Source organism: Humibacillus sp. DSM 29435 (assembly GCF_001758225.1).
Classification (GTDB): domain Bacteria; phylum Actinomycetota; class Actinomycetes; order Actinomycetales; family Dermatophilaceae; genus DSM-29435.
This window is the reverse complement of record NZ_MAST01000008.1, coordinates 56,437-113,338: the sequence shown is the minus strand read 5'-3', so window position 1 is coordinate 113,338 and position 56,902 is coordinate 56,437. Positions and strand designations below refer to the sequence as shown.

Below are 56,902 nucleotides of genomic sequence, written 5' to 3'. Positions count from 1 at the left end.
ACATCGTGTTCATGAGCAGCGACGCCTTACCAGACCCTCGATCATTGATGCTCGAGATGCGCGCTGAGGGCAAGCAGCTCGTGGTGTGCACGCGGGCTTCCGAGGGTGCCATCGCCTTAGACGCCGCGGGGTGGCATCAAGTCGACGCGCTACCCGCGACGGTGGTTGATACCAACGGGGCGGGCGACGCGTTTCTGGCTGGCTTCTTGTCCGCTACCAGAGGTGGCGAAGGGGTCGGGTCTGCGCTGCGGTCAGCAGCAGCCCAGGCTGTCCGAGCCCTCGGTTCGCGTCACCTCAGTCCGCTCCTCGACGAACGTTAAGACCACCATTTCGCAGATGGGCGGCATCGGCCAATGGCTACGCCCGGCCATTGCGTGCTGGGTCTTAACGCCTTGACCATTTGGGGTCGGCTTTTGTGCGTCACCCCGCCAGCGACAGGGCGTCGTCTCGGCCCTTCCCGAGAATCGACGCGCCATCGCCCTCCTGTGTTCCTGGTGCGCTCTTCGAATTGGGGAGGTACTTGAGCTTCGCCGAAAGGACATCGACCTCACCAGGGGTACGGTGCAGATCGAGCGCTCGGTAGCGAGAGTCAGGGGTGCGCCCATTGTCGGCACCCCGAAGTCAGCTGCCGGCCGTCGGTCGGTGACCGTGCCACCGCATGTCATCCCCGCCCTGACCGAGCACCTCGCCCGACATGTGGGTCGAGAGAAAGAGGCGCTTCTTTTACCAGCTCGAGACGGTCTTAGCCACCTGCAACCAACCGTGTTTCAGGACGCCTTCCACAAGGCCCGGGTCTTAGCGGGGAGGGAAGACCTCAGAGTCCACGACCTTCGACACACTGGGGCGACGTGGGCGGCGATGACTGGAGCGACACTTGCGGAATTGCAACAGCGACTGGGCCATTCGTCGGTGGCGGCCGCCCTCCGCTACCAGCACGCCGCGGCAGGCCGCGATGTCGAGATCGCAGCGGCCCTATCGGTTCTGGCCTCCGGAGTGCAGCATCCAAGCGGGCTTCGAATTGATCGTGACGAATGAGCACACCAACCAGGCTCCGGGTAACCTGGCCCTCGGTGAACAACCACCCAGACGATCAGGTCAGTCAGCGGGTTGGGAGTCGAACCATCATGTTGTCAACATCGTTCGGGTCGACTCGAAGAATGCGGGGTCCGCTGCGCCCGCCTGACCCTCCACGCCGAAACCGCCGCAGCATCCTGCCCGAGCCTGACCGGCAAGACCATCACCCCCCACGTCCTGAGACATGTCTGCGCCGCAAGGGTTGATCGATCCGCCGACTCAGAACTCGTGCTGTCGACTCTGCACCGCCTGATGCATGACAAGGACGATCAGGTTCGGAAACAGGTGGGCACCCTGGCCGGTCACCTGCGTGGAGACGACCTGCGCCCTTACGCCGAGTTCCTGGCTGAATTGATCGCGTCACCAAGCTACGTGCACGCGACCCCGCAACTGCTCATCACGCTGCAGGAAGCGCCGGACAAGGTAGACGACCTCGTGGACCTCGCCGCACACCGCTTTCTCAACGTTTATGGCAGCGACGTCGCAGACATTCGGACCGGTGCCGCAGATGACCACTATATCTCCGAACTCGTTTTCCGGGGACTCGCACAGACTCGGGGCCGGGAGCGCGTCGCTGCGCTTCTCGACATCTTTGACCGCCTGCTCGAACTCGGTGTCTATGGCGTCGATCGAGCGATTGATGGTGCCGTGCGAGGCTAGCCGGGCACACGCGGGCAGGTCCCTCGTCGCACCACCGTGCGTGTTGCCCGCTGTTATCGAAACGGTAGGTCTCCGTGAAGTCGTTCTTCGACGTGGGCAGACGACTCGAGGACCGGAATCCAGGTGCCACCAAGCTGCGACGTGTCCAGACGCGGATTCGAACCGCTGCCGAGGCTGTGTTCCGGCCGGCATGGTTTTGTGTGCCTCGATCGCGATCCCCCGAAGAACCGTTTCGAGGACACCCGTCAGGGGGGATCCGTCGCTCCCCGGTGATTGACCTGACCGAGCTGTCCCAGACTGTGTCTATTCGCCGCGTGCGGGGCTACTCGTCGGGCTCGCTCAGAGATGACTCGTAGTCCTGCCCGCCGTAGAAGACACCCAAGATCGTGACCTGCTTGATGGCCTCATCGACGCTGAAGGCAATCACGACACGCTTGCGGTACGACACGGTCCGCAGTCCGGGTCGCAGATCTTCGCGCGACTGGCCTCGGTGCGGAAAGACTGCCAGCCCTTCGCAATGCTCCACGATCGCGTCGACGTACCCTGCCGAGATGGCCGGGGTCGCTGACCGGCTGATGTACCCGTAGAGGTCCTCGAGTTGGTCGGCGGCCTCGCGGGCGAACCGGACGCGATAGGTCACTGTTCGCGCACGGCGCCCAGGCGAGCACGGACCGCGTCAACGGTGAGGACGCTGTCCGGGTCGGCGTGCAGCCGGTCGTAGGCCGGCACCACCTGATCGCGCAGCCACGACTCGACGGCACGGTCGCGGGCAGCCAGGGCGCGCAGGCCGTCACGGATGACCTCGCTCTCGGAGGCGTACTCCCCGGAAGTGACCTTGGCACGCACCATGTTGGCCATCTCGTGAGGCAGGGTCACGCTCATCTGCCGCGTTGTCCTCATCGCACACCTCCATCTAGTAGGACTCCATCCTATCGAACTCGAGCGTGACATCCCAACGATGAGCGAAAACCAGACGTAGACCCTTCGCCGCGAGTCGCTCAGCGCCCGCCAGCCGTTGACTGGTGCACGCGACCCACTCCGGTCCTACGCTGAGTACATGCTCGACCTGGACGCCATCGACGTTGAGGAGATCGCCACCGCGCTGGCAGATCAGACCGACTACGAGCATCGGTGGTTGATCGACCCGAGAACCGGCGAGGTTGCTTTCTGGACCAGCGACACGGGCATCGACGGTGAGAACCCGGTCGAGCTCGACGAGCTGGACCTGATCCCGATCGACCCCCTCCCGACCCACGTCTGGTACCAGGACATGGTCGACTTCGCCGAAGGCATCAGCAAGCGCGGCGCCGGCGAGCGCCTCAGCCGCTCGCTGGAGGGAAAGGGTGCGTTTCGGCGCTTCAAGAAAGCAACGGCGACCAGCGCCTTCTTGCCCTTGGCCCGGCCGCCGGCCAGGCATGCCTCCTCGCCACCGATGTAGGTCTCATCGACCTCCACCTGCCCGGACAGCAGTTCTCGGCCGGGACGGATCAGCACCGAACGCAGTCGGTGCAGCATCGCCCACGCGGTCTGGTATGAGCCGATCTGCAAGGTCCGCTTCACTGCCAACGCCGAGACACCATCCTTAGCCGTGGCGAACTCCCAGCAGACCTGAAACCACACCGTCAACGGCGTGCGACGTCGGTCGAACAGCGTGCCCGCCGTCACCGCCGTCTGGGCCTTGCATCTGGCGCACTTGAAGCTGCCGTCCGAGACCCGCCAACCCCCGACGTTTTCACATCGTGGGCAGAGGAACCCGTCCGGCCAGCGCAGCCACTCCAGATAGTCCAAGCAGTCCGCGTCCGTGGCAAACCATAACTGGAACTCGCCCAACGAACGCGGGTACAGGGCGCCACCCTGCGAGCCGCGGTACTGCATCACACCAGAATAGTCGGCTCAGATGGATAGCCCTATGCGTCCTTTGCCTTCGAGAGACTCGAGACAGGACGCGTCGTACGCCGCGAGATCGGAGGGTTGCCCTGGTGCTGCTCCGGCTTCACGAACCGCAGTATCAGCCCAACCTGTTCCAGCTCAACACGGGCTGTGCTCGCGGACCTTCCACGTCCAGGGCGAAGGAGGCTGTAGGCGAGCGGCGCTTCGATGCGAAGTGAAAGTCTCGATGCTGGCCTTGACGGTGGGCCGACCCCCTGATGGTCGCCACACCGGCTGCGGTTCACACGTCTAAACCAGCCCGTCAACCGCCGACCCAGCGAGATGATGGCGACGTGGCGCCGAGCCCGAACAGCAGTGTCCGAAGGGGGCCAGTCTCGGGCTTTGCGAAGGCTTGCGACTTGGAGAGGCTGGAAACGGAGGCGGCCATGAGGATCACGCCCGCCATTACGCCGCGCCAGGCCGCGCCTCTGGTCCGACGTTTCTTCATTGTGGGGCCGGTAGCCGGCGCGCAGTCCGGCGCGGGGGACTGCCGCGGTATCGGGGCTGCCTTGGGCGGCGCAGAGCGAGGCGCAGGGGTGTGCGGGGCCTGCCGCTGGTCCCAGAGAGTGTCGACCGTCGGCCGGGTCGAGGGTGGCAGCTTCACGAAGCGAAGCGAGTCTCCGGGAGTCTGCTGCTGCGGACTGTCGCATTGGAGTGCAGGTTCGCCTCGGACAGTCCTGGTTCGCGGCAGTTCAGCTCGTGATGTCCTTGCCCGCCAACCGCGCCCACGCGAGGAGCCAAAAGACCACGGCGTACCCAGCATCTACCGAGAGCCCGCGCAGGATGTTGTCCCAGAACGGCGGGTCGCGTAGCAGGTCCGCGAAGGCGAGCCACTGGTCGACGATCAGCCATGGGTGCAGCCAGTCCAGTTGCGGGACGCCATCGAGGATCCAGGAAAGAATGGTGAAGATCGTCAGGGCGATGGTCGCGGCGATCGGCTGCTCCGTGAGCGTGGAGATGAACAGCCCCACCGCCCCGAGTGCCGCGATGCCGGCGCTGCAGTAAAGAACAACGAGCACGAGGCGTCCGGAGGCAGCGCCGAACGGGAGCTGCGAACCGGAAAGGGTCGTGAGCGGTCCGGTGCCAAACAGGGCGATCCCGATGGCCGCGCCGACCACCGCCACGACCGTTACCCCCCAGAGGGCTCCGAAGCACAGCGACGCGTACTTGACCACCAGCAGCCTGGTCCTTCTCACCGGAACGGTGAGAAGGTAGCGCAGCGTCCCAAGGTTCGCCTCACCCGCGACCGCGTCTCCGGCGAGCATGGCGATGGCGAGCGGGAGAAACAGCCCCATCTCAACGGTCAGTGCGGCCAGCGACACGAAGAGCCCGTTGGAGGTTACCGAGTCGAGGAAGTCCGGGCCGCCGCCAGCCGTGCGGTTAGAGACCTTGACAGCGATCGCCAGGACGATGGGCAGCGCCGCGAGGACCAGTAGTCCCATCTGATTGCGTCGTCGACCCGCGATGAGGCCGATCTCACTGCGCAGCAACCGGGTCGAGACGACACGTCCGCGCTTTCGGGTTGGTCGGGAGAGCCGTTCAGCCACTGACATCGAAGCCCTCCCCGGTCAGGTCGACGAACAGGTCCTCGAGGCTCGGCGTCATCACGGCGAACCCCCGCACGCGCACGTCGGCGTGCACGAGCGCGGCGACGATCACCTCGGGTTCGGTGGCGCCCGGAGTCCCGTGGACCTCGCCGGCACCAACCTCGACACCACTGACACCCAGCCCGCGCAGAACCTCGGCGGCCTCGGTGGGCTGCGGCGTCGTCACGCGTACGGTCCTCTCCCCCCGGCTGCGCAGCTCCTGCGTCGGCCCCTGGGCGACGAGCCGTCCGTCGCTCATCACTCCCAGATGGGTGCAGATCTGTTCGACCTCGGAGAGCAGGTGGCTCGAGATGAACACCGTTGCTCCGTCGTGCGCGAGCGACTCCACGAGGTGGCGCACCTCACGCGTTCCTTGGGGGTCGAGCCCGTTGGTGGGCTCGTCAAGGACCAGCAGGTCCCGGTGGGCGAGGACCGTGCCCGCGATCGCGAGACGCTGGCGCATGCCCAGCGAGTACGCCCGGTAGTGCTTGGTGGCCGCCGCCAGAAGCCCGACCCGGTCGAGGGCCGCGTCGATCCGGCGGCTCGCGGTCCGTGGGTCGCTCCAGAGGTCGGCAGCGTCGAGCCGGGCCAGGTTGCGCCGGCCGGAGAGGTAGGGGTGGAAGGCCGGACCTTCAACAAGGGCGCCCACGCGGGGAAGGACCGTGGCTGACTCGGAGGGGACCCGGCAGCCGAGTAACGAACGAGTGCCTGAGGTCGGCTCAACCAGGCCGAGCAGCATGCGGATCGTTGTCGTCTTGCCGGAGCCGTTGGGTCCGAGGAACCCGTAGACCGACCCGCGCGGCACCTCGAGCTGGAGCCCGTCGACGGCAGCCCGCCCCCCGAAACGCTTGGTCAGGCCTACCGTCTCGATGGCGAGGTCGACGGCTGAGGGTGGGCGGTCCTCCGTCGAGATCTCCGGAGCACGGGTGGCGGGCAGGGTCACGGGGCCGACAGGGCTGCGTAGAGGGCGTTCGGCGAGACCGCACCGACGGCCACTCGCCCGTCGTCAGTCAGCACTGCCGAAAACAGGGTGCCGTCGATGACGCGCCCACGACCCCACGAGCCGGATACCGAGGGTAGCGAAGTCAGGAGCTGCTTAAGTTGCCCCAGCCGCGTCGCCAGGTCGGCGGGAAGAGTGGCGACCAGCACCGAGTCCCAGCCGGTGCCGACGAGCCTGTGGGTGAGCGTGGCCGGCTTGGCGCCGCCCCCGACGGACTGGGGCGTGATGGCGGAGTTGGTGACCTTGGTCCCCGAGGGAGGAGTGAACTGGAACTGGCGAGCATCCGGAGTCGAGAAGTCCACGGACGTGAAGCCAACTTCGAAAGCGGGGTTGGCGGCCTTGGTGGAGTAGACCTGCACACGCAAGGGGATGTGGGTCTCACTGTCGATGGCGATGCGGACCTGCGCGACGCGTGTCGTCTGGGATTTGGGTTGGAGGACCAGTTCGTACGCCTGGCGACCGGCGACCGAGGCGGCACCGTCGGTGGTCACGCTCGTGCTCGGGTCGATGGCCGCGAGCGCCTCCGAAGCGCCGTCGGCAGGTGTTTTCGGCAGGTCGGTTGGCGAGACCGGCGGGGTGGGACTGGCTGCGGCGCTCGCCGGGAGGGTGTAGTGAGTCGCGGACTTGTCCCGGCTCGACCAGACCCACAGGTCAGACTCATTGCGGATGATGTCCGACTCGTTCGCTCCGCTGAGGAGGGCGAGCCGAGACTGCTGCTCTCCGGCCAGCCAGACCCGCCAGGTGTGAGTGCCCGCGATGATCGAGGTCAGTGACGAGACGCCGGTGCCGGTCGCCACGGCACCAGTCCCGTTCCCTGACAGGCTCGGGATCTGCGGGATGCCGAGATTTGCGGTCTGGACGACGGTCCCGGAGAGGCCGCTTCTGCTCGCCTGCTGCACGTCGGCGAGCAGTTGGGCTGCGCTGCGGGGTGGAAGCCCGGTGTCGGCGCTGGCGATACGCGATACGAAGACACCTCCCGCAGCGATCACAGCGACAGCGGCGGCGGGCGCGACCCAACGCAGGCGGGGGTGGTCAACCAGCAAGCTCATGGCTCAATGATCCGTCAGACCACCTGAAGGCATCCTGAAGTCCTCGACCCCGGGTCTCATCGACCTCGCCGTGCCCGTTGCTCGTGGCAGAGTTGGTCACTGTGAGACTGCTCCTCGTTGAGGACGAGCCCGGGATGGCCAGGGCCCTGGTGCGCGGTTTGGGCGCGGAAGGGTACGTCGTTGACCACGTCGTAGACGGCCCTGCCGGGCTGGAAGCGGCGAGGTTCGGCACCTATGACGTGGTCGTCCTCGACGTCATGCTCCCCGGTGCGTCCGGGTACACCGTCGTCCGGACCCTTCGCGAGGAGCAGAACTGGGTGCCCGTACTGCTGCTCTCGGCCAAGGACGGCGAGTACGACGTGGCGGACGGGCTCGACTACGGAGCGGACGACTACCTGACCAAGCCGTTCTCGTTCGTCGTGCTGCTGGCTCGGCTGCGGTCGCTGGTACGCCGCAAACCCGGGCCCCGGCCTGCAGTGCTCGAGGCCGGCGGGTTGCGACTGGACCCGGCCACCCACCGGGTCCACAGCGATGGAGTCGAGGTCGACCTGGCTCCGCGGGAGTTCCTGGTCCTCGAGCACCTGCTGCGGTCGGCGCCTGCGGTCGTCGCCAAGAACACGCTTCTCGACGCGGTCTGGGACGACGCAGAAGACCCCAACATCGTCGAGGTCTACGTAGGAACCCTGCGCCGCAAGCTCGGCCGGGAGCGCATCCAGACCGTGCGTGGGGTCGGCTATCGGATCGCACCATGAGGTCGTTCGCCAGCAGGATCGAGCGGATCGGGCTACGCGGCCGGCTGATGACCGTCGGCGTCCTCGGCGTCGCGGGTGCCCTCCTCATCGGCGGGGGAATCCTCTACCTGGTGCTGACCACCTCTCTGATGGGCTCCGTCCAGGCCGAGGCTCGCTCGAGCGCGCTCCAGCTCGCTCTGCTCCTGGACTCTGGCCAGGTCCCCGACCCGTTGCCGACCTCGGGCGCCCAGGTCATGCAGGTGATCGACAACCGAGACCGCGTCGTCACTGCCTCGCTCGCCGGCGACCGGCTGACCCCGCTGCTGACTCCCGAGGAGCTGCGGGAGGCGCTCAACGGCGAGACGGTGCTGGTCCCGGGCAACCGGTCCGGGATCGCCGGGAACCTCCAGGTCGCTGCCGTCGCAGCCGGACCGTCAAACGCTCGTGTGGCCGTGGTGGCCGCTCTACCGACCGCAGACCTCGACTCGGCCAGCGCCCGGCTGCGGAATCTTCTCCTGGTGATCTTCCCGTTGCTGCTGCTCGTGCTTGCCCTGATCGCTTGGCGGGTCATCGCCGCCGCGCTACGACCGGTCGAACAGATGCGTCGGCGCGCGGCCCGCATCGACGGATCTTCCGACCACGACGAACGCCTGCCCGTCCCGCCCACCCGTGACGAGGTGGCGGCTCTGGCGATGACGCTCAACGAGATGCTGGCCCGGGTCGCGGCGGCCCGGCGCATGCAGCGCTCGTTCGTCGCCGACGCCGCGCACGAGCTGAGGAGTCCGCTGGCGAGCATCCGTACCCAGCTCGAGGTGGCCCAGCGTCTCGGTGAGGGCGGCCAGCTTCCTGCCGAGCTGACCGGCGACGTGACCCGCCTCACCGCTCTTGTAGAAGACCTCCTGCTGTTGGCCCGCACCGACGCACCCTCCCGAAGGGTTTCCGTGACCTCGGTGGACATCGGTGCACTCGTTGACGAGGTAGTCGGGAAGTACACCGGGGCACGGGTTCCAGTCCGTCGCGGCGGCAACACCGAGGCGGTCATCGACGCGTCGCGAGATGACCTGTTCAGGGCGATGACCAACCTGGTGGACAACGCGGTACGTCACGCTGCAAGCCAGGTGATCGTTGCCATAGGTGCCAGCCGGACCGGCGGTTCGACCGATGTCACCGTCACCGTCACCGACGACGGCCACGGCATCCCAGCGCCCGACCGGCAGCGGGTCTTCGACCGGTTCACCCGGCTGGACGACGCCCGCGACCGAGACCGCGGCGGCAGCGGGCTCGGCCTAGCGATCACCCGAGAGCTCTTGGCGCGCAACGGCTGCAGCATCACGCTCGAAGACGCCGACCCCGGTGTCCGTGCCCTCATCGCCTTGCCGATCTCACCAGCTCGGAAAGGACTCGGCCCCAGTACGACCAGACCTGACGGGTGGGCGCCACGGCACTGTTGACGTCGGCACCCCAACCGGCGAGGTGACCGCTGCCGGGCAGGTGTCACGACCCCCTGCCAGAAGCCAATCGCCCTTAACATGTCGTGAACGCGCTGGCTGCAGATCCAGCGGTGCTGCAACGTTGCTGTCATCAGCCCAATCGGCCCGGGCGGGCCATCGCTGGCGAGTCGCCAGAGCAACTTGCTCGGGGCCTGGGCCGGTGGGTCCAAAACCAGGTCGGCGACCGCGGTCGGAAACACCGGCTCCTGAGCAGCACCTTCAACTCGGCCCTCCAGGTTGCCTCGTCGTGAACCCAATGGGCCAAGATGCTTCCCAACGACCTTGGTTTGGCCGTCGCACGCAAACCATTGTTTTGGACTACACCGACAGCACCACTGGCCCTCCGTGATGCATTGTCGAGGTAAGCGAGCCTGGCCGGGGCCGTGGAACAAGCGACAACACGCGCGAGACCCCTGCGTCGCCTGAGACTCACGAATGCGCTGCGTCTTTCCAGCCGCGTTAGGGCATTGAGAACACTGCGCTGGTCGTGTCCGTCGGCGATCTACAATTCCCGTGTGCGGCGTCCTCGATCATGCCGGAGCGAGGATGTTGGACAACGTCCCGATGTTTACGGGGTGGGGTGCCGTCGGGGGTCGGGGAAGCCGAGGCTGGTGTAACCGGGTGCGCGTTTACTCAGTGACGATGCCAGAACAGTGGTGTGGATGTCGTGGTAGTCGTGGACCTCGGCGGTGTTTTTACCTGGGTAGGGCCTCATCACGCGTCCGACGTACTGAACGAGCCTGCCCTTGAATGCGATCGGCGCAGTGAGGAACAGGGTGTCCAGCGCTGGGCAGTCGAAGCCCTCGCCAATGTAGGCGCCGGTCGCAACGACCAGCAGCGGCGGCCCGCCCGCGGTCGGTTCGAGTCGGGCGTGAGCGGCGGCTCTGGCTTTGGTTCCCATACCGCCGCGAAGGATGACGGGGTCGTGTCCGCGACCGGTCAGGATTTCGGCGATTTGCTGCAGTTGGTCGGTGCGTTGAGTCAGGATCAGGCAGTGTCGCCCACGGGTCAGTGCGGCGGTGACGTCGTCAACGATCTGGTTGGTTCGATCCGGGTCGGTGGCGAGGTCGCGGTGCACGGCTGCGATTCCGCCTGGCGCGGAGGGGTCGAGGTCACCGACATAGCGGAAGTCTGTCGCATGGAGGTTCAGCACTGGGTGGGGCGTCATGAGGTTGGGCGAGCCGGTAGGTAGCGTCCCCGCAGCTGCGAGGGCGATGGTGTGCCGGACCGGTCCGATCTGCAAGGCGATGAGGTCATCGAGCTGGTCGCGCCGGTAGGGGGTTGCGGTGAGGCCGAGCCAGCGGCGGGCCGGGATTTGTCGGACGGCGCGCTCGAACGCCGCCGCCGGGACGTGATGGCATTCATCGACCACGACCAGACCGTACCCGGTGGTCAGCTCGGCCAGGTCGTCGCGTCGGGAGAGGGTCTGCAGTGTGGCGATGTCCAGGATCCCGGTAGTTTTCGTCCGGCCGCCGCCGCGTTGCCCGGCTTTGACCCCGAGTAGGTCATGCACGCGTTCACGCCACTGGTCTGCCAGCGCCTTGCGATCCACCAGGACGAGCGTGGACACCCCATGGTGGGCGATGACCGAGCAAGCGATGACGGTCTTGCCGGCGCCGGGCGGAGCGACCAGCACGGCCAGGTCATGACGCAGCAGGCCCTCGCGCGCGGCCTGTTGCGGTGGCTCCAAAAGCCCGCTGAACGCGAACGCGTGGCTCTGCCCATGGCTGCGTTCGTCGTTGAGCTGGAGGTGGCTTCCGGCCTGCTCGACGAGTGTGCCAAGTCGCTCGAGCAGTCCCCGAGGCAGGATGAGATCACCCTCGAGGGTCTCGTCGTAGCTGCGCAGGAACCTGGGGACATCCCAGGTCGAGGCCCGGCGGCGCTGCCGTTCGTAGAACAGCGGGTTGGGCATCGACGCGGCGTGTTTGAGCGTGGCCAGCAGCGGGGGCGGCAGGTCAGCGCCCGTCACGGTGATCCTCGCCCCGAGTTGAGCGTGGACTACTGGCGGTGGGGAAGCGGAGATCTTGCTGGCCGTGGCCACCCGGAGCCGGTCGACGTCGACGCCGACCGTGACAGCCCGGGCCCCGCCCAGCTGCTGAGCAAGGCGGGTTACGTTGCGGGGGGTGAGCCGGTCGAGGCTGGACAGGTAGGTCCACTGGTCCTCGTGGGGTTCCATCGTGGCAAGTTCGAGGAAGACGGTGGTGCCGCGGCGGCGGGCCTGACCCGCAAGTGGGGCCGCGATCAGGTTGCCGAGCCCTCCGGTCTGGAGCACGTCCTGGGAAGGGAACAGCCGGTCGTAACTGCTCAGATCCATCCGGCCTCGCTGGGCGATGGCCTCACGCAAAAGGCCGGCGCCGACCTGTCGAGCCGTCACGGCCGGGACCGCAGAGGTGAAGAACAACCAAGCGTGCGCCCCCACCCCCGAGCGGGACACCTCCAGGGCGGCCGATGCGCCCACTGCGCGGGCAGCTTTGAGGTAGGCCAACGCGTCGAGCATCGCAGCAGGTCCGTCGAAGTCCGCCGCCAACCACTGACACCGGTCGCCGTCCAGCATCGGGTAAAGCCCGATCTCCATCTCGCCGGACAGGTGCGCGGTGAGCACCTCTGCGGTCAGCGGCAGGTACTGCCGCTGGGCCGGGGGGATTCCTTTACGCCACCCGCCTCGAACGGCCGGCATCCAGCCAGAACGGCCGGTGCGCGCGTTGTCCCACCGCACCGCATACACGTCGGTACGGGCGCCGAACAGCGCCGCGTAGAACGCCACTTTGGCTGGCGGTGGCGAGCCAAGATGCACAGCACCGGGCGCGGCCTCAAAGATGGCCGTCTGCGTCGGCCCAGGTGGGCGAGCTTGCGCCGGCGTCAAGTCCAGGAGGCGAAGGAGCCGGGCGTTCTCATTCCGCAACCGGGTCATTTCACGATGCAGGCCAGTCAACTCCTGGTCCGGGTTCGTTGACGAGATGGCCGTGCTCTCGTCTTCGCGCCCGGACTCTGTCGACACACCTCCATTCTGGCTGCACGGGCCCGATGCCCGGCATCGGGACTGTCCGCTCACTGTGTTTTTGGCCCAACACGCCGACAATGGTCGGCGAGGAAGGCTGGTCACCGATGACCAAGACCCTGAACGGCATGAGCTCGATGCCGAAGGCAGCGAAGAAGGGCGCCAAGCCAGGTGGTGCTGAGCGGGCCGCGGTGGGGGAGCTGGTCAAGGCGGCCGGTGCCCGCGGGGATTGCCTGACGGGCCCGGAGGGGCTGCTGAAGACGATCACGGCCACGGCGGCGCAGGCGGGCGTTGGAGGAGGAGATGGCCGAGCACCTGGGGCACGAGAAGCACCACATGCCCAAGGGTGGTCCGGGCGGTGACGTGCGCAACGGGATCCGGACCATGACGGTGTTGACCGACGCCGGCCCTCGAGAGGCGAGGTCATGGCGGTGGGGTCGGCCGTGTCGGCGGCGAGGTGCGGGTGGTGTCCTTCCGTATAGCGGATGTTGTGCTCGTATTTATGAAAGAGCCGTCTCCGGTCTTGTTGCCGTTGCTGCGCTCCCGGGCGCAGGTGGACATGATCGCGTGGATAATGCTGCATCCGGACCAGGAGTCCTCGCTGGTGGAGATCGGCCGGGCGGTGGGGGTGCCGGGGCCGACGGTGACTCGGGAGGTGAACCGGCTGGCCGAGGCGGGGTTGGTCCGCCAGGTGCGGCGGGGGAATCAGCGTCTGGTTCGGGCGGAGACGGAGAACGTGGTGTTCGGGCCGCTAGCGGCGTTGATGGCTGTGACGTTCGGGCCGGTGTCGGTGCTGCGGGGGCTGATGGCCGACGTGGCAGGGGTACGGGAGGCGTGGATCTACGGGTCGTGGGCGGCCAGGTATGCCCAGCAGCCGGACCCGGTGCCTGGTGACATCGACGTGCTGGTGGTCGGGACGGCGGACCCGGACGTCCTCGATGAGGTGGCCGCGGCCGCGGGGAAGCGGCTGGGCCGTGAGGTGAACGTCCGCCGGGTCCGACCAGCCGCGTGGCACAAGGCTGAGGCTGACCCATTCAAGTCGACGGTGACGTCCCGGCCGATGGTCCCCCTGGCCGGAGGTGACCTGGCATGACGCGGTGGGAGACCGGCCGGGCCGAGATCGAGGCCATGCTCGCCGCCGGCGACCTCGAGCGAGTGGCACCCGCTGGCGAGAACGCGACCCGCTTGCTCGCCGATGCCGACCGGCACCTGCGCTCGGCCGAGCTCGTCGCGGACGCTGATCCGGCCGGCGGGTACGACCTGCTGTATGCCGCGGCCCGCAAGGCGATGGCCGCCGCCCTCGCGGTCCAGGGGCTGCGGGCCACCAGCGCCGGCTGGCATCTCGCGGTCCAAGAGGCCGTCGCCGCTGCGCTCGGCCGCAGCGGAACCGTGGTCCGCCCGTTCGGTCGGCCACGGCGGACCCGCAACGACGCCGACTACCCCCGCCTGGACACCCCGAGCTGACGGTCGAGGACACCACTGAGGACCTTCCCAAGGCCCACGACATCGTCACCGCGATGCACCAACTGATCCCCCACCTCCAACCCTGGTGAATTTAGGCGCCTTCGCCATGGCCGTGACAGGTGTGGACCCCGGTGCGCTTTCGTATCGCACGCTGATGGCACGAGGGCCTTGGCGGACCCCCAGGGCGACAGCATCGGTGCAGGTAAGACCGCATTAGGCAGCACGAACACTGTGTGGCTTGTAAACAGGCGGCTAGGGGTTCGAGTCCTCTCGCCAACTCAGCGCATTCCGCAGGTAAGACACGGTTTCACTCCCTGTGGGAGGCCCGACACGGCCATTGTCAGCGCCTCGTGCCATAACGCGCCACAACGGGACGCAACTACGAGCAATGAGCCGGCGTGACCGACGCATCAGCACCGAAACCCCTACCCGAACAAGGCGGGTGGTGATCGGAGATCACGAGGCGAGGAATGCAGCAAGATTAATCATATTGTAGTATATTAACGTTGTGATTGAGCCGTCGTCGTCACGTCCACCCACCACCTGGAGCGGCTCTTCCTCGTGGCAGCACCGGTTCAGCCCGGTAACTTCTGTCGTTGTGAACCCTGAGTGCGCCACCGTTTTCGAGAACGGGTGGTCCTCGTTCAGCCCGTCTGGCGTCTACCCCGTCACGGCGACGTCTCCACGTTCTCACTCGGATCTCTGGCAGATGACCTCTTACCGGCCGGGTCGCCGAGGTCCGAGCACTGGATTTCAGGGTGAAGGGCTGCTTGCCCTGGCCGACGATGGGGCTACCCACGTGTTCTATGCTCCGGACCCACGCGCTGATTGTCCGAGCATCCGCCTCGAGCTACACAAGGAAACAGCGACCATCACTGCCAGCGGGCGCGTCCGTCACGACGTCGACTCCGGCCCCGGGGGTATGGGTGCTGCCTTGGCTCGGTGGTCCGTTCGGATGGCGGCAACACTCGAAGTGGCGCTCCCGGCTGAGTATCCGACCGTTTGGTGTCCGTGGTACCAGTACTTCACGCATCTGACCGAAGCGGACATGTACGAGAACGTGGAGGCGATCGACAAGCACGACCTACCAGTCGATGTCATCGGCGTCGATGACGCGTTCCAACGTGAGGTCGGTGACTGGCTTGAGTTGTCGGACAGGTTCACGTCTCTGCCGAAGCTCGTCCGACGCATTCACGCCAGCCATCGAAGGGCCGGCGTGTGGATCGCTCCGTTGTGGGTTGGAGCCCGTTCAAACCTGTTCGCCAAGCACCCCGACTGGCTGGTCACTGACGACATCGGCAATCCGGTGTGGGCTGGAAACAACTGGGATCAGGACCTCTACGCACTGGACGTCACCCATCCTGGCGCGATGAACTATCTACGCCAGGTCTTTCAGACGTGGCGGGAGTACGGGTTCGACTACTTCAAGATCGACTTCCTGTTCGCCGGTGCGCTGGAGGGCCGCCGGCGAGAAAGTATTACTGCCCTTGACCACTACGCCATTGCGATGCGGGCAATCCGCGACGCTGTCGGATCCGGCGCGACCATCCTTGGCTGCGGAGCGCCGCTCCTACCAAGCATCGGAACCGTCGACGGGATGCGCGTATCTTGCGACACCGCCCCCCGCTTCGCGCCCGAGAGCGGTGACATCAGCCAGCCGTCTCAAGCGGGCGCGGTCCTGTCGGGGGAGGGTCGGGCTTTCATGCACGGTCGCTTCTGGCACAACGACCCTGACTGCATCATCGTTCGGCCCGAGGTAGAGCACCGCGACCGGTGGGCTGCACACGTCGACAGGTACTCGGGGGTGCGCGCCGCAAGCGACCGCGTGAACGCGCTTGATGACTGGGGGCTCGAGACGACCCGACATCTGCTGCAGCGCTCTACGCTCAAGCCCTTGGTGGCCGTATGAGTGGGACCAGACAGGGTTCGCGGGCCGGGCAGCATCCCTCGGATGTGTTTCGGTCTGAGGCGCCTGGGCTTCTATCAGGCCCCCTGGCCGTGTATCTACAGGATTGTCGAGAAGCGCCTGGATACCTGGACTTCGCCAGGGTGGGGCCGCCGTTGGGCAGTGTCATGGCCGCCAGGGTAAAGGCGCTGGAGACGCTTGCGGGCGGACGGGTCGGCGCGGTGTCGTCGTTGGAGGATCTGCTAGAGCTGGCCAGGAACCAGGCCGCCAATGTCGTGGGATTCGCCGAGCACGAATGTGCCATCGCACCCTCGACATCTGCAGCGCTGATGAGCGTTGCGTTTGCCCTGCCGTCGCAAGGAGACGTCATCGTGCCGGTAGGGGAGTTCCCGGCAAACGTCGTTCCCTGGCTGCGGGCCTCCGCGCGCGGCGGGCCCACCATCACCCGGGCATCTCGGGCGCCGGATGGAAGCATTGGTGCTGACCAGATCGCCCGAGCGCTGACCACGAACACGATCGCGGTCACAGTGTCCGCGGTCGACTATGCCACCGGGTGGCGAGCACCTCTGTCTGAGATTCGTGATGTCATCGGCCCTCACCGCCTCCTCGTCGTCGACGCGATTCAGGGCCTTGGGATCTGTGATCTCCAGCTGCATGCGGCAGACGTCGTTGTTGCCGGTGGCCAAAAATGGTTACGAGCTGGTCAGGGCGCGGCCGTATTCGCGGTGAGGGACCACGTCGTTGACCGGCTTCAATCTGCACTAGGCGGCTGGCCGTCCATGCCGGAGCTTGCACCCGACGCGACGGTGGTCAGCGCGAGCCTTGGGCGCGGACCGGAACGATTGCTTCCGAGCAACGTCGACCTCGAAGCGGCCGCAGGTTTGCACGCCGCACTGTCGGCCCTCGACGCCGTTGGCCCCGCCGGTGTTCACCTTCGACAGCAGCAGGTGGTCCAAAGCGTGCTCGAGACGCTGGCCACCTTCGACGCAGACGTCATCGGAGCGAAGTGGGGTCTCGAGCAGCGTGGGCCGGTTGTGTCTTTCACTTTGCCAGGCATCGACTCCGAACGGGTCCGGCGCGAGCTCGCTGAACAGGGTGTCACCGTCAGTGTCCGCCACGATCGCGTCCGCATCTCGGCGCACCTGAGTTTTGGCGACGAGTCACGTGCGTTGATCGTTGAAGCACTCTCGCGGGTGATGAGCCGGGGTGAGGCGTTTCCATGAACACCGGAATGGCCACGCCACCGAAGTCCTCTCCGGGCCCAGCTAGGCACGTCAGGATCGGTCGTTCAGGGCCGAACTGCAGAGAGGAGGCTCACGATCACCTCAACCAGGGCGCCAAGGAGAGAGCATGACCCGTTTTGACATGGTCGCCGAAAGTGCCGCCACCGACTACCGCGCCCGCGTCTACGAGTTCGGATGGCAGTCCTGGACACCCTCCAGCGCGTACGTCCTCGGAACGCCGAGTCACCGCCCGCAAAGCGCGGCACGCGCCATCAGCGGCTATCGCCCCGATGTGCCTAAACCCGATGACAGCTACCAGGGTGACGGCCTCCTCGCCGTTCAAGGGGAACCGAACGGGCCGGTGACGGTGGTTGGGGCGCTCGACGGCCGCTCCGTCGTTCCCACCATCCGCGCCAAGGCCGAACCGGGTCACGGGCCTCGACGCGTCGTCAGCATCAGTTCCGACGGGCCTGTCGAAGTCGTTGTCGACAAAGGTCCCGGTGGTATCGCGGGCGCCTTGGCCCGGTATGCCGACCGATACCTCGATCGGGTCGGACGCCCCCGACTGCGGCCGACGCCGCCAATCTGGGCCAGCTGGTACCAGTACTTCACCCATTTCACGGAGACGGACCTCATCGAGAACCTTGAGGCCATGGATCGGCTCGGTCTGGACATTGGCGTCGTAAGACTCGACGACGCGTTCCAGGCCGGTATCGGCGACTGGCTCGAGCTGGCCGGCGGCTTCACCTCCCTGCCGGGTGCGCTCGACGCGGTCACGCAGCGCGGCCGAACACCCGGACTCTGGATCGCGCCCCTTCTCGTGGGCGAGGACAGCCGGCTGTACGCGGAGCACCCTGAGTGGGTCGTGCGAACGGCGGACGGGGCTCCCACGGTGGCCCTGTACAACTGGGACCAGGACTGCTTCGCGCTCGACATCACCCATCCAGGGGCCGCGGCCTATATCCGTGACGTGCTTCAGACTTGGGTCTCTTACGGCATGGGATATCTGATGGTCGACTTCATGTTCGCCGGTGCCCTTCCCGGCGCCCGTCACGACAAAGACGTGGATGCCATCACCGCCTATCGACACGCCCTGACCCTCATCCGTGACGCCATCGGGCCTGACGTCATCCTGCAGGGCTGTGGTGCGCCGATGTTCCCCTCCATCGGACTCGTCGACACGATGCGCGTCGGCCCTGACGTCGGCCTCACGTGGGCTCCTGCCGGCGCCGACTACTCTCGCCCCGGCTTGGCCAGCGCACTCGTCTCCAGCCAAGGGCGGGCGTTCACTCAAGGCCGGTTCTGGCTCAATGACGCCGACTGCTTCATGCTCCGGCCCGGAATCGAACGGCGAGAGGAGTGGTCTGAGCACGTGAGCCGCTACAGCGCAGCACGTATCAGTTCGGATCGGCTGGCAGTGCTGGACGACTGGGGTTTGAACCGCACCCGGGAACTGCTCGTACCAGCCCGCACCGATCCGTTCGTCGGTCTGTCGGATGACTTCACGGCAAAGCCTTGACAAGGGCAATGATACTACAGTCATACTATACTACTTAATTACTCGTACTCGGAGGACCCATGACCCGCTTCTCCCCGCGAGCCGCCTTGCGGCTTGGTGTTGCACTCACCGCCGTCCTGACCGCGTCGGCCTGCGCGAGTGCGGCTGGTGGCCCCGCCGGACCCGGTGGGTCAACCGACGGCGCCTCGGCGCTGCCAGCCAGCTTCTGTAGCAAGCAAAAGCCCGACCCCACCGGAACGGCGCCACTGACGCCTGACCCCTCCATCAAGGCAGACCTGACTTTCTGGGGCTGGTACAACCTCGTTCCCAAGAACGTCATGGATGACTTCCACAAGATCTACCCCAACATCAACGTCAAGTTCGTCGACTTCTCCACGTCTGACACGCACACCAAACTGGCCACCGCGTTGGCCGGCGGTGCGGGAGCCCCGGATATGTCCATGGTCCAGGACCGGGACGCGCCGCGGTTCTGGAACCTCCCGTTGATCGACCTGACGGACTGTCTCACGCCCTACAAGACCGACTTCCCTGAGTTCAAGTGGGACAAGATCGCTCGTCCGAACGGCCAGCTGCAGGCCGCCCCTTGGGAGGCTGACGCAGCGGTCATGGTGTATCGGCGAGACCTGTTCAAGAAGTACGGGATCGACCCGAGCAGCATAAAGACATGGGACGACTACATCACCGCAGGGAAGGCGCTGAACACCGCCTCCGGCGGCAAGACAAAAATGGTGATGTCATTGCCGGTCTCGAATGACAACGGCATTGCCGGCCACATCATGAGCGACTTCAACATGATGCTGAACCAGCAGGGGGGTTTGTACTTCTCGAAGGACGGCAAGGTGGCCGTTAACGCGCCGGAGGGCGTCACAGCACTCGAAATGCTCGCCAAGTTCCGCACGGCAGGTATCAGCCTCAACGATGTCTCGTCGGGACAAGCGGAGAAGGCCGCGTTCGAGGGCGATCAGGTAGCGACCATCCTGCAGCAGGCTTCGGTCTCCTTCGCGCTCAAATCCACTCTGAAGGACATGAGCGGTAAGTGGGGCGCCATGGAACTGCCCGCATTCACCGCAGGCGGGAACCGGGGCGCGATCCGCGGGGGCACGTCCATCGCGATCACAGGGCAGTCGAAGAACCCCGAAGCGGCGTGGAAGTTCCTGCAGTTCTGGCTGCTTCGCGTGGACTCACGGTGGAAGAACTACCAGGTTGGTGGGCTGGTCGAGAACCTGTTTCTGCCCGCCGCGAAGGATGCACGCTTTCAGGCTGGTGACCCGTACTTCGGCAACGACCCGTTCCTGAAAATCGTCGCGAAGTCCGCTCAGGACGCGCCGATCTTTTACGAAAACCTGAAAACGAACCAGCTTGAGTCTGCCTTCAAGCAGCGTCTCCGTCCGTTCCTCGCGGGCACCGGTGACGCGAAGTCCATGCTTGACTCTGTTGCCGCCGATACCGACAAGGCACAGTGAGGTGACAGCCCCGACGCCCAGCTCCGCCTTGGGTCTGCGCGGGCGTAGGCCCAAGGCGGAGCGGCGTCCGAAGGCCTCGTCGGGGCGCAAACAGTGGGCCGCCTTCGCCTTCATCGCCCCCTTCTTCCTCGTGTTCGGCATCTTCCAGCTGGTGGCCGTGATCGCTTCTGCTGGGTTGTCCCTGACCAACTGGAAGGGCGGGAACGGTGGCCAGTATGTTGCTCTAGGCAACTACACGGCGCTGCTGTCGGACCCGGCGTTCCTGAAGGCGTTGTGGCACACCGTCATCCTTTGGGTGCTGACCGTGCCAGCCCTTTCACTGGGTGCGCTCGCTCTAGCGTACGTGTTGAACTCAAAGCTGGTTCGGGCCAAATCGCTGCTACGCACCTTCTTCTTCCTTCCCGTCCTGCCTTCCCTCGTCGTGGTCGGTGTCCTCTTCCTCCTCCTGATGGACCCGGTGTTCGGGCTACCCAACATCGTGCTCCAGTCGCTCGGGCTACCAGCGATAGACCTGAAGAACAACCCAGACGTGGCCATGCCGGTGCTGGCCGCGGTCATCCTGTGGCGCTGGGTCGGCTACAACATGACCATTCACCTGGCGGCCCTCCAGTCGCTCCCGACCGATGTCATCGAGTCAGCCCGGGTCGACGGCGCGACGGCCTGGCAGACGTTCTGGCGCATCATCGTCCCGATGTCGAAACCCACCCTGGTGTTCACCACCATCATGTCGACGATCGGCACCTTCAACCTGTTCGACGAACCGTACGTCCTGTTCGGATCGGATGCAGGACCGGACCAAGCCGGACTGACCTTGGGCACGTACATGTTCAAACAGGGTTTCGAGTACTTCAACCTCGGCTACGCCTCCGCCATCTCGTACACGGTTGCCGCAGTCGTCTTGGTCCTGTCCCTGCTGCAGCTGAGGGTTACCCGCAATGACTGAGACACCCATCCAGCGCTCGTCGCGGCCAGCGGCGGCTGGTGACGTTCTGGGGTCTACGACCCAACCGACTGCAGCGGTGGCCCAGGGCCGTGTCCGAGGTGCCGGTGCCGGTGCCGGTGCGCTGCGTTCGAGCGCTGCTCTCGCGGATTGCGAGGCCGAGCAAGGGTCTCGGGGACCGGGGCGAAGGGCCCGGTGGTTCGGAGTGCTGTCCACCAATGCCCTCCTGTGGATCGTAGGGCTCGCGATGGTCTTTCCCATCTACTGGCTCGTCTCGACCTCATTCTTACCCAAGGAACAGATCTTGGGAGCCAAGCAGCGTGTCATCCCCAATGCGTTCACCCTCGAGAACTATCGACTGCTGCTGCAGAACCAGGAGTTCTGGCCAGCCGTGCGCAACAGTCTCGTTGTGTCGGGTGTGGTCACCATCGCCGGCGCCTACTTCGCCACCCTCGCTGGCTACGCGTTCGCAAAGATGCACTTCCCAGGCCGCGACCTCCTCTTCCGAATCCTGCTGGCCACCATGATGATTCCACTCATGGTCTCCCTGACGACCAACTACATCATCATATCGAGGCTCGGGCTGTTGAACTCGCTGTGGGCGGTCATCCTGCCCCAGCTCGCACCGGCGTTCGGCATATTCTGGATGCGCCAGTTCGTCATCAGCACGGTGCCAGACGAGATTCTCGAAGCTGCCCGCATCGACGGTGCTGGAGAGCTCATGACATTTCGCAAGGTTGTCTTGCCCATCCTGCGACCCGGAGTCGCGGGCCTGATGATCTGGCTCTTCCTGTCCAGCTGGACACAGCTGTTGCTTCCGTTGACCTACCTCCAGGACCAGAAGACGTATCCCGTGTTCATCAACTCGCTTCGAACCTTTCCTGCGATCCCTGTCACGCATCTACTCATCGCAGCCTCCGTCCTTTCGATGATTCCCGTTGTCGCCCTGTTCGTCTTTGCACAGAAGGCTTTCGTCTCCGGTTTGTCGGCTGGGGCCGTGAAGGGATGAGCGATACGTTGCGTTCACGCACCTGGCTCGGTGACGGTGGTAAGAACGGGTTCATCGCCCGGCACCACCTGCGCGCGATGGGGGTGAGCAGCCCCATGCTCGAAGGCCGCCCGGTGATCGGCATCGGTAACACGTTCAGCGAGCTCACGCCGTGCAACGCGCACCTGCGCTCACTGGCTGAAGCCGTGAAACGGGGCGTCCTCGCGGCCGGCGGTTTACCGCTGGAGTTCCCCATCATGAGTTTGGGAGAGCCGTTCTTGCGGCCGTCCTCGATGTTGTATCGCAACCTCATGGCAATGGAGGTAGAGGAGGACCTGCGCGCCAACCCCCTTGATGCCGCTGTACTGCTGACCGGTTGCGACAAGACGACCCCCGCGGCCCTGATGGGTGCAGCGAGCGTCGACCTGCCCACGATACTGCTGACCGGGGGCCCCATGCTGAATGGGAAGTTCCGCGGCAAGGACGTCGGCTCCGGTACGGATATCTGGAGGATGACCGAGGCGCTGCGTGTGGGAGCAGCGTCCCGAGCCGACTTCACCGAGTTCGAAACCTGCCTGAACCGCTCTGCGGGGCACTGCATGACGATGGGTACGGCATCGACAATGGCGTGCCTGACCGAAGCGCTCGGTATGCAGTTGCCCGGTGCCGCCGCATATCCCGCGGTCGACTCACGGCGCACGGCGCTCGCGGAACTCACTGGAATGCGTGCCGTCGAACTGGCGCGGGAGCCGATCCGGCCGTCTGACATCATGACGCGTGCCGCCTTGGAGAACGCAGTCAAGGTCAACGCCGCCCTCGGCGGCTCGACGAACGCCGTCCTACACCTGCTTGCTCTCGCCGGACGGCTCGAGGTCTCCCTCACCCTGGCCGACTTCGACACCATCGGGCGCGACGTACCGCTGCTGACTGACCTGCTGCCGAGCGGGCGGTTCCTCATGGAGGAGTTCGCGTACGCAGGCGGCGTCCCAGCCCTACTGCGTCAAATGGCGCCCCTGCTCGACCTCAACGCCCTGACGGTAACGGGAAAGACGCTCTCGGAAAGCGTCGCACCTGAAGCGCCTTACGACGTGACCGTCATCCGGGACCTCTCTGACCCCGTCCAGCCGGCCGGTTCCGGCACGGCGGTGCTGCGTGGCAACCTCGCGCCCGACGGGGCCGTCCTCAAGATCTCTGCCGCGTCACCGCACCTGATGACGCATACCGGGCCCGCCCTCGTCTTCGACGCACTGCAGGACTACCTCGACGTGGTCGACGACCCGGAGCTACCGGTAGACGCCGACACCGTTCTCGTGGTTCGCAACCTCGGCCCGCGCGGCTACCCGGGGATGCCTGAGGTGGGCAACCTCCCTCTGCCGCAGCGCATCCTGGCCGCCGGCATCACCGACATGGTCCGCATCACCGACGCGCGGATGAGCGGCACCGCCTACGGCACCTGCATCCTGCACGTGGCGCCCGAGGCGGCTGCCGGGGGACCGCTGGCTTTGATCCGCACCGGCGACCTGATCGAACTGGACGTGCCTTCCCGACGGATCAACGCACTGGTACCCGATGAAGAGCTGGCCCAGCGATTGGTCGACTGGTCTGCACCGCCACCTCGAAGCGCGCGGGGCTGGACACGGTTGTACGTTGACCATGTGACGCAGGCCGACTCCGGTGCCGACCTCGACTTTCTCGTGGGCGGCAGCGGCGACGCCCCCGAACGCCCGAGCTTCTGAAATGGCTGATGATTGGGCTGGGCCGCCTGAACCTTTGTGCCAGCAGGCTGTGGCTTCTACGCCGTTGGCGGACCGCGCTCAGAGGTGGTCGACGACTTGCGCACTTTGAGGGGGGGAGACATCTCCAATGTGCCGTCTGGGGTGTGCCCCGTCCTGGAGGTTGCATTCCGGGACGACGAGACACTCGATATCGACGGGTTCTCACGCATCGTGGACCATGTGCTGTCCACGGGCGTGGCCAGTGTCATGTTCCCCGGGTTCGCATCTGAAATGCTGAAACTGTCTGACACGGAGGTAGACGCGCTCACCGCGGAGCTACTCCGGCAGACCGCCGGATCCTCAACTGCCGCTGTCGTGTCCGTCCCGCACCACTCGACCCACTTGGCGGTTCGGCGCGCTACCCGAGCCGTCACGGCCGGCGCGGATTTGATCAACATCCTCCCCCCCCATCAGCTCGGACCGTCGGCCGGCCAAGTCCTCGCACACGTAAGCGCCATCCTCACGGCGGTGGCTCCCACCCCGGTCGTCCTGCAGTACGCACCGGCGCAGACGGGCACGTGCCTGACGGTGGAGGCTATCGGGGCGCTTGCCGACGCGCACGAGAACCTCGCATACGTCAAGGTGGAGTCGGCCCCGCCCGGCCGCTTCATCGAGGCGCTCACGTTGCTTCCCCGGCCGTTGCCGAGCATGGTCGGGTACGCCGGGCTACAGCTGCCGGACGCGCTGCGACGTGGTGCGGTCGGTGTTCAGCCGGGTTGCTCGTTCACCGAGCTATACCAGCACTTCTGGAGTCTATGGACCTCCGGTGACACCGTTGGGGCCACCTCACTGCACCAACGGATGCTGCCCTATCTGTCGTACTGGATGCAGCATGTCGAACTCATCGTCGCCGCGGAGAAGCGCGTGTCGATGCGGCGCGGGCTGACCGAGACCGACGTTTGCCGGGCGCCGGGATGGGTTCTCGACAAGACAGAGCAAGACACCGTGGATGCGTTCCTCGACGAGTTCGCAGCCGACCTCCCACAGGTGAGTCGGTGACGGGCGTGCGAGTGTCCACCGACGTCGTCACCCTGGGCGAGACCATGCTGCTGCTCCTGGCCGTGGACGGATTGTCGAGCAGCCAGACGCCGACCTTCGTGGCGTCCATCGCCGGCGCCGAGGCTAACGTCGCCTGCGGCCTGTCCAGACTCGGACACCACGTCACCATGTTCGGGCGCGTCGGCGCTGACCCGTCCGGACGCCGTGTCCGGGCCCGTCTACAGGGCGAGGGTGTCGACATCGAGCACCTGGTGACGGATCCGGAACGAGGAACGGGGTTGCTGCTGCGTGACGCCCCCGCAGGTCGCCCCGTCACGGTGGAATATCACCGCAGCAACAGCGCCGGAGCCGCCCTGCACCCTGATGACCTCCGCATGGAGGTACTGCGTGACGCCCGAGTCCTGCACGTCACCGGTCTCAGTGCAGTCCTGAGCGACTCGGCGTTTGCTGCGGTCGAGCTCGCCATGGACACTGCCCGCCAGAGCGGCGTCCACGTCAGCTTCGACCCCAACGTGCGGTTGCGACTGGCGGACGCGGTGACATGGCGCGACCTGATGGCGCGCCTCATTCCCAAGGCAGACACCGTTCTCATCGGCGACACCGAGATGCTCACCCTCGAGCTGCCCGACCCCCAGGCGTGCCTCGCCGCGGGTCCCACGACCGTCGTCGTCAAACGAGGAGCGGACGGCGCTTACGCGACCGACGGAACCCGCTCTTGGCACCAGCCGGCACGCCCTGTTCCCGTGGTCGACCCGGTGGGGGCGGGTGACGCGTTCGCAGCCGGCTGGCTCAGCGCCCATGTCGACGAGCTCCCGATCTCCGAAAGACTCAAGCGAGCCTGCACTGTGGCCTCACTCGTCGTGGCGACCCGTGGTGACATCGAAGGCCTGCCCACCCGCCAGGAACTGACTGACCTCGGCACCTCCGGCGCCGACGTTCTCCGATAGGAGACCCCGTGACCAAATCACAGCCAGAGCGACATGCCCCCACCCTCGCGGGGGCGCGGCACCGACCAACCAGTCTGAGCACCCTCACCGCTATCGCCACCTACCGGTACATCGCCATCGTTCGTGCCCCAGACGCCGACACGGCGTTCGTGCAAACGAGCGCTCTGTTGTCCTTGGGCGCGGGCGTGGTCGAGATCTCCTTGACCACCCCGGACGCCCTCGACGCCATCCGCCGAGTTGTGCGTGCCCACCCGATGGCATTAGTCGGGGCAGGTACCGTCCTGGATGCCGTCTCCGCTATCTCCGCCATCCGCGCGGGTGCGCGACTGCTCGTGACGCCGGCGTTGCACCCCGAGGTCATCGCGGCCGCCGGACGGTACGGAGTCGTTGTCGTGCCCGGGTGCGCCACGCCGACAGAAATGCTGCATGCCCACGAGCTCGGAGCCCACGCAGTCAAGCTGTTCCCCGCACGACTGTGGACACCCGCAGCATTGGCCGATGTTCGTGAAGCACTGCCTCAACTGCACATCGTGCCGACCGGAGGAGTGAGCATCGACTCCGTCCCGGCCTGGCTGCGAGCAGGGGCGTTCGCCGTCGGTATCGGATCTGCGCTCGCCAGTACGACACCGGGGAGAATGCGTGAGAACCTGCAGTTGTTGCGCGACGCCGCGGCGTTCGCGAATGCAGAGTCAAGTGCCTGCGAGAAAGTTACGGAGGAGTACCCCGGATGAGTGGAGGCCTTCTTGCGGGCGAGGTCGTCCTGGTGACCGGCGCCGCCCGCGGCATCGGCCTCGCCTGCGCCGAGCGGGCAGCTGAAGAAGGAGCACTGGTCGCGCTCGTCGATGTCATGGGCGATGCGGTTCATGTATCGGCTCAGGTGCTCGCCGCTCGCGGTCACGACGTTTTCTCGGCCTGCATGGATGTCACCAGCCCGGAGTCAGTCACTGGTGCCATCTCCGCCGTGTCTGCCTCCGTCGGCGATGTGACCGTCCTGGTCAACAACGCGGGCCGCAACGCGTACGCAGACGCGACCACGATGACCACCTCTGAGTGGGATGCGGTCTTCGACGTCGACCTAAAAGGGGCGTGGTTGACCTCCAAGGAGGTCCTCCCCGCCATGATCGCAGCCGGGCACGGGTCCATCGTGAACCTGGCGTCCCTGCACGCGACACTGACGTGCGCGGGCATGTTCCCTTACGCAGCCGCTAAGGCGGGCCTCGTCGGCATGACCCGCAGTCTCGCTCTGGACGTCGCCCCCCACGGAATTCGAGTCAATTCGGTGAGCCCCGGCTACATCGCCACCGCGCTGGTCGAGGAGTACTTCGACCAGCATCTCGATCCGGATGTCAGGGCGCGGGCCTTGGCTGTGCAACCACTTGGACGGTTTGGAACGCCGCAGGACGTCGCTCAGGTCGTCTGCTTTCTCGGGTCTCGCCGGGCCGGGTTCGTGACTGGCGCAGACTGGGCAGTGGACGGCGGCCTTGGCGTGCGGTTCGCCTGAACGCGCGTCGACGGTGACCGGCGGGCACAATAGCGGCACCGACAGAGAAGGAAGGACCCCCAATGGCAGCGCAACCACTTCGTCCACCACGAGGCATGCATGCCCTCGTGGTGGACGAGCTCGGGCAAGCCATTGCCGCCGGCGAGTTAGGCTACGACTCGCAACTCGTGCCTGACGAGATCGGGAGCCATTTCGGGGTGTCACGAACCGTGGTGCGTGAGGCGTTCAAGGTCTTGGAAACCAAGGGGATGGTCGAGGCACGTCCGAAGACCGGAACGCGAGTGCTGCCGGTTGAGCGCTGGGACCTGCTGGACCGTGACGTCATCGGGTGGCGCGTAGCGGGACCGGCTCGTGACTCCCAACTGAGGGAACTTGTCGAACTGCGGACTGCCGTCGAACCATTGGCCGCCAGACGGTTCGCGCAGACTCGAGAACAGGAAGCAGCAGTCGCCACGCTACGGTCGCACTGCGAGGCGATGTCAGCCGCCATCGAGTCTGGCGACGCGAGTGCATTTACCACCGCCGACATCGCCTTTCACACCGATCTCCTCACCGGGTCTGGGAATCGAATCCTGGCCCAGATCGCCGGCGCAGTTGAGGCCGCGCTGAGGGCGCGTGAAGACCTACACCTTCTCCCAGACGACCTCGGACCGGAGACCGTCGCGTCCCACCAAGCGATCACGGATGCGATCGAGTCCGGCAGTGCAGAAGAGGCTGAGCGGGCCACTCGCGCCCTGATTGACACGGCAAATGACGAGATCACTAAGCAGCTGCAGAGACAAGGTGGTGGTGTCTCCATGGCTCGCACTTGACCGTGTCAGCCCTCGTGTCCACCAAACCGGGAACGGTCAGATGTTAGTTACGGGCAGGCTCACCCTCTTGCTGGGCCAGTGCTGATAAGCGTCTCGCGATCTCGGCCGGACGGTCGTCAGCTACGTGTTGATAGCGCATTGCCATTGCTGAGGTGGAGTGCCCGAGGCGGTCCATCAGTTCACGGGTGGTGGCCCCAGCGTGAGCAGCGAGTGTGGCACCGGTGTGGCGAAGGTCGTGCCATCGCAGGTCGGGTCGTCCTGCGGCAGACCGAGCGGGCTTGTAGACCTTGTAAAGACTGCCGTGGTGCATGTGGTGGCCGTCGGTGTTTGGAAAGACCAGGCCGTCCGGCCCGCGCTGGGCGTGAGACGCGAGGTGGTCGCGGATCACGGGAATGAGGTGCGGCGGGATGCTGACGTCTCGTATGCCGGCCGCCGACTTCGGGGTTCCGACCTCGGGCTGACCACCGGGCCAGGTCACGGCACGCCGAACGCGGATCAGGCAGGCACGCTCGTCGACGTCCTTGAGACGTAGCTCGGTCAGTTCCCCGAACCTTAGGGCGCACCACGCGGCCAGGTGCACCATGAGGCGGTATCGCTCAGGCATCGCCTGAGCAATCTGCGTGAGCTCGTCGATTGTTGCCGGGCGCATGCCATGACGGACTGGGGCCCGGCCTGCGCCACGGATGCGACACGGATTGGTGGACAGGGCCTCTTCCTCAACGGCCGTGTTCAAGATGGTTCGCAGGAGCGAGTAGGCGTGAGCGCGAGCAGTGGGACGACCGGAGCCCCAGGCCGCATGCCACGACCTCACCGCTTCGGGGGTGATCGCATCGAGCGGAGTATCGCCGAAGACGGGTACGAGAACGTTGATGAGGCGTGCGTACTCCGCCCGGGTGCGGGCCTTAAGTTCGCGACCCACCAACCATTGGTGTGCGTAGACATCGAAGGTTGGACGCGTTGCGGGGGAGCGGGGGGCAGGACGCCAGCGGTTCTCTGTCATCGCGGCCCGTTGGATGCTGAGCCACCCCTCCGCGTCCCCCTTGGTCTGGAACGTGGTGGGGGCAAGGTGACGCTTGGCGTCTGGCCCGAGATAGCTGGCTTGATATCGCCGTGATGGCAGCCGGCGAAGATTGCCGAATCCTCGACGCCGCCCGGAGTTGTTTCCTCCCGCAGGACGTGCCGGAGCCGGCGCGTCTGCCTCCTTGGGCTCCTCAGGTTTGCGCACTGTGATGCCCCTCCGTGCAAGATACGTGCAAGAACGAACGTGTATTCATGACCACTTCCGTCCATCATGGTCCATCGACCAGGTGGACGTCCTTGCAGGTCAGCCTACTATTGCTGGGCAAAACTGCTGGTCAGAGAGACCTCGGGATCTGCCGAGTGAACAAGTTCAAATCCTGTCAGCCCGACCGTGTTTTTGCAGGTCAGAGGCCCGCACCGACTTCTGTCGGTGCGGGCCTCAACTGCTTACAGCCTTGTGGTTTGGTGACTCCGCGCTTTCGGGGCCAGCTCGATGGGCAAATATCGCGCTTCAGCCGGATTCGCAGTAATCACCTGTCCGCCGCACCGTGCTCAGTCATCGGTCTTCTTCTTGATGGTTGCGGTGATGAAGGAGTCGGCTGCGACCTTGCTGCCGGGCTCCAGGTCCTGGGACAGCACGATCCAATTCGAGTCCAAGACGGGCAGGCGGTTCGCGCCGGTTGCGTCTTTGGCGGGAGCGACGTGTAGGCCGGTTGCCCTCCAGGTGTCTTGAGCCTCTTGATAGTTCATACCGACACCGTCGGGAACGGTGATCTTGCCGGCCGCCTTCGGCGCTGCCGCGCCAGTGGTGACTGCCAGTTCGGGGGCGGTTGAAGTCACGGTCTCACGCACTGTCTGGGTGACCGTCTGAGCAATCGGGGGTGGAGTCACACTTTGCGTGATGGTGACGGGCGGGACGGTGGCGGCGGGCAAAGTGCTGGTGTCTGCGCCGCAGCCCGCTGCACCGAGGGCGAGGGCGGTGGCTGAGTAGCCGATCAGGTGCTTCATGGTCTTCTTCGACGGTTGAGGCCCCGCCGAGGCAGGCCCGCAGCGGGAATGCCGCGCGTGAGCGGGCAGTGGAGCGATGTTCTCTGTGGCAGAGTCGGGCGTGGGCGTGGTATCGCTGCTCATCGTCTTAAGTTCGCTTTCCTGTGAGTTCGGTAGTCACATATTGGGGGATCGGGGCGATTTGTAACAATCCGTCAAGAACATCGTGCTGCACATCCCCGAGGACGAGCAGCAAGCCGACGGCCGCACGGGCGGCGAATGACGGTTCCTGGCGCACATCTGGGGCGAGCGGCCCCCGCCAATGTCTTTGTCGGTGCTGGACCTGGACATGTCGCCCCACATAGGAACGCCCCTCACCCCGTCATCCTCGGCGCCGATGTGTTAGACCGAATCCGGGCCCCTGCCCGGCCTCGCAGGGTTGGGTGGTGGCATCGAGCGATGCGGATGGTCACTGAAGGGTTGGTCAGTTCCTCGTGCCTACGGGCTGGGTGTTTGAAAAGCGCCCAGCTGCACCAGCAGACCGAGGTCGTCGCGACAGGCCCAGTGCTCGGCGATCATGCCGTTGCTGACCCGGAACAGGTGCATGAAGGTCCAGACGAGGGGCTTGCCGGTGGGCGGAACAGCGCTCAAGAGCGGAGATGTCGACGCGGTGTGGGTGCCCACCAGGTCGAGGTGAACCGACACCAGGTCGCCTGCGGCGACCACGTGGTGGATGCGGATCTCGGGACTCCCGAGGTCGTGGTCGAGGACGAGCGAGATCTGCCGCATTCCGGTCCGGCCCTGGGGCGTCGCAGCGTGGTTGATGAAGTCCTCGGCCACCAGGTCGAAGGCCGCTTCCTCCCGTCGATGAAGACGGGAGAAATACTCCTCGACGACCTTCTGCGGGGTGCGGACCTCGGAAGCGGATTCGGGTTGCGACGTCATGGGTTCGCTTCTTTCGATGAGGGGGCAGGCAGCAACGAGCGCTGTCTACCGGAGTAAGTGTCACGCGTGTCAGTCGCACCACGGATCCGTGCCACCCCTTCTCATCGGCTGACGCTGGGGGAAATGTTGCGTGGCAGCACGGAGGTTCGAAGAATGGCCGATCTCTAGCGTCATTGGTATGACAACGAGACTGCAGCGCATCGCCATCATCAGCCTGGGCCTGGTCGTCGCCGGATCGCTCACGGGGTGCGGCGCCGGAACCGGGGCAACACCTGCCGGTACCTCCCGCACCGCAGTCGGCGTGCCGACCCCGACCAGTCAGCAGACCCCGACCCCGAGGCCAGGAGACACCGTGAGGCCTGGGGACACCCCGCGGCCTGGGGACACCCCCAGGCCCGGAGCCACCCCGTCGTCCGTGGGCCCGGCAGTGCCGGTCGCGCAGTCGGTCACTCTCGATGCGAGCGGATGGCTGGCCGGGTTCAAGGTAGCGGTCAAGGCGGCCAGCATCGACCCGACAACTCACCTCATCACCATCGGGGTCACGCTGACGAATACCTCCCAGGTCGACCGGCGGCTCAACGAGAACGCCCAGGAGATCAGCTTCGACCCCGGAGACGGGTCCGGCCTGGTGCCGATCCAGTCGGTCACCCCCGATGCCCAGGTCGTCGCCGGCACCTCGGCCACCTCGACCCTTGCCTTTCCCGCCCCAGCCGGAGCGTCATTCGACAAGGCGGTACTCGTGCTCGGCAAGGCGGCGAACCACCAATGGCTCGTTCCGCTGCGAGCCGGCGCGTCCGGGTCAGGTGAGCGCCCGGTCGCGCTGAGACCGCCCGCCCGGCTGACCACTCCTGGTCACATCTACTACCGGATCACCTCGGCGCAGCTGCTGCCATGGTCATGTTCGGGTGTTCCGCCACTGACGGCCTTCATCCCGTCGGCCAAGTCGGTGTCCGTGATTGCCTTGAACGGCACCGCAGGCGCCGGGTCGGTGGCCGTGGGTGGCAACGTCATCGGGCAGATGAGCATCACCGCCCCCGACGGTACGACAGCTGCGGTCATCAGCCCACCCCTCAAGGTGTGGAACACAGACCAGTCCAGCCCGAACATCCTCATGTGTATACCCGTGCCGACCGGGCTCGCAGGGCGCTACGTTCTCAAGATCACCGACGCCGTGCCCACCTCCGCCACCGCCACGATCCTCGTCCCGTGACGACGCGCACCGCGGTTCGGGGAATCACGAGCACACGCGATAGCTCCGATGCAGAAGGAGGTGCCGGTATGCGTCGTCTCTTGGACGCTCGCCGCAACTCAGCTCTGCTCCCGGCCATGGCAGTCGTTGCCGTCGCCCTCGTCGTCATCGGGACCGTTCTCATCAAACAGAACTGGATGCGTGGCGCCGCCTGGGACGGCTACAACGTCGTCCTCGTCAGCGTGCGCCTGGTTGGGGGGGTTCTCGGGCTGGGTGTCGGGTGGTGGTGGTGGTGGCGCGCTCCGGCCAACCCGACCGGTGGCCTGCTCTACCTGGCCGCCGCCGCAGACTGGCTCGCCCTCATCTGCTACTGCTGGCCACGATCGCGCTTGGCCGGTGATCTCGCCTGGGTCGGTGTCGTCATTGAACCCCTCATCGTCGTCATCGTCCTCAGCTGGCCGACCGGGCGCCCGAGCCGACGCCTCGTAAGCATCGTCACCTGGTGGACCGTGGCCGGCGCCGTGCTCGTCTTCGTGGGGGGTGTCTTCAGCCGTCACCCGAGCGCATCCCAGGACTGGCCGGACCCGTTCGAGGCCCTGTTCGCCGTCCCCACGGTGTTTCGCGTCGTCGACCCCCTCCAGGCCCTGGCCACGCAGGCCCTTCCGGCTGCCATCGTGCTGGTGGTTCTGGTGCGTCGGCAGCGCTCGGTGCCACCCGCCGTCCGGCCGCTGATCACGCCCATCACGACGTCCGGAGTGTTCATCTGCGCGTCGCTGCTCGTGCTGCACCTCGGCTGGCAGGTCTTCGGCAACCTGCTCGGCTACGGCCCAGCCCTGAGCATCTGGCGGGTCATCACCCTCCTCGGCCCGTACTTCATGATCGGGTTCGTAGCGCTCGGCGTGCTCGTCGGAGCCCGTCGCCGTCGCCGCGCCGTCTCTCTGGGTCGTCAGCACCGCGAGGTCGACCTGCAGTCCGCACCGGCCGTCATCAGTCCCTCTGCGGCAGCAGTGGCCACCACCGGCGACCCGACGGCGCTGGTTCGCTACCGGCGCCCGGACGGCAGCTGGATCGACGCGGTCGGCGTCACCTTGCCCGAGGCCGACGGCACTCGGCGACTCCTACCCGTGCTGGACGAGACGGGTTCGACGACGGCCGCGCTGGAGGTCGCCGCCTCTACGCCGCTGTCACCGCTGCTCGCCGACCTGGCGGTCAGTCTCATCGCCGCGCGGTCAGCGAACGAACGGGCCACCGCCATCGCGGACGCGCGGCGAGCCGAGGTGCGTGCTCGATCACGCGAGCTGGTGGCGGCCACCGACAGCGGCCGACGCCAGCTGGAGCGGGACCTCCACGACGGGGCTCAGCAGCTGCTCGTCGGGCTGGCGCTGGCGGCAGGGCTGACGGCCAGACGTGGTGCGCCCGGGCCGGACATCATCATCGACCAGATCGGTGAGGTCCGTCGCGAGATTCTTGCGCTCGTCGACCAGGCGACACCAGCGGCGCTGGCCGACGGGCTGGCCGGCGCGCTGCACGCCCTCGCCACGGTGTGCCCCATCCCCGCCCTGGTCGACGCCGTCGGTGACCTACCGGCCGATGACCCCCTGGCCCTGACCCTGTACCTCGCCGCCGGCGAGGCGATCACGAACGCGGTCAAACACTCGGGCGCAGGTCTGATCCGGGTGCGCCTGGCCGTCGACGCCGTGCATGCCGAACTGAGCGTCAGCGATGACGGCATCGGCGCCGTCACCGACGTACCCCCCAGCATCGCCAGTCGGCTGGATGCCCTCGACGGCTCCGTCCACGTGACGAGCCCCCCTCTGGGCGGCACAGTGCTGGGCATCCGGGTACGTCGGCCGAATGGGAACCGTGCGGTGAAGGCATGACTCGCCGACGTCTCGAGGTGGCGGCGCTGTGGGTCGGCACCCTCATCGCGCTGGGCGCGGGCTGGACCGGAATCGTCACACACATCGGCATCGACCGCATCGACAGTGGGCAGGCAGTCTTCGTCTCTCTGTGCGCGCTCGCCGCTCCCGCCCTGGCCACGGCCATGACGGCACGGCATCCCGATGAGCCCACCGGCCCGCTGCTCGGGCTCACGGTCCTGGCCACGATGCTCGCAGCCTGTCGCACCACGGACCTCGGGCCGGTGGCGCAGTTCGCGGGCGTCACTGCGCTCCTGGCGGCGCCCCTGCCGGCGCTCGTCGTGTCGCGGTACACCGCACTGATCTTCCCCCTGCGCGCCGTGCGCCTCGTGTCCCGCTGCTTCTGGGCAGCCACGGCGCTCGGTGTCGTGCTGGGCCTCGTGCTCGTCATCGGAAGGTCCGTCCCGACCGCCCTGTGGTTCACGAGGTCGCCCGGCCCCGTCGGAGATCTGACGAAGCTCCTGCTCATCCTTCACTCAGCACTGGTGTGCACGGGGCCGCTCGTACTCGCTGGCACCTCCGTGGTGCGCCGGATGCCGCGAGCCTCGCGGGTCGCGGCGCGCCCCATCATGTGGCCCGTCGCCGGCTGGGCCCTGGCCCTCACCGCCAGCGAGGTCTGGGCGGTCGCCTGCACCTTCGGTTCACCGACACGCGACCTGTCCTTCGTTCTCGACTCGACGCTCTTCGTCATCCTGCCCGCCTTCCTGGTCGGGGCTCTCGCTGCCGGCATCGGCTGGGTCGACCTGACCGTTCGAATCCCGACGTCACTGGCAGGCACTCCCGCCCCCCGCACGTCGACCGTCAACGTCGAGCAGTACCTCTCACGGGCACTCGCCGACCCATCGATCCGAGTCCGCTATCCGGTCGACGGCGCGCAGACCTGGGTGAGCGCCGCAGGCAGCAGCGCCTCTCTCGAGACCGGAACTGCCGACCGCGCCACCACGGTCATCGTCCGCGGATCGCGACTCATCGGACTCATCGACCAGGACGCCGCCACCACCGCCCACCCCGACGCCGTCGAGATCGTGGCGACCGGGGCGGGGCTCATCATGGAGACCGAGCGCCTGCGGGCATCCGCCGCCAGCGACCTCGAACAGGCGCGAACATTGGCGGAACGACTGCTGGTCGCCTCCGACGAGCCACGATCAGCCCTGCGCACAACGCTCGTGAACGGCCCGTTGGCCGAGCTCGACCGCGTGGCGCAAGCACTGGCCGGCGGGACGCCGATGGCGGATGTCGTGGCGCGGCTGACCGCTGTCGCCGCCGACGTACGAGCCATCTCGCACGGGGTGCTCTCCGCTTCGCTGGCGACCGGCGGCCTGCGCGCCTCACTGGGCGGCCACCTGGTGCCGGATCGTCGGTACGCTCCCGTCATCGAGATGACCACCTATCTGGCAGCGCAGGCCGACCCGACCGCAACCGTGGAGGAGACGATGGGTGAGGATGGTCCGTGTCTGGTCATCCTCACCAGCCCCGCGCCCGCGGATGACGTGCGTGACCGCGTTACGGCCCTCGGCGGCACGGTGTCGAGCCACGGCCCTGGCTGGGTGATTCGCCTGCCGACCGAGACTGGGCCAGACCACCCATGACGACCACGACCCTGCTGGCGTGGCCGCACAACGCTCCCGGACCGACACCGGCGGTCCGCGCGCGGGTCGAGTGGCACGGCGGTCGGTTCCCGCATCGGTCCGGGCTGGCCTTGTTCACGGGCACGGCGGATGCCGTGGCCGCGGCCATCGACTGGCAGCAGGCTGAGCAGGACCATCCCGCAACGTCGCTCGCGCTCCACGTTGCCGAGGTGACCTACCGGGCCGATGCTGCGGAACCCGCGTCTGTCGCGCTGGTTCGCGAGCTTGCAGAGCGGGGGCACCCGGGCGACATCCTCGCCACCGAGGTTGTGCGGATGCTCCTGCCCACACCGGCCCCTGCTCACTGGTCCGACGAGCTGGCCACGTCGATCGGGGAGCCCGCTCAGCTGGTGCACGCCATCACGTGGCCGCGGAACGTCGATGACACGCCCATCACCGTCGTCGTCGCGGAGGACGTTGCGCTCATCCGTGCCGGTCTGGTCAGCCTGTTGCGGGACGACGGTTTCGGCGTCGTCGGTGAGGCCGGTGACTATGAATCCGTGCTGGCCACCGTACGGGCCACGCGACCGCGCCTGATGATCACGGACGTTCGGATGCCACCGGAGCAGGGCGACGAGGGGCTGCGCGCGGCGTCGTTGCTGCGCACCGAGCAACCGGGCCTGGCCGTGCTCGTGCTCAGCCAGTCGGTTCATGCCGGAGCCGCCGCCGACCTGCTGACCCGCCAGACCTCGGGACTGGGGTACCTGCTGAAGGAACGAGTCACGGCACTGGACGAGTTCCTGGATGCCGCCCGGGCGGTGGCCGCCGGTCGCACGGTCATCGACCCGCTCATCACCGACGAGCTGTTGGCCCGACACCGCAACCGCGACCAGCTCGCGGCCCTCGCCGAACGAGAACGGTCTGTTCTGGAGCTCATGGCACAGGGGCTGTCAAACAGCGCGATCGCCCACCGGCTCACCCTGTCGGCACGAACGGTGGAGTCTCACGTGCGCTCGATCATGACCAAGCTCGACCTCTGGGAGGACCCGGCCGGCAACCGCCGCGTCCAGGCGGTCATCCGCTGGCTCGACCAGTCCTGAGCTGCCGCCCTCGTGACCAGTCGAGTGACGGATGCGCGGTCGAACGACGTCGTGTCATGGTGGCGAGATGACCGATCACACGTACACGACCACGCTGCTCTGGAGCGGCTCCACCGGCGAGGGCCTACGCGCCTACACCCGTGACCACCGGGCGACCGCCCACCGGCAACAGCGGCGGTCGAGCTGAGTGCCGGCCCGCGCTTTCGTGGTCACGGCGACCGCCTCAACCCCGAGCAGCTGCTCGTCATGGCGGCCAGCTCGTGCCAGCTCCTGGCGTTCCTCGCCGTGGCCACTCGCGAACACGTCGACGTGCTGCACTACGAGGATGCCGCTGTTGGCACGATGAGCGAGGGCGACGGGCCGATGAGCATCGAGACCATCCGTCTGCGGCCGACGATCACGGTGGCAGCCGGCACCGACCACGACCTCGTGGTTCGGCTGGTGCACGAAGGCCACGAAGGGTGCTTCATCGCCAACTCGCTCAGGTCCGACGTCACGGTCGAGGCGACCGTGGTCGATGCGCGACCCTGAGCTCAGCGACCGGTGACCTCTGGACGGACCTCTGAACGAGGCTGCCACGGCCACCGGCCGGTCACCTCAAGTTCGAGGGCCAGACTGAGAAAACTGCGGATGAGCACGATCGCGGCGAGCACGGTGACGCTCGCGAGGGTCGGGCGGGTGGCCACGGTGCGCACGATGTCGGCCGCCACGAGCAGCTCCAGGCCGAGCAGGATCGATCGGCCGAGCCCTTGACGAAAGCCGACATAGACAGCGGGCTCGTGTCGGGCGAGCCGGCCGAGAGCCTGCCCCGCCACCATGAGGGTCCCGAGCAGCACGGCCAGCACCCCGGCTGCCTCCATGACCTGACCGGCGGCCTGGACCAGCTCGTCGAAACTCACTGCTGCGCCTGAACGGTGGTGCTATCGCAGCCGGGCCCGTCCAGACTCCCGTTCGGGACGGGCCCGGCCGCGACGCCGATCGAGGTCACGAACGCCAGTAGTGGTTCGCCGCGGCGATCGTCTGGAACTCGACGGCCACGACGTGTCCGGCCGCGATCAGGCTGTCGGGTGACGTGGCGTAGTTCGGGCGCCCGCCCGCCAGCACGTCGAGGTCGGGCTGGATGTTGTGAATGGTGTGTCGCGCCATGGCGAAGGCGAGAGCCCGGCCCTCTTCCGGTGTCGCGGTGATGAGGGTTCCTCCCGGAACCATGGTGAGCTCGGAGTCGGGAACGCGGTTCATGGTGTCTCCTCGATGGCTGCGCTGGGTGACATCGCCTCGATGCAGGCGCGACGGCTGCTCCGACGGTAGGCCCGCGGCAGACCCGTGCGGTATCGGTCGGATGACTGAAAGCGCCTGCACGAGGTCATCGCTCGCCCGGCGTGGCCCCCCGGCGTTCTTGCGTCGGGTGCGCCGCCACCGCGCGCGCACTAGCATCAAAACCAGCCCTGACCGGGCCGATCCTCTACTGCTCGTCCTCGGAGGGGGCTGAGATGCGCAGTCTCGAGCCCGATGAGCTGCTGTTCGGACGCGACACCGACTTCGGCGCGATCGCGGCCTGGCTTCGGGGGGTCGGAGACTCGGGCACGGCGGCGCTGGTCACCGGTCCGGCCGGCATCGGCAAGACCTCGCTGCTGCGACACGCCTGGGAGCAGTCCCTCGACCAGGGAATGCTGGCCGTGTCGGCCACGGGAGTGCAGTCTGAGACGACATTGCCCTTCGCTGCCCTGCACCAGCTGCTGCACCCGATCACACCCCGCATCGAACAGCTGTGGCCTGACCAGCAGGCGGTGCTTCGCACCGTGTTCGGGCAGGTGAGAGGCCAACCGGCGGAGCCGTATCTCGTCGCGCTGGCGGTTCTAGACCTCCTGACTCACGTTGCTGCCGACGCGCCCTTGCTCGTCGTCGTCGACGATGCGCAGTGGATCGACAGCGCCAGCGTTCACGTGCTCTCCTTCCTCTCGCGGCGCATCGAGGCCGACCCGATCGTGCTGCTCGTCGGGCTGCGTGACGGCTACCCGACGCCGCTGTCCGAACTGGGTCTGCCGCGTATCCAGCTGCAACCGCTCGACGCTGAGGCCGCCGGCATGGTGCTTGCCCAACGGCATCCAGACCTCGCCGACACTGCTCGCCGACGCGTGCTCGACACTGCCGCGGGCAACCCCCTCGCGCTCGTCGAGCTACCCGGTGGGATCGGAGGGGGTAGTGGGAGCACCAACGACCCGTCGACCCGTTGGGGCGCCGGCTCGACCTCCGAGCCGACCCTCACGGCGCGGCTTGAACGCAGCTTCGCCGCCCGGCTTCCCGACCTGAACGCCATCACCCGTACGGCGCTCGTGACGGCGGCCGCGTCTGACGGGCTCGACCTCGAGGAGATCATCGCGGCCACGGCCAGACAGGTCCCCGGCGAGCTGGTGACCGCCGCGGTCTTCTCACCGGCCGTAGCGGCGGGGCTGGTCGACATGCTGGGCACTCAGGTGAGGTTCCACCATCCCCTGGTGAGATCCGCGATCTACCAGTCGTCGGGCCTCGACCAGCGACGGCAGGCACACGCGGCCCTCGGGGCGGTGCTCGCCACGCGGCCCGACCGTCAGGTCTGGCACCTGGCCTCGGCAGCCGGGCGGCCCGACGAGGCAGTGGCGGCCGCGCTGGAGCAGCGGGCGAGGTCGGGCGACCTGCACGGCTCGAAGGCGTTGAGCGCGAGCACCTGGGAACGGGCTGCCGAGCTCAGCCCCGACCGCCGCCGCGAGGGTGACCGCCTGCTCCACGCCGCCGAGCTGCGTTTGGAGATCGACGAACCGGTGCGCGCCGCGGAGCTGTTGGCCAGGGCCGAGCCCCTCGTCGCCGGTCTTCGAGCGGAGGCACGGGTCGCGCTGGTGCGTGACGCCCTGCTGGCCCAGACACCGGGTGACCCCGGACGAATCCGTTCCCTGGCGAACCTCGCTGCACGTCTGATCGACGATGGGGCCACCGACCTCGCGGTGCGAGTGCTGCTCGCCGCCGCAGCACACGCCTGGTCGAGCGACCCGGGCCAGCAGGCTTGTGACGAGGTGGTCGCGGTGGCCGAGTCCTTGCCCCTGGGCCCTGCTGACCCACGACGACTTTCGATCCTCGGCTACGCCGACCCCAGCAGGCACGGCAGGTTGATCGTCGACCAGGTTCGGCGTCTGCGTCCCGACGAGCTCGACCCGGCATCCGCAGAGCTCGCGGTCTCGGTGTTCCTGACGGGGGCGGATGCCGGGGTGTCGGCCCTGCAGGCCCGCGTGGTCGACAAGCTCCGGTCGCGGGGTCAGCTGACGGCGCTGCCGCGTGTGCTCACGGTCCAGTCCTGGACGTCCATCGCGCTCGGCGACTGGCAGACCGCCGTCCCTGCCCTCGACGAGGCCGTGCGCCTGTCGGACGAGAGCCACCAACCACTGTGGCGAGCGGCCGCGATGACCGGCCAGGCGATGATCGCGGCACTGCGCGGTGACGCCGAGGCTGGGCTGCGGCTGACCGAACAGGCCGAACGGCTCGCACTCCCGTTGCGAGCGAACCCGGTGCTCAGCGGCATCCAGTACGTTCGCGGCGTCAGCGCCATCGCTGATGGTCTCTACGACGAGGCCCACGACCATCTGCGACGCCTGTTCGACCCGTCCGACCCGTCTTTCCACCCCGTGCAAGGGGTGTGGGGGCTGGGCGACCTCGTCGAGGCCGGCGCGCGCTGTGGTGTCTCGGCCGACGACCGCACGCTGCTCGAAGCCCTGCGCGCGCGACCCGGCGTCGCGGTCTCGCCCTGGAGCGACCTGGCCTTCCGTTACGCGGCCCCGCTGCTCGCCGACGACGACAAGGCGGACGTCGCCTTCCGAGATGCGCTCGCCTCCCCCCTGTCACGCTGGCCGTGGTACCGGGCCCGTCTGCTCCTGGAGCACGGCAGATGGCTGCGCCGGCAGCGACGGATCTCCGATGCCCGAGCGCCGCTGCGTGACGCGCGGGACAGCTGCGACGCGCTCGGCATCGTGCCGTGGGCCGTCCGCGCCCGCCACGAGCTGCGGGCCACGGGGGAGACGAGCGCCGAACCGAGGGTTCGACCCTGGGAGACCCTCTCACCACAGGAGCTGCAGATCGCCCGGCTGGCGGCCGAGGGGCTGTCCAACCGCGACATCGCCCAGCGGCTCTTCCTCTCGCACCGCACCGTCGGGTCGCATCTGTACCGACTGTTCCCCAAGCTCGGAGTGACGTCGAGGGGTCAGCTGCGTGATGCCCTGGACCGCCCAGCGCCCTGAGCAGCACGGGCGCCACCCGCTGCTGAGGGCGAAGGCTCGTAGAGACCGCGTCAGGCCGCGGGGCGAAGAACAGGGGTCACAGCTCCTGGGCGTCCAACCACGACAGGCAGGACTCCGCCACGAGCCGCCAGGCACCGTCGACGGTGAGCGAGTGACCCCGGCCCGCGAACTCGACGAGGTCGGTCACGGCGGGGGAGCCGCGGTACTGCTTGAGGGTCGATCTGGTGATCGCCTCGGGAACGGTGTGGTCCTCGCCGCCCATGATGAGCAGCAACGGGCCCCGGTCGGCGTTGTCGGTCGCGACCTTCGCCGGAGAGTGCAGCGAGAAGTTCGCGGCGGCCGCCTCGAAGAGCGGCCGACCCGGTGACGGAATCGTCCACGCCTCGTACAGCCGGTCCGACTCCTCTCGTGGCAGGGCATTGCCGAACGCGAAGGCGAACTGGTCGGCGGTGAGTGACACGACGCGGTGCCGGTTGGCGGGGTTCTTGAAGACGGGAAGAGTCGCCCGCAGCGACGACAGCGGCAGCGGCAGCACGCCCTTGATCTGGGCGGCGTCGATCGCGATGCCACCGGTGCCGTGGTTCTCGCCGAGCAGCTTCTCGACGAGCAGGCCTCCGAAGGAGTGGCCGATCAGCACCGGCTTCTGGTCGAGGCTGTTGATGAGCTCGACCAGGTGCGCGAAGACGTCGTCGATACCGCGGTCGGCCATGTCGTCGCCATGCTCCCGCGTCTCGGCGACCGTCGGACGCTCGCCGGGCCAGTCCGCCAGGTGGGGTTCGTAGCCGTGCTCCGTGAACAGCTCGGCCCAGGGCTGCCACGAGGTGGCGTGCAGCCAGAGGCCGTGGATGAAGACGACGGGAAGACGGTTGTGGGCCATGAGAGGCTCCCGATCTGGTTGTCGTGGGTCGCCCTCACGGATCGAGGGCGCGCGGCCGGAGGTGGCACCTGCATCGCTCATCGTGCGCCGGTCTGCGGTGGTGGGCATCGGTCACACGACTCAATCGCGCTGGTCGAGGCGGGTGCGCGTTCGTCCAAGCCGGCGAGCTGACGCCGGGCTAGCGTCGATGGATGAGCTCACGGGTCTGGACCCAGCCGTTGGTCGTGGTCACCGATGTCGAGGCCTCGAGCGCCTTCTACTGCAGCCTGCTGGGCGGCGAGAGCGGTCACGGTGGCGAGGAGTACGAACAGGTCACCTGCGACGGCGAGCTGGTGCTGCAGCTGCACCGCATCGACGTCGAGGACCACCACGGTCGGCTCGCGGATGCCGCTGTCCCCCTGGGGAACGGCATCCTGCTCTGGTTCGAGGTCGACGACTTCGAGGCGGCGTCGGCGCGCGTGACCGAGCTCGACCCACCCATCGTGCGTGACGTCGAGCGGAATCCCAATGCTGGCCAGCTGGAGGTCTGGTTGCGCGACCCCGACGGCTACGTCGTGGTGCTGGCGGGGCCGTCGCCCTACCGACCCAGAGCCGGTCGCGACTGACCACTCCGGTCGACCGAGGTGTCGTGGTCGATGTCGACGGCGGTGTCGACAGCGGCGTCGACGGCGGCGTCGAGAGGTGTCGACGCGGGTGTCGACAGGGGTGTCGGCGCTGGGATGACGATGACCCTTGCCCGGATGACCAAGGTCGCCCGGGCGTGGGCCACGACGGACTCGCCGATGAGCTCCGCTCGCCGGGCGGCGGCTAGGCTCGGCGCGTGAACGAGGACCAGGCAGAGGCCGCCGAACCGGCTGGCGCGTCGGAACGCGTGCTCACTCTGCCCAACGCGCTCTCGACCCTGAGGCTGCTCGGGGTGCCCGTCTTCCTCTGGGCCATCCTTGACGAGCGAGACCTGCTGGCGCTCGTGATCCTGATGCTGTCGGGGATCACCGACTACCTCGACGGCAAGATCGCCCGAGCCTTCAACATGGAGTCGCGCGTCGGCGCCTTCCTCGACCCGATCGCCGACCGGTTGTACATCCTCACCACGATGCTCGGTCTGGTCTGGCGCGACATCATCCCGGTCTGGCTGGTGGTCGCCCTCCTGGCCCGTGAGGCGGTGATGGCCGTCATGCTGCTCTACCTGCGCGGCCGCGGCCAGACCGGACTGCCAGTGCACTTCGTGGGCAAGGCCGCGACCTTCAACCTGCTGTATGCCTTCCCGATGCTGCTTCTCGCGCATCGCGATGACTGGATCGGCGAGCTCGCCCGACCCATCGGGTGGGGGTTCGCCTGGTGGGGCGTCTCGCTGTACTGGTTGTCGGTGGTGCTCTACGCGGTGCAGGCCAAGGCTGTGCTTGGTCGCACCCGCCGGGCGAGCACATGAGCGAGCCGGTGCGCAGCCCCGGCGATGACCGGAACCTCGGTAGCGACGACAACGGCGGGACCGGCGGGAACGGAAGCGCGAAGCCGCGACCCGACGCGTCGATGACGCTGATCACCGCGGTGCTCGAGCGACCCCTCGAGCCCGGGTACCAAGAGGCCGCCGATCGACGCACGGCTGGTGGTCTACCCGCGGCCACCTCCACCCGCACCGTGATCGTCGTAGTGATGGCGATCATCACCGGTTTTCTCTTTGCCGTGGCGGCCCAGTCGCTGCGTCCGAAACCGACGGCGGCCGCGACGGTCAAGAGTGAGCTGGTGAGCCGTATCGAAGGTCTACAGACCCACGGCGCCACTCAGGAGGCCAACATCGTCGCGCTCACCCGTCAGGTGCACGACCTCGAGGCCCTCGAGCTGGCCCAAGCCGGGGGCAGCGATCTCACCGCCAAGATCAACACGCTCGAACGGCAGGCCGGCATCGTCGCGGTCACCGGCCCTGGGCTCACCCTCACGCTTGACGATGCCGTGTCGTCGGGGGGCAACGCCGATGCCGGCAACCGCCCGACCGGGGGGTTCGAGGCTGGTCGGGTGAGCTCGGCAGACCTGCAGGTCGTCGTCAACGGCCTGTGGGCGGCGGGCGCCGAGGCCGTCGGCATCAACGGCCACCGGCTCACTTCGACGTCGGCGATCCGGTTCGCCGGGCAGGCGGTCATCGTCGACTTCCGGCCGCTCACCCGCCCCTACACCGTGACGGCGCTCGGCGACCCCGACACGCTGCGAGCCCGGTTCGAGCCGTCGTTCGGCGGCGTCTACCTTGCCCAGCTGACCAAGGAGTTCGGCATCCAGTCAGACCTGAGCGCGGGCGACAGCCTGAGCGTGCCGGGCGACCCCGGTGCCCGACTCTTCGTGGCGGAGCCGCTCGGAGCGCCGCTCGGCAATGCCGGGGCGCCCTCGGTGTCGACGGCGACGTCAGCACCCACCACCCCACCTACCACATCACCCGCGGCACAGGGCGTCCCCACAGGAGCTGAAACACCATGATCCCCGTTCTTGGTCTCGTCGTCGGCCTGGTGGTGGGCCTGCTGCTCGACCCGTCCGTGCCGATCTGGCTCCAGCCCTACCTACCCATTGCCGTGATCGCCGCTCTGGATGCCGTCTTCGGCGCTGTGCGCGCCGTGCTCGACGGCATCTTCAACGACAAGGTCTTCGTGGTCTCGTTCCTCTCGAACGTCGTCGTCGCGGCTTTCATCGTCTTCCTCGGCGACCAGCTCGGCGTCGGCGCGCAGCTCTCAACCGGGGTCGTGGTCGTGCTCGGCATCCGGATCTTCTCCAACGTCGCCTCGATCCGGCGACACCTGTTCAAGGCCTAGTCGATGACCTCCCCTGCCGAGCACCCCACGAACGAGCGGCCCGAGCGCTCGGATCGCGGCGACGGCGCTCAGCCGCCGAAGCCGCCGAAGCAACGAACGAGCTCGGGTTCGGTCGAGGGGGCCGCAGCCTGGCGGCGGCTGCTGCGCATCGGACGTCCACGAGCCACCCGGGCGAACGCGCTGGCGGCGGTGCTGGCGATCGCCCTGGGCGGCGCCATCGCGGCCCAGGTGAAGCTGACGAACGACCGCGACCTGGGTCAGCTCAGCCAGAGCGACCTCATCCGGGTGCTCGACGACGTCTCTCTGCGGGCGTCGCGCCTCGACCAGCAGGTGCGCGAGCTCGAAGCGACACGTGACCGACTCAAGAGTGGCGTCGGAACCGGCAGCGAGGCCATCGACCAGGCGACGAAGCGGGTCGACACCCTCGGCATCCTGGCCGGCACCATCGGAGCGCAGGGACCCGGCATCGTGCTCACGATCCGTGACCCAGATCGTGCGGTCACGGGCCCGATCATCCTCGACGTGATCCAAGAGCTGCGGGACGCCGGTGCGGAGGCGATCGACATCGGCGGCGTGCGGGTGGTCGCCTCGACGTTCGTCGGCGACAACGACGGCACCCTCACGGTCGACGGGGCCGGGGTGGCGCGTCCGGTGGTGATCAAAGCCATCGGTGACCGGAAGACGCTCGCGTCGGCGATGTCGATCCCAGGGGGCATCGTCGAGACCGTGCGCCAGAAGGGCGCATCGGCCTCGATCGCAGAGCAGAGCACGCTGCAGATCACCTCCTTGCACACACCGACGCCGATGACCCACGCCAAGCCCGTCCCCTGAGGCGCGAACGCCGCAGACCGCGGCCGTGGGGGTGAGCGACGGCACGATGACAGAAATTGGGCCCTGAGGGCGCACGAGTGCTCGACTCATGGCATCCTTGCCAACTGCCGGTCGGTGCAGTCGACGGCCGGCCCACCCCCTCAGTTCCCATCGGCTCCGCGGCGCCTTGGCGTCCGACCCGTCCGGTGGCAGATCCACAGGAGCGACATGAGCGACCTCGACTACCCCGACGACCTGCGTTACACGACCGACCACGAGTGGATCCGTGTCGGTGCAGACGGAATGGTGCGCATCGGGATCACCGCCTTCGCACAGGACGCCCTCGGCGACGTCGTCTACGTGTCGCTGCCCGCGGCGGGCGAGACGGTGGCGGTCGGCGACGCCTGTGGTGAGGTCGAGTCGACCAAGTCGGTCAGCGACGTCTACGCGCCTCTCGAAGGCGAGGTCACGGCCGTCAACCCCGCTCTCGACGCCACTCCCGAGCTGATCAACTCCGACCCCTACGGCGAGGGGTGGATGTTCGAGATGAAGCTGGCAGACAGCTCTGCGCTCGAGGCCCTCATGGACTCCGAGACCTACCAGGCCTCGTTGACCTGACCGGTCCGGCACCCTACGCCGCAGCGCCCAGCGGTCAGCCGCGGAGCGGGAACGCGCCTCGGCCCGTCGTCTGCCACCGCACGGTGGGAGCGACGTCAGTCGGGTGAACTAGAGTGATAACACACCAACAACTACAGCCTGATCCGTCCGAGGAGGAGCGCATGTCGAGCCAGCCGCCCGAGTCCGACCCACGACACGAGCAGCACGAACCCGACCAGCGCCCCGAGCTGGCTCATCCGCTCGACTCCGACCGCACGAGCACGGTCGACCCCAGCACGATGCGGTTCCAGGGTGTTCCTGCCCAGGAGCAGCCGGAGGCTCCCGACGGTGGCCGACTCTCTGCCGAAGATCAGGCCACGATCGAGGCACTGCGCCCGGGCACGGCGTTGCTCGTCGTGCTCCGCGGCCCGAACTCCGGGGCACGGTTCCTGCTCGACGACTCCGAGGTCGTGGCCGGCCGGCATCCGAACTCCGATATCTTCCTCGACGACGTGACGGTCTCTCGCAAGCACGCCGTGTTCGTCAAGGGTGCTTCGAGCTACGCGGTGCGTGACGCCGGGTCTCTCAACGGAACCTACGTCAACCGGCAGCTGGTCGACGAGTCTGCCCTGCACACCGGTGACGAAGTACAGGTCGGCAAGTTCCGCCTCGTCTACTACGGCGCAGCCTGAGCGCCTGGCCATCACCTCACCGTGTCGCAGGGATGACTCCTCCCGTTCTCGACGTGCCCTTCAGATGAGCACGACATGACGTCGCAGCCCGGTGCCAGAAGCAGCAGCCCCTCGATCGGCGAACGACTGACGATCGGCAAGGTGCTGGCCCGGTTGCGGCCAGAGTTTCCCGACGTCACGGCATCCAAGATCCGCTTTCTCGAGGCGGAGGGTCTGGTGACACCGAGCCGCACCGCAGCCGGGTATCGCACCTTCACCAGCGCCGACCTCGAGCGCCTGCAGTACGTGCTGGCGGCGCAGCGAGACCGCTTCTGGCCGCTCAAGGTCATCCGCGACGCGCTCGATGCCCTCGACCGGGGCCTCACCGAGCCTGACGACGGCACCAGCAGGCCTCGCCCGCCGACCCCGACGAGCGATCCCCAGGTGCCTGACGGGGCCGGCCTGCGACAGCGACAAAGCGTCAGTCTCACCGGGCCCGAGCTGCGGGAGGCCACTGGCATCGACCGAGACACCCTCGTGGCGCTCGAGAACTTCGGGCTCGTGCAAGCCGACTCCCGTGGGCATTTCACGGGTGATGCCCTCGCGATCGCGGCGGCCGCGAAGAGTCTCTCCTCACACGGGCTCGAAGCGCGCCACCTGCGGTCCTTTCGTACAGCAGCCGACCGGGAGGTGGGCCTCGTCGAGCAGGTTCTGGCCACCCGTCGAGATGATGGCTCCGACGACGACCGGGCGGCCGAGATCGCCTCGGCCTGCATCGCGCTGCACGTCGCCCTGGTCCGCTCGGGTCTGAGCCGCGGCTGAGCCCATGGGCCCGGTCGTCAGGGCCGGGCCTCGGGGTACGGTGGGGGAGTGAAAGAGGTCGAGGTCCTGGGTGTGCGGGTCGAGATGCCGACGAACCAGCCGATCGTGCTGTTGCGCGAACGTGACGGGGGCCGGCGTTACCTTCCGATCTGGATCGGGGCTGCCGAAGCTGCAGCCATCACCTATGCGCAACAGGGGGTGGTGCCCCCCCGGCCGTTGACGCACGACCTGATGCGCGACATCTTGGCCGTGCTGGGCCACGAGCTCACCGAGGTGCGCATCGTGGCACTGCGAGACTCGGTCTTCCACGCCGCGCTGATCGTCGACGGCACCGCCGAGATCGGTTCGCGTGCCTCTGACGCGATCGCCCTGGCTCTGCGTACTGGGGCGAAGGTTCTGGTCGCCTCCGCCATCCTCGACGAGGCTGCCATCGTCGTCTCTTCCGACGAGGACGACGAGGTGGAGAAGTTCAAGGCGTTCCTCGACCACGTGTCGGCCGAGGACTTCGAGCACCCGGAGACGCCAGACGAGGATCCTTCCGGCCGCCAGACGTCGTGACACCGGTGGCTCGGCCGGCCCGCAGTGTCCCTTTTGGCCGGATTACCCTTAACCTTGAACTAGAACTTCAAGCATTGTCGAACAGCACTCGACACGCAGGCTGTGGACCCGCCGGTGATTGACGGAGTCTGACTGGCGCTCTACCGTCAGTGAGAACGACCCAGAACGACGTTGCTGTAGTTATCGGGATGTGGTCTGCGCGAAGGTGTGCAGGCGACCAGTGCAGGAGGAGCCCTCATGGCCGCTTTGGAGGAGCCGCGCACGAGCCGGCCGGTGCCGCTCGGCGCCCAGGGCCTGTTGTTCACCGATGACCTGCCCGACCTCGCACCCGACGCCGGCTACCGCGGTCCGACCGCATGCAAGGCGGCCGGAATCACCTACCGCCAGCTCGACTACTGGGCCCGAACCGGTCTGGTCGAGCCCTCGGTACGTAGTGCAACCGGCTCGGGCACCCAGCGCCTCTACGGTTTCCAGGACATCCTCGTGCTCAAGGTGGTCAAGCGGCTGCTCGACACCGGCGTGTCCCTCCAGCAGATCCGGGTGGCCATCACTCACCTTCGCGGGCGAGGAGTCGATGACCTGGCGCAGATCACCCTGATGAGCGACGGAGCCTCGGTCTACGAGTGCACTTCCGCCGACGAGGTCATCGACCTGGTCCAAGGCGGTCAGGGCGTCTTCGGTATCGCCGTCGGCCGCGTCTGGCGTGAGGTCGAGGGCACTTTGGCGCAGCTGCCGAGCGAGCGCGCCGAGGAGGAGCCTCCCGAGCAGCACCCCGACGACGAGCTCACGGCGCGTCGTCACGCCCGCCGGTTGGCCTGACCACCCGCACTTCTTGCGCGTCGCGCAGCGCGTCGCGCAGCGCGTCGCGCAGATGGTGTCGAAAATCCAGCACTTCTTGCACGTCGCGCCGCGCGTCGCGCAGACGGTGTCGTAAAACCAGCACTCCTTGCACGTCGCGCCGCGCGTCGCGCAGATGGTGTCGTAAAACCAGCACTTCCTGCGCGTCGCGCCGCGCGACGCGCAGCAGGGGTGCGGCGCCGGACTGGTAGATTCAAGGTGCCGACCAAACCCCACGTGGGAGAGTCCTCGGGGTGGTTCTCAACGACGAACCACCTGCGAGGCGCCGAAGGGGCAACATCCCCGGAACCTCTCAGGCGCCCGGACCACGTGGGGGAGGCAACTCTGGAGACGGCCGTGCCTACGCACGGTGGCGACAGACGGGGAGCGTGAGTGACTCGCTCAAACCCGTCCCATCTCTTCGCAGGAGCGCGTATGTCGTTCGACCAGGCCGTCCGCACCGCCCCCTTCGCCGACTTCGTCGGGCGCCACGTCGGCCCGCGAGGCACCGACGTGGCGCGCATGCTCGAGGTCGTCGGCCAGCCGACCCTGGAGGCCATGTGTGACCGGGCGATCCCGGGCGCGATCCGTTCGCAGGCTCCCTTGGCGCTGGAGGCTGCCGCGAGTGAAAGTGCCGTCATCGACGAGCTGCGCGCCTTCGCCTCGCGCAACACGGTGCTCACGTCCTTGATCGGGCTGGGCTACTACGGCACCGTCACCCCGCCGGTCGTCAAACGCAACGTGCTCGAGAACCCCGCCTGGTACACCGCGTACACGCCGTACCAGCCCGAGATCTCGCAGGGTCGGCTCGAGGCCCTGCTCAACTTCCAGACCGTCGTCACCGACCTCACCGGCCTCGACGTGGCTGGGTCTTCGCTGCTCGACGAGTCGACCGCCGCCGCCGAGGCCATGTCGCTGATGCGACGCACCAGCAAGGCGTCGCCGGATGCCGTTGTGATCGTCGACGCACAGGTCTTTCCTCAGACGATCGCCGTGATGCAGACCCGCGCGGGCGCGATCGAGCTGCCGCTCGTCGTGGCCGACCTCGCGTCGGTCACGAACGCCGACGAGCTCGCGGCTGCTGCCGGTGGCCGCCCTGTCGTCGGGGTGATCGTGCAGTACCCGGCCGCGTCGGGCGAGATCAATGACTTCACCGCCCTGGCCGCCGCCGCCCATGAGGCCGGCGCCCTGGTCACCGCCTGCGCCGACCTGCTCGCCCTGACCCTCATCGCCGCGCCCCAGCAGTGGGGCGCCGACATCGCGGTCGGCTCGGCCCAGCGTTTCGGAGTGTCGATGGGCTTCGGCGGGCCGCACGCCGGCTACCTCGCCGTGCGCAAGGGGCTCGAACGCTCCATGCCCGGCCGGCTGGTCGGGGTATCGGTCGATGCCGAGGGCAACCAGGCCTACCGCCTTGCCCTGCAGACCAGGGAGCAGCACATCCGCCGCGAGAAGGCGACGTCGAACATCTGCACGGCCCAGGTGCTGCTCGCGGTCATGGCCAGCATGTACGCCGTCTGGCACGGCCCCCAGGGCCTGACCGACATCGCTCGTCGCGTGCACGCCCTGACCGCGTCGCTGCGTCGCGGACTGCTCTCGGGTGGCTACGAGATCGAGACCGACACGTTCTTCGACACCCTCACGGTGCGCGTCCCAGCCGGGGCGCACGAGCTGGTCGCCCGGTTCGCCGAGCGCGGCTTCAACCTACGCCTCGTCGATGCCGACCGGGTCTCGCTCAGCCTCGACGAGACGACGACCACCCAGACCGTCGTCTCGATCCTCGAGGTCGTGGGCGTCGAGGTCGAACCCGATGACCTGACCGCGAGCGCAGGCGCAGGCGAAGAGCCCAGCGGCATCCCCGCGTCATTGGTGCGCGAGACCGACTTCCTGACCCACCCGGTCTTCCACTCGCACCACTCCGAGACGGCCATGCTGCGCTACCTGCGCCGACTCTCCGACCGCGACTTCGCCCTCGACCGCGGCATGATCCCGCTCGGTTCGTGCACGATGAAGCTCAACGCCACCACCGAGATGGAGGCGGTGACGTGGCCCGAGTTCGCGAACCTCCACCCGTTCGCACCGGCCGACCAGACGACCGGCATCCGTGCGCTCATCGACGAGCTGGCTGACTGGCTGTGCGAGATCACCGGCTACGACGCTGTCTCGTTGCAGCCGAACGCCGGGTCGCAGGGCGAGTTCACGGGCCTGCTCGCCATCCACGCCTACCACGAGTCGCGCGGTGAGGGTCATCGGCGAATCTGTCTCATCCCCGCCAGCGCCCACGGCACGAACGCCGCCTCCGCGGTCATGGCCGGGCTCAAGGTCGTCGTCGTCAAGACCGCGCCCGGCGGCACGGTCGACATGGATGACCTGCGGGCCAAGATCGAGACCCACCGCGACAACCTGGCCGCGATCATGGTCACCTACCCCTCGACCCACGGGGTCTACGAGGACACCATCACCGAGCTCTGCGGGCTGGTGCACGATGCCGGGGGCCAGGTCTACGTCGACGGCGCCAACCTCAACGCCCTCGTCGGGCTTGCGCAGCCGGGCAAGTTCGGCGCCGACGTCAGCCACCTCAACCTGCACAAGACGTTCTGCATCCCGCACGGCGGTGGCGGACCGGGCGTCGGGCCGGTCGGCGTTCGCGCCCACCTCGCCCCCCATCTGCCCAACCACCCTCTTGCGCCCGAAGCCGGCCCCGCGACCGGTGTCGGCCCCGTCTCCGGGGCCCCGTTCGGGTCAGCGAGCATCCTGCCGATCTCCTGGGCCTACGTGCGGCTGATGGGCGGCGCGGGCCTGACCTATGCCACCCAGATGGCCGTGCTGGGCGCGAACTACATCGCGGCCCGGCTGCGCCAGCACTACCCGGTGCTCTACTCCGGCAACGACGACCTCGTGGCGCACGAGTGCATCCTCGACCTGCGGGCGATCACGGCCGAGACGGGCGTGACCGTCGACGACGTGGCCAAGCGCCTCGTCGACTACGGCTTCCACGCCCCGACCATGAGCTTCCCCGTCGCGGGCACCCTGATGGTCGAGCCGACCGAGTCGGAGAACCTCTACGAGCTCGACCGGTTCTGCGACGCCATGGTCGCCATCCGCGACGAGATCGAGGCGGTGCACAAGGGGGACGTCGAGGTGGCTCAGAGCATGCTGCGGCACGCTCCGCACACCGCGCTCAACGTGGCCAGTGCCTGGGACCACGTCTACGAGCGCACGGATGCCGCATTCCCGGTCGGCGTCGCGGCCCCCGACAAGTACTGGCCGCCGGTGAGCCGCATCGACGGGGCCTTCGGCGACCGCAACCTGGTGTGCTCGTGCCCCCCGCCGGAGGCTTTCGAGAGCTGATCCGTGCTCGCTCATCGGCCCGAGCCGCTGCCCGCGGCGTTCGAGGGCTGAACACCCGGGGCTCGGGTCTCGCGTCCGAGCCCCGAGTGTGGTTGTCTCAGCACGTGGGAGCCGACGTCGAGCAGGCCAGGTACACGCGCGAACAGCGCCAGCAGTACCGAGAGAAGGTCAGACGTGACCTTGACGTGTTCGAAAGGATGCTGAGCCAGAGCCAGTTCGAGTTCGACAAGCCGATGACCGGCATCGAGGTCGAGCTCAACCTGGTGTCCGAGGACCTCGGCCCGAAGCTTGACAACAAGCTCATCCTCGAGCAGATCGCCGACGAGGACTTCCAGACCGAGCTGGCTCGCTACAACATCGAGCTGAACGTGCCGCCGCGCCCGTTGCCCGGCGACTCGGCCCTCGAGCTGGAAGAGCTGTTGCGCACCTCGCTCAACCAGGCCTCGGCCCGGGCCGCCGAGCTGCACACCGGCATCGTCGCCATCGGCATCCTGCCGACCGTGATGCCCGAGCACTTCGAGGGCGACTGGATCAGCGAGAACATCCGCTACGCCGCGCTGAACAACGCGGTGCTCGATGCCCGCGGTGAAGACGTCTGGCTCGAGCTCGAGGGGCCGACGGGGGAGCGGATCGCCCGCTACTCCGACTCGCTTGCACCCGAGTCGGCCTGCACCTCGATCCAGCTGCACCTGCAGGTGCACCCCGACCGGTTCGCCGACCACTGGAACGCCGCGCAGGTGCTCGCCGGCCCGCAGCTCGCGCTCGGCGCAAACTCGCCGTTCTTCCTGGGCCAGCGCCTCTGGGCCGAGACCCGCATCCCGTTGTTCACCCAGGCCACCGACACCCGCTCGGTCGAGCTGAAGAACCAGGGCGTGCGACCGCGCGTGTGGTTCGGCGAGCGGTGGATCACCTCGATCTTCGACCTCTTCGAAGAGAACGTGCGCTACTTCCCGGCGCTGCTTCCCGAGCTGTACGAAGAGAACCCGGAGGAGGTCTTCGAGCGCGGCGAGGTGCCCGAGCTGAAGGAGCTGCGGCTGCACAACGGCACCGTCTACCGCTGGAACCGGCCCATCTACGACACCGCCGGTGGCAAGCCGCATCTGCGGGTCGAGAACCGCACGCTGCCGGCCGGGCCCAGCATCGCCGACGTCATGGCCAACGCCGCCTTCTACTACGGCGCCATGCGCGTGCTGGCCGAGGAGGACCGCCCCGTCTGGACCCGGATGAGCTTCTCAGCCGCCGAGGCCAACTTCGAGGAGGGGGCCAGGCTCGGCATCGACGCACGCGCCTACTGGCCCGGCTTCGGCGACGTCGCGGCGAGCGAGCTCGTGCTGCGCCGGTTGCTGCCGATGGCGCACGAAGGCCTCGAGAAGTGGGGGGTCTCGCAGGCCGTGCGCGACCGGTTCCTGACGATCATCGAGCAGCGCTGCCTCAAGGGCGTCAACGGCGCCTCGTGGCAGACCGCGTGCGTCGAGCGTCTCGAGGCCCGCGGGCTGACCCGCGACAAGGCCCTGCGCGAGATGCTGCGGCACTACATCGAGGGCATGAGCGCCAACGAGCCGGTGCACAACTGGGACCTGCCCCGCGACTGAGCCGAACACACCGGCGGGCTCCGGCCCCGAGAGGAGCCGAGCCCGCTGGGGCCTGAAGCCGTTGCTTGCGTGTCAGAAGTCTTGCATGAGGCGCCACGGCGAGAGGTTGTACATCCCGATGCAACGGGTGTTGCGGTGGTGGGTCAGCACGCTCATCGAGCCGGCGTCGAGAACCAGCTGGCTGCCGAACCGTGGGCCGATCCGCAGGTAGGCCGCGGTGAGCACCCGTAGCGAGTGGCCATGGCCGAAGAGGGCGACGTCGCCGTTCGAGAGGTCAGGCCACACCTTGTCGATCACCTGCTGAGCCCGATGGCTCACCTCGTCGATGGTCTCGCCAGGGGTGTCTCCGGCTACGACGCCGTCGACGAAGACCTCCCACGGGTGACCGATCCGGGCGCTGATCTCTTTGGTGGTGATGCCCTCATAGGCGCCGTAGTCCCACTCGCGAAGCAGCGGCTCGATCTCGAAGTCACCCAGGCCTGCGAGCTCAGCCGTGCGCTTGGCGCGCTGCAGGGGCGAGACGAGCACTCGCTCGAAATGGTGGTTCTTCAGCACGTCGGCGAGCTCACGAGCCGCCTGCTCGCCTTCCGGCAGCAGCGGCAGGTCGGTGGTGCCGGTGTGCTGGCCGCTCAGAGACCACTCCGTCTCACCGTGCCGAAACAGGTAGATGTTGCCGGGAACGACGCCGTCGGGTTTGGCCATGTCGCCAATCTAGTGGTCGCGTGTTGTGAGGGCGATGCCAGACCGGCCAGCCCAGTGGACTACCCCCTAGGAACCGGTCAGCAGCGTCTGCTGACCTCGGCCCCGGCTCGCAGCACGAGAAGAGGCCGCCGGATCGCGTAGGTGTCGATGTCGGTGTCGGTGTCGACCAGCCGCCACCGCGGCGGCCACCCCTCCTAGGCCGTGCGCGTGCGCAGCGACCGGCAGGCCGACTCCGCGGGCCGCCGCGACCACCGCCTTCAGCTCCTGCGCCCCGAACTGGGTGTCGCCGGGTGCCGACCCCGGCGTGACCTGACCGCCGGTGGCCACGATCTTGATGACATCCACCCCGGCCGCCGCGTGCCGTGCGACCTCGGTGAGGACGTCCTCGACGGTCGCACCTTCAGCACCTTCAGCACCTTCAGCACCTTCAGCACCGAGGAAGCGGCAGTGCCCTCCCGGGGTCGTGAGCGGGGCCCGACACGATCAGGGTCGGGCCGACCGTCAGGTCCCGCGCACAATCTTCGCGCAGGTCGAGCATGATCCGGCCGCGGCTGCCGAGGTCGCGAACCGTGGGATGCCCGCCTCAAGAGCACGACGCGCCTTCAGCGTCGAAGACCGGCCTGGACCGCACCCACGCGCACAGCCGCTCCCCACTGACAGGCTGGATGACTGCACTGTCGTCTCGTGCGTTCACGGCGGTCAAGGGTGTTGGGGCGGCCGACTTCGCGAGCCGAGCAGGCACACTGACGTCATGGACCTGCCGTTCCGCCTGCTCAACGTCTTCGGCATCGAGGGTGACCCGTTCTCGGGCAACCCCCTCGCCGTCTTCCCGGATGCCGCAGAGCTGTCGGGTGCCCAGATGCAGTCGTGGGCCCGGCAGCTCAACCTCAGCGAGACGACGTTCGTCACGGCGGTCGACCGGGACACCCGCTCGGCGCAGGTGCGCATCTTCACACCGTCGTACGAGATGCCTTTCGCCGGACACCCCACCCTCGGCACAGCGCACGTCGTGGCCGGCCTGATCGGCAGCCTGGTCGACTCGTCAGAGCTCGGCTCGAGAGCCGCCCTGCCCGATGCCGTCTCGCTCTCGATGCCTGCGGGTCGGATCCCGGTGCGCCGGGTCGACCAGACCTGGCGCCTGAGCGCAGGCACGCCGAGCTTTCGCAGCCCCTCGGTCACCCGCGACGAACTGGCCCGCACGCTGGGGCTACCGGTTGAGGCCGTCGCGGCCGGTGGCACCAGGTTGGTGAACGTAGGGGTGGAGCAGGCCATCGTTCGGCTCGAGAGCGCCGAAGCAGTGCGGGCCTGCTCGCCCGACGTCTCGTTGATGTACCAGCACCTTGGCGATGTCGGCCCGGCGCCGCACGTGTACGTCTGGGCCTACACCGGTGAGGCGACCGTTGAGGCTCGTCTGTTCGCGGCCAGCGGCGGCTCGCTCGACGAGGACCCCGCCACCGGCTCGGCCTGCTCCAACCTGGGCGGTTGGCTCGTCGGTGAGGGGGTCAGCGGCATCCGACTCGAGGTGTCACAGGGCGCGGCAGTGGGTCGACCCTCGCGACTGATACTGACCGTCGACGACGACGGTGGCATCCACGTGGCGGGCCGGGTGGTCGAGGTCGGTAGCGGCACCATGCACGTTCGCTGAACCGAACCTCGCCCTCCGGACCTCCTGGGCCCGAGACCCCTTCCCAACACACCGAGCAATCGTGAACACACCGAGTAGCTGCCCGGTGGGTTGAGGACTACTCGGTGTGTTGCGGAGTGCGGCGCGGTAGCGAGACGGTGCTGACCCCACCCGTCAACGAGGCCGCACCGCATCGGTCAGAGTCTGGCCCGGCGCACCAGCTCGAAGCAGACGACGGCGGCCGCCGCCGACACGTTGAGCGACTCGACCCCTGCCGCCATGGGGATCGAGACCCAGGTGTCGACCAGGGCGGCCACCTCGGGGCCGAGGCCGTCGCTCTCGCTGCCGAGCACGAAGGCCACCGGTTCGGGCAAATGTGCCGAGAAGAGGTCGTCGTCGCCCGAGGCATCGAGCCCGACGACGTGGAACCCGCTCGCCTTCAGCTCGGCCACGGCCTCGGCGGCGGTGAACGCCTTGACGATGGGGGCGCGGAAGGCCACCCCGGCCGAGGCCTTGACCACCAGCGGGTCGAGCGAGGCCACGCCCCGGCGCGGCACGACGATGCCGTCGATGCCGGCCGCGGTGGCCGAGCGAAGGATCATCCCGACGTTGGCCGGTGTGGTGA

Annotated in this window: 54 protein-coding genes, 2 pseudogenes and 1 riboswitch (2 of these 57 running past the window's edge); of the genes and pseudogenes, 38 read left to right on the top strand and 18 right to left on the bottom strand. The window is 67.5% G+C overall.

Going from position 1 to position 56,902, the window contains the following annotated elements:
- From BA895_RS07080 to BA895_RS23870, 3 genes and pseudogenes are all read left to right on the top strand, one after another.
- A protein-coding gene (locus tag BA895_RS07080; protein ID WP_070191183.1) for a carbohydrate kinase family protein crosses the window boundary here: on the top strand, window positions 1–320 show its 3' portion. The gene continues 541 nt to the left of window position 1, outside the view; 320 of the gene's 861 nt are visible here — the last part of the coding sequence; its start codon lies off the left edge, out of view; it ends in the stop codon at window positions 318–320.
- A 148-nt stretch (window positions 321–468) separates the two neighbouring features.
- Window positions 469–1,035 (top strand): annotated as a pseudogene (locus BA895_RS23010) (tyrosine-type recombinase/integrase); the annotation flags it as partial.
- Window positions 1,036–1,326: 291 nt separating this feature from the next.
- Window positions 1,327–1,734: a hypothetical protein gene (locus BA895_RS23870; RefSeq protein WP_175442267.1), complete on the top strand. Its 408-nt coding sequence runs from the start codon at window positions 1,327–1,329 to the stop codon at window positions 1,732–1,734.
- Window positions 1,735–2,056: 322 nt separating this feature from the next.
- Here BA895_RS23870 and BA895_RS07070 read toward each other — a convergent pair whose 3' ends face one another.
- From BA895_RS07070 to BA895_RS07045, 6 genes are all read right to left on the bottom strand, one after another.
- Window positions 2,057–2,374: a type II toxin-antitoxin system RelE/ParE family toxin gene (locus tag BA895_RS07070; protein WP_070191181.1), complete on the bottom strand. Its 318-nt coding sequence runs from the start codon at window positions 2,372–2,374 to the stop codon at window positions 2,057–2,059.
- The gene (locus BA895_RS07065; protein WP_254666366.1) at window positions 2,371–2,616 is read right to left on the bottom strand and encodes a type II toxin-antitoxin system ParD family antitoxin; all 246 of its coding nucleotides are present in this window, start codon (window positions 2,614–2,616) and stop codon (window positions 2,371–2,373) included. Before BA895_RS07065 ends, BA895_RS07070 begins: the two co-directional genes overlap by 4 nt.
- A 237-nt stretch (window positions 2,617–2,853) precedes the next feature.
- On the bottom strand, window positions 2,854–3,609 hold the full coding sequence (locus BA895_RS24860) for an IS1595 family transposase (RefSeq protein WP_139142538.1): 756 nt from the start codon (window positions 3,607–3,609) through the stop codon (window positions 2,854–2,856).
- 746 nt (window positions 3,610–4,355) lie between these two features.
- Window positions 4,356–5,216, bottom strand: coding sequence for an ABC transporter permease (locus BA895_RS07055; RefSeq protein WP_070191179.1), 861 nt, complete (start codon window positions 5,214–5,216; stop codon window positions 4,356–4,358).
- The gene (locus BA895_RS07050; protein WP_070191214.1) at window positions 5,203–6,186 is read right to left on the bottom strand and encodes an ABC transporter ATP-binding protein; all 984 of its coding nucleotides are present in this window, start codon (window positions 6,184–6,186) and stop codon (window positions 5,203–5,205) included. The genes BA895_RS07055 and BA895_RS07050 overlap by 14 nt, the downstream gene beginning before the upstream one ends.
- Window positions 6,187–6,188: 2 nt before the next feature.
- Entirely contained in the window at window positions 6,189–7,298 is a 1,110-nt protein-coding gene (locus tag BA895_RS07045; protein ID WP_070191178.1) for a sigma-E factor regulatory protein RseB domain-containing protein, read from the bottom strand.
- Between the two features lie 101 nt (window positions 7,299–7,399).
- Here BA895_RS07045 and BA895_RS07040 point away from each other — a divergent pair, with 101 nt between their 5' ends.
- On the top strand, window positions 7,400–8,050 hold the full coding sequence (locus BA895_RS07040; RefSeq protein ID WP_070191213.1) for a response regulator transcription factor: 651 nt from the start codon (window positions 7,400–7,402) through the stop codon (window positions 8,048–8,050).
- The gene (locus BA895_RS07035) at window positions 8,047–9,480 is read left to right on the top strand and encodes an ATP-binding protein (RefSeq protein ID WP_070191177.1); all 1,434 of its coding nucleotides are present in this window, start codon (window positions 8,047–8,049) and stop codon (window positions 9,478–9,480) included. The genes BA895_RS07040 and BA895_RS07035 overlap by 4 nt, the downstream gene beginning before the upstream one ends.
- Before the next feature lie 607 nt (window positions 9,481–10,087).
- Here the strand turns inward: BA895_RS07035 and BA895_RS07030 are convergent.
- Window positions 10,088–12,517, bottom strand: coding sequence for a DEAD/DEAH box helicase (locus tag BA895_RS07030; RefSeq protein WP_254666364.1), 2,430 nt, complete (start codon window positions 12,515–12,517; stop codon window positions 10,088–10,090).
- 466 nt (window positions 12,518–12,983) lie between these two features.
- Here BA895_RS07030 and BA895_RS07025 point away from each other — a divergent pair, with 466 nt between their 5' ends.
- The 14 genes from BA895_RS07025 (at window position 12,984) to BA895_RS06960 (ending at window position 28,054) form a co-directional block, all read left to right on the top strand.
- Complete coding sequence (locus tag BA895_RS07025) at window positions 12,984–13,610, top strand: MarR family transcriptional regulator (RefSeq protein ID WP_217493845.1); 627 nt, start codon at window positions 12,984–12,986, stop codon at window positions 13,608–13,610.
- On the top strand, window positions 13,607–13,981 hold the full coding sequence (locus BA895_RS07020) for a hypothetical protein (RefSeq protein ID WP_083283072.1): 375 nt from the start codon (window positions 13,607–13,609) through the stop codon (window positions 13,979–13,981). The genes BA895_RS07025 and BA895_RS07020 overlap by 4 nt, the downstream gene beginning before the upstream one ends.
- A gap of 955 nt (window positions 13,982–14,936) precedes the next feature.
- A complete protein-coding gene (locus BA895_RS07015; RefSeq protein ID WP_217493844.1) occupies window positions 14,937–15,890 on the top strand; it encodes a glycoside hydrolase family 36 protein in 954 nt (317 codons plus the stop codon).
- A 164-nt stretch (window positions 15,891–16,054) separates the two neighbouring features.
- Window positions 16,055–17,110 (top strand): aminotransferase class V-fold PLP-dependent enzyme, encoded by a 1,056-nt coding sequence (locus BA895_RS07010; RefSeq protein WP_175442266.1) that lies wholly within the window; start codon window positions 16,055–16,057, stop codon window positions 17,108–17,110.
- A gap of 127 nt (window positions 17,111–17,237) precedes the next feature.
- Window positions 17,238–18,629: a glycoside hydrolase family 36 protein gene (locus tag BA895_RS07005; RefSeq protein WP_070191174.1), complete on the top strand. Its 1,392-nt coding sequence runs from the start codon at window positions 17,238–17,240 to the stop codon at window positions 18,627–18,629.
- Between the two features lie 59 nt (window positions 18,630–18,688).
- The gene (locus tag BA895_RS07000) at window positions 18,689–20,092 is read left to right on the top strand and encodes an extracellular solute-binding protein (protein ID WP_083283070.1); all 1,404 of its coding nucleotides are present in this window, start codon (window positions 18,689–18,691) and stop codon (window positions 20,090–20,092) included.
- A 130-nt stretch (window positions 20,093–20,222) separates the two neighbouring features.
- Entirely contained in the window at window positions 20,223–21,035 is an 813-nt protein-coding gene (locus BA895_RS06995; RefSeq protein ID WP_175442265.1) for a carbohydrate ABC transporter permease, read from the top strand.
- A 301-nt stretch (window positions 21,036–21,336) separates the two neighbouring features.
- On the top strand, window positions 21,337–22,041 hold the full coding sequence (locus BA895_RS06990) for a carbohydrate ABC transporter permease (RefSeq protein ID WP_175442264.1): 705 nt from the start codon (window positions 21,337–21,339) through the stop codon (window positions 22,039–22,041).
- Complete coding sequence (locus BA895_RS06985; RefSeq protein WP_070191172.1) at window positions 22,038–23,756, top strand: IlvD/Edd family dehydratase; 1,719 nt, start codon at window positions 22,038–22,040, stop codon at window positions 23,754–23,756. Before BA895_RS06990 ends, BA895_RS06985 begins: the two co-directional genes overlap by 4 nt.
- Before the next feature lie 84 nt (window positions 23,757–23,840).
- Entirely contained in the window at window positions 23,841–24,794 is a 954-nt protein-coding gene (locus BA895_RS06980; protein ID WP_217493843.1) for a dihydrodipicolinate synthase family protein, read from the top strand.
- Window positions 24,795–24,805: 11 nt separating this feature from the next.
- The gene (locus tag BA895_RS06975) at window positions 24,806–25,741 is read left to right on the top strand and encodes a sugar kinase (protein WP_070191207.1); all 936 of its coding nucleotides are present in this window, start codon (window positions 24,806–24,808) and stop codon (window positions 25,739–25,741) included.
- A gap of 8 nt (window positions 25,742–25,749) precedes the next feature.
- Complete coding sequence (locus BA895_RS06970; protein ID WP_217493842.1) at window positions 25,750–26,472, top strand: bifunctional 4-hydroxy-2-oxoglutarate aldolase/2-dehydro-3-deoxy-phosphogluconate aldolase; 723 nt, start codon at window positions 25,750–25,752, stop codon at window positions 26,470–26,472.
- On the top strand, window positions 26,469–27,242 hold the full coding sequence (locus tag BA895_RS06965; RefSeq protein WP_070191171.1) for an SDR family NAD(P)-dependent oxidoreductase: 774 nt from the start codon (window positions 26,469–26,471) through the stop codon (window positions 27,240–27,242). Before BA895_RS06970 ends, BA895_RS06965 begins: the two co-directional genes overlap by 4 nt.
- A 95-nt stretch (window positions 27,243–27,337) precedes the next feature.
- Window positions 27,338–28,054 (top strand): FadR/GntR family transcriptional regulator, encoded by a 717-nt coding sequence (locus tag BA895_RS06960; protein ID WP_070191170.1) that lies wholly within the window; start codon window positions 27,338–27,340, stop codon window positions 28,052–28,054.
- A 43-nt stretch (window positions 28,055–28,097) separates the two neighbouring features.
- Here the strand turns inward: BA895_RS06960 and BA895_RS24350 are convergent, their stop codons facing one another.
- From BA895_RS24350 to BA895_RS06945, 3 genes are all read right to left on the bottom strand, one after another.
- On the bottom strand, window positions 28,098–28,703 hold the full coding sequence (locus tag BA895_RS24350) for a site-specific integrase (RefSeq protein WP_256388431.1): 606 nt from the start codon (window positions 28,701–28,703) through the stop codon (window positions 28,098–28,100).
- Between the two features lie 923 nt (window positions 28,704–29,626).
- Window positions 29,627–30,082 (bottom strand): PASTA domain-containing protein, encoded by a 456-nt coding sequence (locus BA895_RS06950; RefSeq protein WP_070191169.1) that lies wholly within the window; start codon window positions 30,080–30,082, stop codon window positions 29,627–29,629.
- A 477-nt stretch (window positions 30,083–30,559) separates the two neighbouring features.
- Complete coding sequence (locus BA895_RS06945) at window positions 30,560–31,006, bottom strand: ester cyclase (protein ID WP_070191168.1); 447 nt, start codon at window positions 31,004–31,006, stop codon at window positions 30,560–30,562.
- A gap of 178 nt (window positions 31,007–31,184) precedes the next feature.
- On the opposite strand from BA895_RS06945, the gene BA895_RS06940 reads away from it, so the two are divergent.
- The 5 genes from BA895_RS06940 (at window position 31,185) to BA895_RS24155 (ending at window position 37,313) form a co-directional block, all read left to right on the top strand.
- Window positions 31,185–32,216 carry a hypothetical protein gene (locus BA895_RS06940; RefSeq protein ID WP_139142537.1) on the top strand — a complete coding sequence of 344 codons (1,032 nt, stop codon included), beginning with the start codon at window positions 31,185–31,187 and terminating at the stop codon, window positions 32,214–32,216.
- A gap of 68 nt (window positions 32,217–32,284) precedes the next feature.
- Window positions 32,285–34,075, top strand: coding sequence for a sensor histidine kinase (locus BA895_RS06935; protein WP_175442263.1), 1,791 nt, complete (start codon window positions 32,285–32,287; stop codon window positions 34,073–34,075).
- Window positions 34,072–35,703: a hypothetical protein gene (locus BA895_RS06930; RefSeq protein WP_070191165.1), complete on the top strand. Its 1,632-nt coding sequence runs from the start codon at window positions 34,072–34,074 to the stop codon at window positions 35,701–35,703. The genes BA895_RS06935 and BA895_RS06930 overlap by 4 nt, the downstream gene beginning before the upstream one ends.
- Window positions 35,700–36,782 (top strand): response regulator transcription factor, encoded by a 1,083-nt coding sequence (locus BA895_RS24345; RefSeq protein ID WP_254666362.1) that lies wholly within the window; start codon window positions 35,700–35,702, stop codon window positions 36,780–36,782. The genes BA895_RS06930 and BA895_RS24345 overlap by 4 nt, the downstream gene beginning before the upstream one ends.
- Before the next feature lie 246 nt (window positions 36,783–37,028).
- Window positions 37,029–37,313, top strand: coding sequence for an OsmC family protein (locus BA895_RS24155; RefSeq protein ID WP_217493841.1), 285 nt, complete (start codon window positions 37,029–37,031; stop codon window positions 37,311–37,313).
- 2 nt (window positions 37,314–37,315) lie between these two features.
- On the opposite strand, the gene BA895_RS06915 is transcribed toward BA895_RS24155, so the two are convergent.
- Complete coding sequence (locus BA895_RS06915; protein WP_070191164.1) at window positions 37,316–37,681, bottom strand: DUF1622 domain-containing protein; 366 nt, start codon at window positions 37,679–37,681, stop codon at window positions 37,316–37,318.
- Between the two features lie 85 nt (window positions 37,682–37,766).
- Window positions 37,767–38,021 (bottom strand): hexameric tyrosine-coordinated heme protein, encoded by a 255-nt coding sequence (locus BA895_RS06910; protein WP_070191163.1) that lies wholly within the window; start codon window positions 38,019–38,021, stop codon window positions 37,767–37,769.
- A 251-nt stretch (window positions 38,022–38,272) separates the two neighbouring features.
- Between BA895_RS06910 and BA895_RS06905 the strand changes: the two genes are divergently transcribed.
- Window positions 38,273–41,044 carry an AAA family ATPase gene (locus BA895_RS06905; RefSeq protein WP_070191162.1) on the top strand — a complete coding sequence of 924 codons (2,772 nt, stop codon included), beginning with the start codon at window positions 38,273–38,275 and terminating at the stop codon, window positions 41,042–41,044.
- A gap of 76 nt (window positions 41,045–41,120) precedes the next feature.
- Here the strand turns inward: BA895_RS06905 and BA895_RS06900 are convergent, their stop codons facing one another.
- Window positions 41,121–41,921, bottom strand: a complete 801-nt coding sequence (locus tag BA895_RS06900) for an alpha/beta hydrolase (RefSeq protein ID WP_070191203.1) — start codon at window positions 41,919–41,921, stop codon at window positions 41,121–41,123.
- A gap of 191 nt (window positions 41,922–42,112) precedes the next feature.
- On the opposite strand from BA895_RS06900, the gene BA895_RS06895 reads away from it, so the two are divergent.
- Window positions 42,113–42,526, top strand: coding sequence for a VOC family protein (locus BA895_RS06895; protein WP_070191161.1), 414 nt, complete (start codon window positions 42,113–42,115; stop codon window positions 42,524–42,526).
- Here BA895_RS06895 and BA895_RS06890 read toward each other — a convergent pair.
- Window positions 42,499–42,690 carry a hypothetical protein gene (locus BA895_RS06890; protein ID WP_070191160.1) on the bottom strand — a complete coding sequence of 64 codons (192 nt, stop codon included), beginning with the start codon at window positions 42,688–42,690 and terminating at the stop codon, window positions 42,499–42,501. The genes BA895_RS06895 and BA895_RS06890 overlap by 28 nt on opposite strands.
- Window positions 42,691–42,741: 51 nt before the next feature.
- Between BA895_RS06890 and BA895_RS06885 the strand changes: the two genes are divergently transcribed.
- From BA895_RS06885 to BA895_RS06845, 9 genes are all read left to right on the top strand, one after another.
- Complete coding sequence (locus BA895_RS06885; protein ID WP_070191159.1) at window positions 42,742–43,350, top strand: CDP-alcohol phosphatidyltransferase family protein; 609 nt, start codon at window positions 42,742–42,744, stop codon at window positions 43,348–43,350.
- Window positions 43,347–44,387, top strand: coding sequence for a DUF881 domain-containing protein (locus tag BA895_RS06880; protein ID WP_254666361.1), 1,041 nt, complete (start codon window positions 43,347–43,349; stop codon window positions 44,385–44,387). The genes BA895_RS06885 and BA895_RS06880 overlap by 4 nt, the downstream gene beginning before the upstream one ends.
- The gene (locus BA895_RS06875) at window positions 44,384–44,716 is read left to right on the top strand and encodes a small basic family protein (protein WP_070191158.1); all 333 of its coding nucleotides are present in this window, start codon (window positions 44,384–44,386) and stop codon (window positions 44,714–44,716) included. The genes BA895_RS06880 and BA895_RS06875 overlap by 4 nt, the downstream gene beginning before the upstream one ends.
- A 3-nt stretch (window positions 44,717–44,719) precedes the next feature.
- A complete protein-coding gene (locus BA895_RS06870) occupies window positions 44,720–45,547 on the top strand; it encodes a DUF881 domain-containing protein (protein WP_083283064.1) in 828 nt (275 codons plus the stop codon).
- Window positions 45,548–45,754: 207 nt separating this feature from the next.
- A complete protein-coding gene (gene gcvH / locus BA895_RS06865; RefSeq protein ID WP_070191157.1) occupies window positions 45,755–46,144 on the top strand; it encodes a glycine cleavage system protein GcvH in 390 nt (129 codons plus the stop codon).
- A gap of 161 nt (window positions 46,145–46,305) precedes the next feature.
- Complete coding sequence (locus BA895_RS06860) at window positions 46,306–46,815, top strand: FHA domain-containing protein (RefSeq protein WP_083283063.1); 510 nt, start codon at window positions 46,306–46,308, stop codon at window positions 46,813–46,815.
- A 75-nt stretch (window positions 46,816–46,890) separates the two neighbouring features.
- Window positions 46,891–47,616, top strand: a complete 726-nt coding sequence (locus tag BA895_RS06855; RefSeq protein WP_070191156.1) for a MerR family transcriptional regulator — start codon at window positions 46,891–46,893, stop codon at window positions 47,614–47,616.
- A gap of 48 nt (window positions 47,617–47,664) precedes the next feature.
- Window positions 47,665–48,174, top strand: coding sequence for a bifunctional nuclease family protein (locus BA895_RS06850; RefSeq protein WP_070191155.1), 510 nt, complete (start codon window positions 47,665–47,667; stop codon window positions 48,172–48,174).
- Window positions 48,175–48,411: 237 nt separating this feature from the next.
- On the top strand, window positions 48,412–48,993 hold the full coding sequence (locus BA895_RS06845; RefSeq protein WP_070191154.1) for a MerR family transcriptional regulator: 582 nt from the start codon (window positions 48,412–48,414) through the stop codon (window positions 48,991–48,993).
- Here BA895_RS06845 and BA895_RS23435 read toward each other — a convergent pair.
- Window positions 48,959–49,168 (bottom strand): hypothetical protein, encoded by a 210-nt coding sequence (locus BA895_RS23435; RefSeq protein WP_139142536.1) that lies wholly within the window; start codon window positions 49,166–49,168, stop codon window positions 48,959–48,961. The genes BA895_RS06845 and BA895_RS23435 overlap by 35 nt on opposite strands.
- A 71-nt stretch (window positions 49,169–49,239) precedes the next feature.
- Window positions 49,240–49,350: riboswitch (glycine riboswitch) on the top strand.
- A 96-nt stretch (window positions 49,351–49,446) separates the two neighbouring features.
- On the opposite strand from BA895_RS23435, the gene gcvP reads away from it, so the two are divergent.
- The gene (gene gcvP / locus BA895_RS06840) at window positions 49,447–52,359 is read left to right on the top strand and encodes an aminomethyl-transferring glycine dehydrogenase (protein ID WP_070191153.1); all 2,913 of its coding nucleotides are present in this window, start codon (window positions 49,447–49,449) and stop codon (window positions 52,357–52,359) included.
- 104 nt (window positions 52,360–52,463) lie between these two features.
- Complete coding sequence (locus BA895_RS06835; RefSeq protein WP_070191200.1) at window positions 52,464–53,951, top strand: glutamate--cysteine ligase; 1,488 nt, start codon at window positions 52,464–52,466, stop codon at window positions 53,949–53,951.
- Window positions 53,952–54,023: 72 nt separating this feature from the next.
- On the opposite strand, the gene BA895_RS06830 is transcribed toward BA895_RS06835, so the two are convergent.
- Both BA895_RS06830 and BA895_RS06825 read right to left on the bottom strand, forming a co-directional pair.
- Window positions 54,024–54,653 (bottom strand): histidine phosphatase family protein, encoded by a 630-nt coding sequence (locus BA895_RS06830; protein ID WP_070191152.1) that lies wholly within the window; start codon window positions 54,651–54,653, stop codon window positions 54,024–54,026.
- Between the two features lie 66 nt (window positions 54,654–54,719).
- A pseudogene (locus tag BA895_RS06825) lies at window positions 54,720–55,028 on the bottom strand (amidohydrolase family protein); the annotation flags it as partial.
- A 376-nt stretch (window positions 55,029–55,404) separates the two neighbouring features.
- On the opposite strand from BA895_RS06825, the gene BA895_RS06820 reads away from it, so the two are divergent.
- On the top strand, window positions 55,405–56,298 hold the full coding sequence (locus BA895_RS06820) for a PhzF family phenazine biosynthesis protein (protein ID WP_070191150.1): 894 nt from the start codon (window positions 55,405–55,407) through the stop codon (window positions 56,296–56,298).
- 176 nt (window positions 56,299–56,474) lie between these two features.
- Here the strand turns inward: BA895_RS06820 and BA895_RS06815 are convergent, their stop codons facing one another.
- Window positions 56,475–56,902 carry the 3' portion of an RNA methyltransferase gene (locus tag BA895_RS06815; RefSeq protein WP_070191149.1) on the bottom strand. 328 nt of this gene lie beyond the right edge of the window, so only the last 428 of its 756 coding nucleotides appear in the window; its start codon lies beyond the right edge, outside the window; the stop codon is at window positions 56,475–56,477.

Coding starts and splice junctions, on each gene's coding strand:
- BA895_RS24345 (WP_254666362.1), top strand. CDS start 35,700: ATGACGACCACGACCCTGCTGGCGTGGCCGCACAACGCTCCCGGACCG.
- BA895_RS06985 (WP_070191172.1), top strand. CDS start 22,038: ATGAGCGATACGTTGCGTTCACGCACCTGGCTCGGTGACGGTGGTAAG.
- BA895_RS07005 (WP_070191174.1), top strand. CDS start 17,238: ATGACCCGTTTTGACATGGTCGCCGAAAGTGCCGCCACCGACTACCGC.
- BA895_RS07010 (WP_175442266.1), top strand. CDS start 16,055: ATGGCCGCCAGGGTAAAGGCGCTGGAGACGCTTGCGGGCGGACGGGTC.
- BA895_RS07055 (WP_070191179.1), bottom strand. CDS start 5,216: ATGTCAGTGGCTGAACGGCTCTCCCGACCAACCCGAAAGCGCGGACGT.
- BA895_RS06910 (WP_070191163.1), bottom strand. CDS start 38,021: ATGAACCGCGTTCCCGACTCCGAGCTCACCATGGTTCCGGGAGGAACC.
- BA895_RS06965 (WP_070191171.1), top strand. CDS start 26,469: ATGAGTGGAGGCCTTCTTGCGGGCGAGGTCGTCCTGGTGACCGGCGCC.
- gcvP (WP_070191153.1), top strand. CDS start 49,447: ATGTCGTTCGACCAGGCCGTCCGCACCGCCCCCTTCGCCGACTTCGTC.
- BA895_RS06905 (WP_070191162.1), top strand. CDS start 38,273: ATGCGCAGTCTCGAGCCCGATGAGCTGCTGTTCGGACGCGACACCGAC.
- BA895_RS06945 (WP_070191168.1), bottom strand. CDS start 31,006: ATGACGTCGCAACCCGAATCCGCTTCCGAGGTCCGCACCCCGCAGAAG.
- gcvH (WP_070191157.1), top strand. CDS start 45,755: ATGAGCGACCTCGACTACCCCGACGACCTGCGTTACACGACCGACCAC.
- BA895_RS06930 (WP_070191165.1), top strand. CDS start 34,072: ATGACTCGCCGACGTCTCGAGGTGGCGGCGCTGTGGGTCGGCACCCTC.
- BA895_RS06870 (WP_083283064.1), top strand. CDS start 44,720: ATGACCTCCCCTGCCGAGCACCCCACGAACGAGCGGCCCGAGCGCTCG.
- BA895_RS07045 (WP_070191178.1), bottom strand. CDS start 7,298: ATGAGCTTGCTGGTTGACCACCCCCGCCTGCGTTGGGTCGCGCCCGCC.
- BA895_RS07020 (WP_083283072.1), top strand. CDS start 13,607: ATGACGCGGTGGGAGACCGGCCGGGCCGAGATCGAGGCCATGCTCGCC.
- BA895_RS06950 (WP_070191169.1), bottom strand. CDS start 30,082: ATGAAGCACCTGATCGGCTACTCAGCCACCGCCCTCGCCCTCGGTGCA.
- BA895_RS06940 (WP_139142537.1), top strand. CDS start 31,185: ATGACAACGAGACTGCAGCGCATCGCCATCATCAGCCTGGGCCTGGTC.
- BA895_RS24860 (WP_139142538.1), bottom strand. CDS start 3,609: ATGCAGTACCGCGGCTCGCAGGGTGGCGCCCTGTACCCGCGTTCGTTG.
- BA895_RS24350 (WP_256388431.1), bottom strand. CDS start 28,703: ATGCGCCCGGCAACAATCGACGAGCTCACGCAGATTGCTCAGGCGATG.
- BA895_RS06895 (WP_070191161.1), top strand. CDS start 42,113: ATGAGCTCACGGGTCTGGACCCAGCCGTTGGTCGTGGTCACCGATGTC.
- BA895_RS06935 (WP_175442263.1), top strand. CDS start 32,285: ATGCGTCGTCTCTTGGACGCTCGCCGCAACTCAGCTCTGCTCCCGGCC.
- BA895_RS06820 (WP_070191150.1), top strand. CDS start 55,405: ATGGACCTGCCGTTCCGCCTGCTCAACGTCTTCGGCATCGAGGGTGAC.
- BA895_RS06900 (WP_070191203.1), bottom strand. CDS start 41,921: ATGGCCCACAACCGTCTTCCCGTCGTCTTCATCCACGGCCTCTGGCTG.
- BA895_RS06855 (WP_070191156.1), top strand. CDS start 46,891: ATGACGTCGCAGCCCGGTGCCAGAAGCAGCAGCCCCTCGATCGGCGAA.
- BA895_RS07000 (WP_083283070.1), top strand. CDS start 18,689: ATGACCCGCTTCTCCCCGCGAGCCGCCTTGCGGCTTGGTGTTGCACTC.
- BA895_RS23870 (WP_175442267.1), top strand. CDS start 1,327: ATGCATGACAAGGACGATCAGGTTCGGAAACAGGTGGGCACCCTGGCC.
- BA895_RS07015 (WP_217493844.1), top strand. CDS start 14,937: ATGGCGGCAACACTCGAAGTGGCGCTCCCGGCTGAGTATCCGACCGTT.
- BA895_RS06960 (WP_070191170.1), top strand. CDS start 27,338: ATGCATGCCCTCGTGGTGGACGAGCTCGGGCAAGCCATTGCCGCCGGC.
- BA895_RS24155 (WP_217493841.1), top strand. CDS start 37,029: ATGGCGGCCAGCTCGTGCCAGCTCCTGGCGTTCCTCGCCGTGGCCACT.
- BA895_RS06830 (WP_070191152.1), bottom strand. CDS start 54,653: ATGGCCAAACCCGACGGCGTCGTTCCCGGCAACATCTACCTGTTTCGG.
- BA895_RS07065 (WP_254666366.1), bottom strand. CDS start 2,616: ATGAGCGTGACCCTGCCTCACGAGATGGCCAACATGGTGCGTGCCAAG.
- BA895_RS06875 (WP_070191158.1), top strand. CDS start 44,384: ATGATCCCCGTTCTTGGTCTCGTCGTCGGCCTGGTGGTGGGCCTGCTG.
- BA895_RS06880 (WP_254666361.1), top strand. CDS start 43,347: ATGAGCGAGCCGGTGCGCAGCCCCGGCGATGACCGGAACCTCGGTAGC.
- BA895_RS06860 (WP_083283063.1), top strand. CDS start 46,306: ATGTCGAGCCAGCCGCCCGAGTCCGACCCACGACACGAGCAGCACGAA.
- BA895_RS06845 (WP_070191154.1), top strand. CDS start 48,412: ATGGCCGCTTTGGAGGAGCCGCGCACGAGCCGGCCGGTGCCGCTCGGC.
- BA895_RS07035 (WP_070191177.1), top strand. CDS start 8,047: ATGAGGTCGTTCGCCAGCAGGATCGAGCGGATCGGGCTACGCGGCCGG.